The organism is Nocardia carnea (assembly GCF_029868325.1).
Lineage (GTDB): Bacteria > Actinomycetota > Actinomycetes > Mycobacteriales > Mycobacteriaceae > Nocardia > Nocardia carnea_C.
Map to the genome: position 1 here is coordinate 1 of NZ_JARWNW010000155.1, position 51,659 is coordinate 51,659.

Sequence of the window (51,659 nt, forward strand, 5' to 3'; positions counted from 1 at the left end):
AAGATCCGGCGCTTTGCGATTAAAAATCTATAATAAATTATCCAAAGGCCGGTATTGCGGGTTGGGGCCGCCGGGCGGCGGGGCGGCCCATCACCCTGAAATGAGTGGGTCTACGTTGGGATTTCGCCTACCTCTCGCCGGAACATTCCTGCGAAAAGCGCGTTCCGGAGCGAATCGCACGCGCGGGCGGGTCGGCATCCGCACCCGGTTGCTCGCGATCGTGCTCGTCACCAGTATCGCGCTGGTGACCATCGGGATCGGCGCGGCCGCCTACCTCGTGCGGTCCGGCCGGGATGCGACGAACTGGGCCGAACTGGCCAGCAGCACCACCGGTCCGGCAATTCTGATGGTGCGAGCCTTCGAGGAGGAACGGCGGCTGTCTCTGCTGCTGCTGGCGGGCGATACGAGTGTGGCGCCGGCGCTGGTGGCGGCGCGCGGTCAGTCCGATATCGCCCTGGGCGCGATCATCGCCAAAGGCGACGCAGCACAGCAACTCGATCCCGGCGGTTCCCAAGCCGAGCTCGAGGCTTATCAGCAGTTGTTCGGCCAGGTGCCCGCCACCCGGGCCGCTGTCGACACGGGCACGATCCCGCGGCCGGAGGCCTTCGGTTTCTTCAGCGCGGTGATCGATACGATCGTCGCAGCGTCCATGCTCGCCGCCCGGGTCGCACCGGATGCGGACGTGGCGATTTCACTCGGCTACGGCGCCGAACCGCTGCGGGCGGCCGAAGCGCTGTCCAAGGCAGATACCCTGGGCGCGGCCGCGCTGACACTGAACGAACTGACCGCGCCCCAACTGGTCGAATTCAACCGCTATGTCGGCGAATTCCGTGGTGAAGTGGCGTACTCCGGCACCGTACTCAAAGGCGACCGGCTCGCCCAGCTCCGGGCGATCACCGATTCCGCGAGCTATCGGCAGGTGATCGCCATGCAGGACGCGATCATGGCCGGCGGCGCCCGATCGGCCACCGAATCGCAAGACAGCTCCGGTAGCACCGGCGAATCGGATTCCACCGGCGAACCGACTGCGCTGCCGATGGATATCGCAGCCTGGCAGCAAGCATCCGGCCAGGTCACCGGGGGTCTGCTGAAGCTCTGGGAAGACCAGAGCAACGACGCCCATGCCACCGCCCGCGCACAGGGCGACGATACGGCGGCGAAATCGATACTCGGCGGTATCGCGGTCCTGCTGCTCACCGGCCTGACCTTCCTCGTCGCGCTGCTGATGGCCAACCGCTTCATCGCCCGGATGCGGCATCTGCGCAACGACACCCTGGACCTGGCCGATAACCGCCTGCCCGACCTCATGCGCCGCCTCGACGACGGCGCGGAGGTGGACACCACCGCCGAGGTCGCGCAGCTGGATTTCGGCACCGACGAGCTCGGCGAGGTCGCCGACGCCTTCAACCGAGCCCAGCTGGCCGCCGTATCGGCCGCGGTGGCCGAGGCCAAGACGCGGGCGGGTTTCAACGCGGTGTTCCTGAATATGGCGCATCGCAACCAGCTCGCGGTCCATCGCCAGCTTGCGCTGCTGGATCAGGCCGAACGCCGCGAGGAGAACGCCGACCAGCTCGAACTGCTCTTCCAGCTCGACCATCTCGCCACCCGCGCCCGCCGCCACGCCGAGAACCTCATCGTGCTGGGTGGCGAACAACCCGGCCGGCGCTGGCGTAAACCCGTCTCCCTGTGGGACATCATCCGGGCCGCGGCCGCGGAGAGCCTGGATTACACACGTATCCACACCGGGCGAGTGCCGGAGATGCGGGTTGTCGGCAAAACCGCGGCCGACCTCATCCACCTGCTCGCCGAACTGATGGACAACGCGACGGCCTTCTCCCCGCCGGATTCCCGGGTCGAGGTATCGGCCACGCTGGTGGGCCGCGGTGTGGCGATCGAGGTGGCCGATCAGGGACTCGGGATGCCGGAAGACGAGATCGCCGAACGGAACCGGACGCTGGCCCAACCGCCGGACTTCGGTGTCACGGCGTTGACCGGCGATACCCGCCTGGGGCTGTTCGTGGTCGCTACGCTGGCTGCCCGCCAGGGTATTTCGGTACGCCTGACCGAATCCGCGTACGGCGGAATCAAGGCGATCGTCCTCATTCCGACCGCACTCACCGAACCCGCCGGACCGCCACCGCTGGAAGCCGCCCCGGTGATCGAACCCGCCCTGGCCGGCGCGGCCCCCGCGGCGCCGCTCCCCTTCCGCACCTCGCCGTCGACCACCTTCGCCACCGCACCGGTGTACGAGGCGCCCTACGATTCCCGCACGCTGGGTTCGGACGTCTACCCCGCCGCCACTTCCGAAGTCCCGTATCCGGAGCCACACGCGGAGCCGGCGCCGTACCGCACCGGTGCGAGCCGCCCGCCGCTGCCGCGCCGCCACCGGAAGGCCGCCGAGACGACGGCACGGGAGGAAGAGCACCCGGATCCCGGTGTAGCTCGCCCCCGGACCCCCGAACAGGCCCGCAACCGGATGTCGGCGATCTCGCGCGGGAGCCGTTCGGGCCGCCGCGCACCGTATTCCGATACCGATGCTCCAGAACGCTCTAGACGAGAAGGCGAACGATGACCAACCCCAATCGCACCGATCTCAGCTGGCTACTCGAGGAATTGGTCCGCGGGCTACCGGACGCCGATTCCGCGGTGCTGCTGTCCACCGACGGCCTGCTGATGGGACATTCCTCCGGGCTGGATCGCGACGATGCCGAACGTTTCGCCGCCATGGCATCGGCGTTCCACAGCCTGGCGCGGAGCGCGGGAAGCCATTTCAAGGCGGGCGGTGTCTGCCAGACGGTGGTGGAGCTCGACCGGGCGGTCCTGTTCGTCACCGCGGCCGGTGGTAACGCCTGTCTCTCCTTGCTGGCCGCCGACTCCGCCGACCTGGGGATGGTGGCCTACGAAATGAACCGCACCGTACAGCAGGTCGGCGCACATCTCGGCGTGGATTCCCGGACATATCAGGGCGACCGCGGGCGGCCGGGTCCCCATGACCGCCCGGTGCACCGGGACCTTTCGCCGATGCATACCCATGACCGGCCGGGCGCCCACGTCCGTGGCTATCCGAACGGCATACGCTAGCCGTGTACGGGCCGGAGGATCACTGGGACGAGGACGACGACGGTCCCATCGTGCGCCTCTTCGCGGTGACCCGCGGGCGGGGCCGCACGGGGCGCCGGGAGCTCACCCTGGATACCCGGGTGGTGGACCGGGGTGCCGGGCTGGCACCGCAGCGCACCGAGCCCGAGTACGTCGATATCATCCGCCTGTGCCGGACCGCGCAGTCGGTGGCGGAGATTTCGGCGCAGTTGCCGCTTCCGCTGGCGATGGCGAAGGTGCTCGTCGCGGATCTGATCGACGACGGCCGCCTGGAGGTGCGGCCGCCGTTCGAAACCACGATAGATCCCGCCCGGGATATCGGTCTGCTGCACAGCATCGCGCGCAGCCTGCGGGAGGTCTGACCATCGGGCCGGACCTCCCGCACCCGCAGTCAGCCCAGCCGGGCGGCGAGGCGGGTGGCGTTCATATGGGCGATCGCCTCGATCGTCACCATCGGGTTCACACCCGAGGAGGTCGGGAAGCAGGACGCGTCGGCGACGACGATATTCTTCACCTCCCAGGTCGCACCGTCTGGGTCAGTGGCGGAGTTCTCCGCCGAGCCACCCATCCGGGCCGACCCCATGATGTGCAGGGCGCCCATCGTGCAGCGTCCCGGACCGTAACCGGCGGCCTTGGCGGCGGCCGAGAACTCACCGAGCGAACCACGAACGCCCGGTTCGTAGGCGACACCCGCTTGATGCCCGGAGAAGATGCGGGTGGCGCCGGCGGCTTCGAGAATCCTGGCCGCGCCTTCGATACCGGTGTGCAGGTGGGCGGCGTCGTAGTCGGAGATCCGGTAGTCCACGGTGGGTTCACCGTCCCGATCGACCTTCACCGCACCGGAGTCGCGGTCGCGGGTGATGATGCCGACGGCATTGGTGCGGGCGAAATCCTGCATGACGCGGCGATGATCCTCGGACCCCTGCCAGCTCATGAACCCCGTGGACGAGCCCGGCGCCAGCGGACCCGTCTCGTAGATCACGCCGTAACCGTTTCCGTCGAGATCGGCGTGCTGCCGGCAGATCCGGGTCTGCAGACCGCCCTCCCAGGGCCGCACCTCTTCGTCGAAGAGTCCGAAAACCGCTGCCGCCGGATGCAACCGCAAGTAACGGCCGATGTTCTTGTTACCCAGCCCCGACCGGCGCAGCAGCGCGGGCGTCTGGATCGCGCCCGCCGCCACCACCACGGCTCGCGCGCGGACCTCGAATTCCACACCCGCCGAGGTACGCACGGTGACCGCTTCGGCAATGTTGTCGCGCACCGAGATCCGCCGCACATTCGCGTCCACGATCAACCGGGCGCCGCGGGCCGCGGCATCGGCCAGCCAGGTTTTGGTGACCGACTGTTTGGCCCCCAACCGGCAGCCACTACCGCACCGGCCGCATTCGACACCGGCATCGCAGGCATCGGTCACATTGCGCGGCAGGGGGTCGACGGGCCAGCCGAGCGCACGCGCGCCGCGCTCCAGGATGTTGTCCCGTACCAGTGGGGTGGAGCGCCGCTCGTTCACGCCGAGCCGCCGCAGCACCGTATCCAGGGATTCGGTGAACTCGGACTCCGCGAACTGTGCGGCACCGACTGCGGCCCATTCGTCCCGGACGCTGTCCGGCGTGGGCAGCGATGTACTCCAGTTGACCACCGTGCCGCCGCCGAGACAGGATCCCGCGACCAGCGCGAGCTGGCCCTCACTGGATGCCAGCGGCCCGGGCGCATACAGCAGCTGCTGCCCGGCGAGTTCACCGCCGCCGAAATCCTTGTCGTCGTAGTACTCGCCGCGTTCCAGGACGACCACGTCCAGACCCGCTTCGGCGAGCGCTCCGGCGGCTGTACCACCACCGGCACCGGACCCGACGATCACGACATCACAGGTGAGGCTCGTCGGTTCGGTGATCCGCTGCGGGCGCAGCGCGGGCTGCGGCGCATTCGCCAGTGGTCCGGGGATCGCGTCGTAGCCCAGGTGTTTCCACAGGGGATTGACTCCCGTCGGCCCCGGAGTCACGTTGTATGCCAGCAGCGACGCCTGCTTCAAGGCCTGGAATACCGCGCGCACGGCACCGAGCCGGGACGCGCCGAGTCGCAGCAGCGCCTTCTCCCGGTCCTGCTGCGACAGTTTCGAATACCGCCGCGGACCCCATCCGGCGAGCAGTCCGGTGACCGGCCCGTCCCACAGGTCCAGCAGCATTGCCAGCTGCTTGGTCTCGGCTTCCCGCGGGTTGCGCGCCAGAAGTGCCAGCACCGTGTCCACAGCGCCCAGTTCGGACGCCGAGGGCAGGGTGAGCCCGTCCCCGGGCAGGAACGTATCGCAGATCATTTCCAGCGCGGCGCGCTGTTTGTCGGTCGGTTGCATGGTTGTCCCTTCGCTACAGCCGATTTCTACCACGGTGTGCGAATGTTCGCTCACTTATAAAGCAATACCCTGCTACATAACCGCGCTCTGGTCTAGAACAATAGTTCACTTATCAGCGCCCGGTACCGCATGTTTCCGGAAGCGCGCACACCGCCGGTGCTCGATGATCGAGCGATGGAAGCGTTGGTGCGAACAGTGGTCCTGACAGCAGCGGGACTCTTCTTCACGGGAATGGGTCTCTACGCCCTCGCCGCGCCCGCGCGGCTCGTACGACCCTTCGGTATCGGCGTCGGCACCGCATCGGGACGCTCCGAGGTACGGGCGGTGTACGGCGGATTCGGTCTCGCGGTGGCCGGAGCACTGTTCTGGTCGGCGACGACGACCGGCGAACTCGGGCGGGGCGTGGTCGTCGCGGTCGCGGTCGCGCTGGCCGGGATGGCGGCGGGCCGTGTGGTTTCGCGGGTGCTGGATGCTCCGGCCGCGTTCTATCCCGTCTGGTTCTACTTCTGGGTCGAGACGCTCGCCGCCGCGGCGCTGCTCGTGGTGAACTGACCGATTTCGGTCAGAACAGCGTCATCGGTTCGGTTTCGGCCGGGTCGGGCAGCGGTACGAGCTCCGGGACATGGGTGCGGACCTCGTCATGGAAACGGCGCGCGAGATCCCGGGAGGACGCATTGTCCGGGGTGTGCAGGAAGACCGTCGGCGAACGCCCCTCCCGCAACCATTCGACCGTCTGCTCCACCCAGGGCCGCCAGCCGGCCACCGTCGCCTCGGGATCGTCGCGACCGTGATACCGCACGATCGGGGTCTCGGTGAGTGCCCGCATCCGCCGCGGCAATCGCGGTTTCTTCGACTGTGCCTCGTATTCGGCCGAACTCGCCGGCCGCGCCGCGAACAGGACGGTGGTATCGAACGGCACCCACTCCGCCCCCGCCCTGTCCAGTGCTCGTTCGAGCTGGTTCGCCGCATCGTGGTCGGTGAAGAACGCCGGATGCCGCACCTCCACCGCCGCCCGCAGCCCGGCCGGGACCTTCCGGACGAATCCGGCCAGCGACCCCAGCTCGTTCGGCCCGAACGTCCCCGGCAACTGGATCCACAGCGCGTGCATCCGGGACGCGAGAGGCTCCATGGTGTGCAGGAACTCGTTCAACTCGGCGTCCACGCCCGAGAGCCGGCGTTCGTGAGTGACGGTTTTGGGCAGTTTGATCACGAACCGGAAATCCGGGGCGGTCTGCTCTGCCCAGGTCTCCACGGTCCGGCGGGCCGGCACCGCGTAGAAGGTGGTGTTGCCTTCCACCGCATCGCACCAGCTCGCGTAGCTGCGCAGTTTGTCACCCGTCGCCGGCCAGGCGGCATGTGTCCACATGGCGCAGCCCACGGATAAACGCATATCCCGGCCTCCGTCAGCGCTTCAATCCGTGCGTCCGCGCAACGACCTTCTCGATCACCGCCGCCGGCGCCAATCGCCGCAGCAGGAATACGACCGGCGCCCGGCTACCTTTGGCATACAGCGGCTTCGGCTTCTCCGCGGAAATCGCGCGCAGGATGGTGCGCGCCACCTCGTCCGGACTCGTCCCGGCCCGTTCGTTACGGTCCAGGTTGGTGATCATCGTCGCGAAATCCGCCGCGTACACCGAATCCTCGGCGATGTACTTGGTGCGCCGCTCCCCGATCCCGGTCGCGATCGACCCGGGTTCGACCGTACTGATCCACACCCCGAACGGCGCCGTCTCCAACCGTGCCGCGTCCGCGAAACCCTTGATCGCCGCCTTCGTCGCCACATACGAAGACCGGTAGGCCAGCGGGAAACTCGCCAGCATCGACCCGACCATGATGATCCGCCCGTACCCGCGCTCCCGCATCCCCGGCAGCGCCAGCTGCGTCAGCTGGACCGCACCGAATACGTTCAACTGGAATATCCGGGTGACAGCGTCGTGCGGCAGTTCCTCGATCGGGCCCGACTGGCTCTCCCCCGCGTTGTTCACCAGCACATCCACCGGCCCGAGCTCCTGCCCGAAACGCTCGATACCGGCCGGGTCGGTGAGATCGAGCGCGCGATACTCCACCCCCGGAACCCGCGCCGAGGCCGCGATCGAATCCGGGTTCCGGCTGGTTCCGATCACGCGGTAGCCCTGCTGCACCAGCAGCGCGGCAGTCGCCCGCCCGATCCCCGACGACGCCCCCGTCACCAGCGCGGTCTTCGCCATACGACCCCTATCCTCGACAATCCGGGCGCCCGGCAAGGATCCAGGCGGAACCGCCAATCTAACCGATCGGCGGTCCGGCCCCAGGAATCACCAGGTGGAATACCCGCCGAGCACGCCCAGCATGTTGAGAAAGATGATGTACTTCAGGAAGCCAGGCATATCGGTCTCTCTTCGATCGTCGAACTCGGTCGCCGGAGGGCGATCATCTACCGATTACCCTCCGGCCAGGCGCCACACTCCTAAATATGTGCGCTGCTGAGCTTTTCGATCACCGATACGAATTCGTTACTTCCCAGGTCCCGTTCGCACACCACTACCGCCCATGACGAGGACAGTTGCGGCAGGATCGCGGTATGCAGAGTGAGATCTTCGCCAACGAGAACATGGCTCAGCCCGCAACCGCGCCCGGGTTGACGGCGCAGAGCGCGAAAGCTTTGAAGTACGCCGTGAACGGTGAATGCCTCGCGCGGCAGGGTTCGATGGTTGCGTTCCGCGGGAACCTGCAGTTCGAGAAGAAGGGACAGGGGGTCGGGAAGTTCCTGCAGCGGGCGCTCACGGGTGAGGGGGTGCCGCTGATGGCGGTGCGGGGTCAGGGTGAGGCGTGGTTCGCACATTTCGACCGGAACTGTTTCCTCGTCGACCTGGTGCCCGGTGATGCGCTCACCATCAACGGCCGCAATATTCTGGTGTTCGATTCGAGCCTGCAGTACGACATCCGCATGGTGCAGGGCGTCGGAATGGCCGGTGGCGGGCTGTTCAACTGTGTGTTCACCGGGCAGGGGCGGCTCGGGCTGGTGTGCGCGGGGACGCCGATCATCATTCCCGTGCATCCGCAGGCGCCGGTTTTCGTGGATACCGATGCGGTGGTCGGATGGAGCGCGCAGCTGCAGACCTCGTTGAATCGTTCGCAGAGTTTCGGTTCGATGGTCCGTGGTGGTTCGGGCGAGGCATTCCAGCTGCGTCTCGATGGTGAAGGGTTCGTCATCGTGCAGCCCAGCGAGGCCTGATCGAGGGCCGGCAAAAAAAGTTCCGGATATTTCCGGCGTGGATGTCGAGAACGTCGTCACGGCTCCGTCCCAGGTGTGATCGACCAACCAGGGTCGGACATCGAAGGGAGAATCCCATGGCCAAGTACCTGCTCCTCAAGCATTACCGCGGCGCTCCGGCGTCGGTCAACGATGTGCCGATGGACCGGTGGACACCGGCCGAGATCGAGGCGCATATGCAGTACATGCAGGATTTCGCGGACCGCCTGGAGAGCACCGGTGAGTTCGTCGACGGTCAGGCGCTGGCGCCGGAGGGCGCGTGGGTCCGTTACGACGGCGAGGGGAAACCGCCGGTGACCGACGGCCCGTTCGCGGAGACCAAGGACCTGATCGCGGGCTGGATGATCATCGACGTCGACTCCTACGACCGTGCCGTCGAACTGGCCGGTGAGTTGTCCGCGGCGCCCGGCGCGGGCGGGAAACCGATCCACGAATGGCTCGAGGTGCGCCCGTTCCTGACCGCCCCGCCGACCGTCACCGAGTGATGACCGCCGACGCGCTGGACGCGGGCCGGCTGCGGGACCTGATCCCCGGGGTCCTGGCGGCCCTCGTCCACCGCGGGGCGGATTTCGCGACCGCCGAGGACGCCGTGCAAGAGGCGCTGCTGCGGGCCGTCGATACCTGGCCGCGGCAGCAGCCCGACGATCCCAAGGGCTGGCTGATCACCACGGCGTGGCGGTGTTTCGTGGATCTGGCCCGCTCCGAAACCGCACGACGCAACCGAGAGCTACGGCTATCCGAGGAACCGGCGGCGGGACCGGCCGCATCGGAGGACGAAACGCTGCGGTTGTATTTCCTGTGCGCACACCCGAGCCTCACGCCCACCTCGGCGGTGGCGCTGACACTGCGGGCCGTCGGCGGTCTCACCACCCGCCAGATCGCGCAGGCCTACCTGGTACCCGAAGCCACCATGGCGCAGCGGATCAGCCGGGCCAAACGCACCGTGAGCGAGGTCCGGCTGGACACTCCCGGTGATCTGCGCACCGTGCTGCGGGTGCTGTATCTGGTGTTCAACGAGGGATACAGCGGCGATATCGACCTGGCCGCGGAGGCGATCCGGCTGGCCCGCCAGCTCATCGCAACCACCGGCGACCCGGAGGTTGCGGGCCTGCTGGCGCTGTTCCTGCTGCACCATGCCCGGCGCCCGGCCCGCACTCGCGCGGACGGCAGCCTGGTGCCGCTGGCCGAACAGGACCGCGCGCTGTGGCGCCGCGACCTGATCGCCGAGGGCGTGACCATCCTCCAGGCGGCGCTGGCCCGCGACCGGCTCGGCGAGTACCAGGCACAGGCGGCGATCGCCGCACTGCACGCCGACGCGCAAACAGCCGAGGAGACCGACTGGGTGCAGATCGTCGAATGGTACGACGAGCTGATCGCGCTCACCGGCAGCCCGATCGCCCGGCTCAACCGTGCGGTGGCCGTCGGCGAAGCGGACGGTCCACAAGCGGGTCTCGCGGCGCTCACCGAACTCGACCCGGAACTCCCCCGGTACACCGCGTCCGCCGCCTACCTCCACGAACGGGCGGGCGATACCGCCGCCGCGGCGCAGCTCTACGTGCAGGCCGCCGACCGAGCGCAGAACCTCGCCGAACGCAACCACCTCACACTCCGCGCCGCCACCCTCCATCAGCGCCTTCGGGATGACGGGAGCTGAACACCTGTACCCGTGGTAGCCCGAGCTAGGCGCTGTCCCGTGGTCCCACACAGCGTCGATGTCGGCTTCCGGAAGCAAGCCGAGTACGCGGTCGCACCATCGCCGGGCCGCGGTGAGCGCAGCCTCGAGACCATGGTGACCCGCTCCAGGGACTCTTGTTGCTGCGCGCGGTCGACCGTTTTCCCCTCAGGGCCGGGGTCACCAACGACGTCGGCAAGGCACGACTACAGGCAGAAATGCCAATTGCGGCCGGCCGGGTATTTATCGTGCCAGGCCCGGCCCGCTCGCGAGTTGGACGAGCTGCCGCGTGTGCGAGGTCGCCACACTGCGGTCGCGGGATCCGGTCCGCGATAGGCGGATCAGATCCTGCCGTGTTCGCGGAGCGTGCTGATATTGCCCAGGGTCACCACGCCGCGCCATTCCACGGTCTGGCCGGGCGTGAAGTGCAAGAAGTCGAAATCCCAGCCGCCGTCGTCCAATTGCTCGCGTTCGAGCCGGTCCAGATCCGCGGCGATCGTTTGTTCGTCGAACAAGGCCCGGCTCGGTGCCGCCGGGCGCGGGGACAGCGCGAGTGGGCCGATCTGCTCGTTCTCGACACCACCTTCGACCGGTACCGTGCCGTCGTCGCGGATCGCGGCCCGGAAGCGTTCGACGGCCGCGGCGGCGCGGGCGGGGTCGGGTACGGCATCGAGGAATTGCAGCGCGAATTTCACGGTGTAACCGGCAGGGGCCTCGGCGGCGTCGATCCGGTTCCAGCACCATGTTGTCGCCTTGTCGAGCCATGGATGTTGCACTCCGAGCCGCCACAGGCCGGCAGCGAGAGCGTAGGTGAGGAATCCGGCCTCCGGGTCCGGGGCCATCCACGGGGCGTGCGGGTGGCCCGTAGCCGACGACAGGACGGTCGGCACGCCACCGTCGGGGTCGGCGATACCGGCGATCCAGTCGGCCAGCCCGGTGACCATCGGATCTCCGGCCGCATCCAGTTCGGCGAAAATTTCCAGCGCGGACAGTGCCGCCGACGGCTGGCTACCGGGGCAGCGCACATCGGGTTCCAGCGCGTGCCCGAATCCGCCGTCGGGGTTGCGGTAGGCGGCGAGTGCGGTGCGGACGGGTTCGACGGGGCCGTTGTCGAGGAGTACGGCGAGCCGGTGCCGTTCCAGGACGCGGGCGCTGGACTCGATGTACTGCCGGGCGGCGGCGAGGTCGATGCTCATATCCCGGAGGTTAGGCAGCTGTGAGGGTGGCGTCTTCCAGAAATCGGACAGGGGTGAGGCCGGTGAGGTGCCGGACCTCGTCGGTCATATGCGCCTGGCCCGCGTAGCCCGCCGCGTACGCGCGGTCCGCCAGTGATTCCCCGTCTGCCGCGACCAGCCGGCGCAGCCGGGCGACGCGAGCGAGGAACTTGGGCCCGTACCCCACTGCCGCCGTGACCCGGCGGTTCAGTTGGCGCTCGCTGACTCCCAGGTCGGCGGCGACGGCCGAGACCCGGGCGCGCGGAACGACCAACCGGCGCACCGCGGCGCCGACCAGCGGATCCGGTTCGGCCTTGCGGTGCAGCACGGTTTCGGTCAGCAGCTGCAGCCGTACCGCCGGGTCCGCAGCTTCGGGGCGATCGGGCCAGTCCGCCACCGCGGGCCAGAGCTCGGACAGCGGCACTTGCCGATCGCGTACCTCGTCGGCGGGTACCCCGAGGAGACGTCCGGCCACTCCGGGCCGCAATCGCAGACCTCCGGCCCGTTCGCCGACCGCCGCCCACATCATCGGCTCGGTATCGGCGCCGACCACCAGCAGGTGCCGGCCGAGCCAGACCAGATCGACGCATCCGTCCGGTATGACACGCTGCGTGCCGTCGACGAGAGCATCGCTTTCCCACACGCACGCCACCACCGGCTCCACCCCGGCCGGGGGCCGGTACTCACGGTAAGCGCCCACGGCTCGACTGTAACCGGGGCCGGCGACACTCTTCGCTGCGCGGGCCACGACCGCCGGGGCCGCGATCAGCGCTTTCGGCGCGGTTGCCGATCGGCGTCGTAGGCGCGACGCGCCCGTTCGACCTGTTCGAGGTTGCCCGACCAGTCGGCCAGGGCCGCGAACAGCGGCGCCAGGCTGCTTCCCAGCTCGCTGATCTCGTAGACGACCCGGGGCGGAACCTCCGGATAGTAAGTGCGCATGACCAGCCCGTCGCGTTCGAGCTGCCGCAGGCGCTCGGTCAGCACCTTCGGACTGATCGTGGTGATCAACCGCTGGAGTTCGACAAAGCGTTGCGGCCCTTGATAGTGCAGCACCCACAGGATCGGTGTTGTCCAGCGGCTGAACACCACATCGACTACCGGCGCGATCGGGCAGGCGTTCTCCGGAGCGATATCGCCGCCCGGCTCCCAGGATGAGGTTTCGGTCACAATACGGCCCTACCTCCAATACTTTCCTCTAGGTACCTACTGTCTTTCGAATAGTACCGTCGCCTCACCGAACTCGAAAGGACAAAACATGATCGTGGTGACCGGAGCGACGGGCAATGTCGGACGACCGCTGATGCAGGCGCTGGCCGCGACGGGAAGGAAGGTCCGTGCCGTCTCCCGCACAGCGGCGGCAGACCTCCCGGCCGGTATCGAACACCGGCGGGCCGACCTGCTACGGACGGAGGAACTGGAGCCGGCCCTCACCGGAGCACAGACCGTCTTCTTGCTGACCTCGGGTGAATTTCTCGGCGCCCGCGGAGATCTCGGCGCAGTGGTGAAGGCGGTCCGCAGCGCGGGCGGACGCCGGGTGGTACTGCTGTCCTCACAGGGTGTCGGCACCGGGAATCATCCCTCGGAAGCAGAAGACGCCGTGCGGGATTCCGGGCTCGAGTGGACGATATTGCGGCCGGGGAATTTCGCCTCCAACGCTCTGCAGTGGGCGGAATCAGTGCGCAGCGAGCGCGCGATCGCGGCCCCGTTCGCCGATATCGCACTGCCCGTGATCGATCCGGCCGATATCGCCGCGGTGGCCGCCGCCGTTCTGCTCGACGACAGCCACGGCAGCAAGACGTATGAACTCACCGGACCCGAGCCGGTTTCACCCCGGCAGCAGGCTGCCACCCTCGGCGCGACACTGGGTGAACCGGTGCGTTTCACCGAGCTGTCGCGCGCGCAGGCGCGGCAACGGATGGTGCAGTTCATGCCCGCACCGGTGGTCGAATCCACACTGGACATGCTCGGCAACCCGGCTCCCGCGCTACAGCAGGTCAGCCCGGACGTCGATAAGGTTCTGGGCCGGGCACCGCACACCTTCGCCGAGTGGGCGGTACACAATTCGGCGGCGTTCCGGTAATCGGACCGGGCGCGGCGGTCAGCGGCAGCAGTTGGGGTCCAGTACCACGCACAAGGCGGCGAGTGCGTCGCGGTGGGCGCGGTGGACGACGTTCATACCGTTGCGTTCGGAGGTGATCAGGCCCGCTTTGCGGAGCTGGGTCAGATGATGGCTGACGGTGGATTCGGACAGGTCGACCGCGGCGGCGAGGTCGCCACCGTTGGCGCCGGCGACCGGGTCGGCCAGCAGCAGCGACATGAGTTTGACCCGGACCGGGTCGGCGAGTGCTTTCAAACGGAGCGCGACGTGCAGGGCCGCCTCGTCGTCGATGGGACCGGCGGCTACCGGGGCGCAGCAGACGGGGGCGGTCGTATCGATGACGGGTAGCGCTTTCGGCATACTGCGATACTACCGACAGTATTGACATATGCCGAAAAGGTGGCAGACTCGGGCACACTCACCTTTTCGACATATGTAACACAACTGGAGGTTTGCGATGTCTCGTGTACAGCTCGCTCTGAATGTCGACGATCTGGACCAGGCCGTCGGGTTCTACTCGACCCTGTTCGGCGCCGAACCCGCGAAACGCAAACCGGGATATGCGAATTTCGCACTCGACGAGCCGCCGCTGAAGCTGGTGCTGATCGAGAACCCGGGCCAGGGCGGCAGCGTCAACCATCTCGGAGTGGAGGTCGAGTCCTCGGAGAAGGTCCACGCCGAGATCGCACGTCTCACGGAGGCCGGTTTGTTCACCGAGGAGCAGATCGCGACCACATGTTGCTTCGCCACCCAGGACAAGGTGTGGGTGACCGGACCGAACGCCGAACGCTGGGAGGTCTACACCGTCCTCGCCGATACCGAACACTTCGGCACCGCGCCCGAGCTCGCCGAGACAGATGACCGCGCAGCAGTGCAGGCCTGCTGCGGTACCGACGGCCGCGGTGCGGGTGACGCCGAGCAACAAGCTGCTTCCGCGGACGCGTGTTGCGCACCCGCTGCCCGGTAGCGCGGACTGCCGGTTCCTTGCGCCCGCGGCACCGGAGGTTGCCGCGGGCGCTGTTTGCCGGATGAGACGCGGGTAATCGGGTCCCGATATGCCGGTACACCGGCGATCCGTACGACGGGAACGGAAACCATGGACGACTCCAGCGGCCACAGCATGTTCGCCGACGAGGACGTGCGGATACCCCTCGGCGATATCCATCTCGACGCCCGGATCCGGCTGCCCGCGCCGGACTGCGGAATCGTCGTTTTCGCGCACGGCACCGGCAGCGGCCGGCACAGTCCGCGCAACCGGCACGTGGCCGCCGTGCTCGAGCAGGCGGGACTCGGCACCGTCCTGCTCGATCTGCTCACCGCCGAGGAAGAGCACCGCGATCTGAGCACCCGGGAGCTGCGGTTCGATATACCGCTGCTGTCCGGCCGGCTGGCGGCGACGGTGGACTGGCTGGCCGGGCGGACCGCCACCGCCGAGAACCCGGTCGGCCTTTTCGGTGCGAGCACCGGTGCCGCGGCCGCACTCCGCACTGCCGCCGAGCGCCCGGCCGCAGTCCACGCCGTCGTCTCCCGCGGCGGCCGCCCGGACCTCGCGGGCGACGCCCTCTCCCGGGTCCGGACACCTACGCTGCTGATCGTCGGCGGTGCCGACGCCATGGTTCTGGATCTCAACCGGGACGCCCAGCAGCATATGACCGTGCGTCCGCGGCTGGAGATCGTGCCGGATGCCACGCATCTGTTCGAAGAACCCGGCGCGCTCGACCGGGTCGCCGCGCTCGCGACCGACTGGTTCCTGGCCAACCTCGGCACCGCCCCCACTGCGAGTCCGGCGTCCTGAGCCGGGTCAGGCGCCGAGCGTCCGGACCTCGCTGTCGAGCAGTGCGGCCTGGGTGACCAGGTCATTATCTGCCGGGCTTTCCCCCAGCTGGGCGACGAGGTCAGCGCGCGTCACGACGACAAGGCCGTCGCCCGTGAACCGGCCCTGGATCTGCATTCGCCCCTCGGACAGTACGAGGCAACTGTCCGGCCCCGCCTCGAGCAGTCGCCGGAGATCGGCCGCATCGACCTGCGTTCGGACGCGCCGCTCGGCGCTGTTTCCGGATGATCTGTCGGTATTCATGCGCCCCGGATGCCCCGAGTGCCCGCGCGGAAACACGTTCGCCCCGGGCGGTTCGAGGTGACGACCGGTGGCAGCGCCGCGAGCCCGGGACCACACGGCTCCTCGGCGGCGATACCGGTGGCCCCGGTTTGCCAGTGGCGCAGCCGGGTACTGCCGCGCCGCAAGCGACCGTAGGAGGTGGACACCCATGGCGGAAACAGTGGTGGACGACGAACTCTGGGACGATTTCCACCGGGTCGTCAACATGTCGTCGCGCGAGCTCGGCGATTGGTTGCGCACCGAAGCGGCGAGCGCGGTGGCCGAACGGGAACCGGATCATTCCGGACCCGAAATCGGCCGGCAGGTCCTGGCAATTCTCGGCAAACGCCGCACCGATCTGACCGCCGGCGATGTGGCGGTTATGCGGCGTGTGGTGGCCACGATCACCGCGGAACGCCGCGACGATCTGGAGCCGGTGGCCGGTGACGCCCAGTTCCGGCATCGGCTGATGTGCCTCGGACACGACCCGCTGAAAGCGACGTAACCCCGGCCGGTTCAGGCGGGCAGCAGTTCGGCGATGAGCGCTTCCACCCGGGCGCGGATCTCGTCGCGGATCGGGCGCACGTCCTCGATACCTTTACCCGCCGGGTCGGGCAGGTCCCAATCCCGGTAGTTGATCCCGGGGAAGACCGGGCAGGTGTCGCCGCAGCCCATGGTGATCACCACGTCCGAGGACCGCACGGCGTCCGCGGTGAGGATCTTCGGTGACCGGCCGGCGATATCGATACCGACCTCCGCCATCGCCGCGACCGCCGTGGGATTCAGGGTGCCGGCGGGTGCGCTGCCCGCGGAGCGGACCTCGATCGCGTCCCCGGCGAGGCGGGTGAGGAATCCGGCGGCCATCTGGGAGCGGCCGGCGTTGTGGACGCAGACGAACAACACGGTGGGTGTGGTCATGGAATCGCTACTTTCCTGCAGGAGTGGGTCAGGGCCGGACTTCGGCATCGCGGGCAGCCGCGCCCGCGTCGACCGGTGCACCGGAACTCCGGAACTTGTTGCGGAGCGCGAGGGACACATAGACCAGCCCGACCAGCACCGGCACTTCGATCAGCGGTCCCACCACCCCGGCGAGCGCTTGGCCGGAGGTGGCGCCGTAGGTGGCGATCGCGACCGCGATGGCGAGTTCGAAATTATTGCCCGCCGCGGTGAAGGCCAGCGTGGTCGTCCGCTCGTAGCCGAGGCCCATGAGCGCACCCAGCAGGTAGCCGCCGCCCCACATGACGGCGAAATAGGCGAGCAGCGGTACCGCGATCCGCACGACGTCCAGGGGCTGGGCGGTGATCCGCTCGCCTTGCAGGGCGAACAGCACCACGATGGTGAACAGCAATCCGTACAGCGCCCACGGCCCGATTCGCGGGATCAGTGTCGTCTCGTACCAGTCGCGGCCTTTCGCGCGCTCCCCGAGCCGGCGGGTGAGGTATCCGGCCAGCAGCGGGATCCCGAGGAAGATCAGCACCGATTTCGCGATCTCCCAGGGCGAAGCCTCGATCGTGGTCTGTTCCAGCCCCAGCCATCCCGGCAGCACCGAGAGGTAGAACCAGCCCAGAACCGCGAACATGATCACCTGGAAGACCGAGTTCAGCGCCACCAGGACAGCGGCGGCCTCCCGGTCACCGCAGGCCAGATCGTTCCAGATGATCACCATGGCGATACACCGCGCCAGCCCGACGATGATCAGACCCGTGCGATATTCGGGCAGGTCGGGTAGCAGTAGCCACGCCAGCGCGAACATCAGCGCGGGGCCGAGCAGCCAGTTCAGCACCAGCGACCCGGCCAGCAGCCGCCGGTCGCCGGTGACGGTGTCGAGCCGGTCGTAGCGGACCTTGGCCAGCACCGGATACATCATGATCAGCAGCCCGATCGCGATCGGCAGCGAGATCCCGTCGATTTCCACCGCGGCCAGGCCGTCACCGAGTCCGGGTACCAGCCGGCCCAGCAGCAGCCCGGCGACCATCGCCACCCCGATCCACACCGGCAGGAACCGGTCCAGCGTGGAAAGCTTTCCCACCACACCCGGTGCGCTACCGGCCGTCTCGGCGCTCACGCGTTCACCTCGGCGGCCGCACCGCTTTCCATCAGCAGCACCTCCGAGAGCCGTCGCAGCACCTCCGGGACCACCCGGTAGTACACCCAGGACGCACGCCGCTCGCTGGTGAGCAGGCCCGCGCCACGCAGCACCTTCAGGTGGTGCGAGATCGTCGGCTGGGTCAATTCGATGCCCTCGGACAGATCGCAGACGCAGGCTTCCTGCCCGGCCCGCGAGGCAATCGAGCTGAGCAGCCGCAACCGCACGGGATCCGACAGCGCCTTGAAGACCGCCGCCAACTCCACCGAGGCATCCGCCGACAGTGGTTCCCGGATCCGGGCCGAGGGACTACACCCCTCGACCGGCATCTGCGAATTAGACATATATCGATATTGACTGTCATCTAACCCAGAGGGCAAACGAACGTCCGGTGAACTATCCCACGGGCGGCTGTGGTCGGCGTCCGGCGAACGCTCGACAGCCGTCAGATGTCCGAGTCACCCCAGCGGGTTCGTTCCCGGCTGCACAGCCGCCCGACCTGCACCTCCGCGGCACCGTCGGCCATGAGGCTTCAGCCTGCAGTTACGGGGACCAACCGCGGAACCGGCGGCAGCGGCGCGGACTCCGGGCCGGCGCGGAATGCTTCGATCACAAAGGCGGCGAAGCGCCGCGAAGCCGCGGTGCGAGCAACCTGCGAGCCGGGTTGGATACCCCGGTGCGCCATGAGCATCAGCATCAGGTCGTCCAGTACGAAATCGGGGCGGAGGTGCCCGGTTTCCTTGGCGCGGCGCGCCAGTTCGATGATCGATTTCAGCGCGTACTCCCGGCTCGCGACGAAATCCATGGCGTTCGGGAACGTCGACATGAAGGCTTCGGTGAATCCTCGGCTGTGCGCGTTCAGCTCGAACGTCCGCTCGATGACGCCGCAGAAGCCGTGCCACGGGTCCGGATCGGCCAGACCCTCGTCGGCGATGGCGTGGCAGGTGCGCATCTGGTCGATGAATGCCTCGGTTGCCAGGGTTTCCTTGGTGGAGAAATGGCGGTAGAGGGTGGCGGGTCCCACCTCGGCCAGGCGTGCGATCTCCCGCATCGGGACACCCAGCCCGTCGGTGGCGAACAGGGTGCGCGCCGCCTCGAGGATGCGGTCGCGGTTGTCCCTGGCGTCGGAGCGCAGCGGGTGAGTCAAATGGTCGGGCATCCCTCTCACTTTAGCTAAACGGACGGGTGCGTCCGTTAGCGTCGGAATCGAGCGAGACGATCCATTCCTCGCCCGACCCACCCCAGACCGAGGAGAGATAGTGAAGGCAGTCGTCATCCGGTCATTCGGCAGCCCCGACGGGCTGGCCGTCATCGATACCCCGGCCCCCGTTCCCGGCCCGGGACAGGTGGCGATAGTCAGCGAGGCGATCGGCGTCGGCGGTGTCGACGCGATGATCCGCCGCGGCACCCTCGCCGGCTACGGCATCGAGGCAGGCCATATCCCCGGTTCGGAGGTCGCCGGAACCGTCACCGCCGTCGGCGAGGGCGTCGACGCCTCGTGGACCGGCAAGCGGGTGTGGGCGTTCACCGGCCGCGGCGGCGGTTACGCGGAACAGGCCCTCGCCTCGGTCGAGGAGATCCTGCCGCTGCCCGCGGACCTGTCCGCCGCCGACGCGGTCACCCTCGGAAGTTCTGGAATGGTGGCCCATTTCGCCTTGGCGCACGCCCATTTCGCGCCCGGGGAGGCCGTACTGATACGTGGCGCGGCCGGCAGTATCGGAGTAATGGCGGTCCAGCTGGCGGCCCGCGGAAACGCCCGCGCCGTGGCGGTCACTACCTCCTCGGCGGAACGCGGCGACCGGCTCCGCGCACTCGGCGCCACCCATGTCCTGAACCGTTCCGGTGAGGGCGCCACCGACGCCCCCACCGGCTACGACGTGATCATCGACATCATCTCCGGGTCGGATATGCCGGCGTTCTTCGACAAGCTCGCACCGAAAGGTCGCATGGTCGCCGTCGGCGCCGTCGCAGGTTTCCCGCCACCGGATTTCGGCGCGACCATGCTGGCTTCGTTCCTGAAATCGCTGTCGTTCGCGACCTTCAGCGCCGACACGGTCGCACCGGCCGATCGCCGTGCCGTCCAACTCGACCAGTGGGCCGCCGCCGGCCGCGGCGACCTGCAGGCAGTTGTCCACGAATCGCTGCCCCTGGAGAAAGCCGCACTCGCACACCGGAAGATGGACGACGGCGAAGTGTTCGGCAGAATCGTCCTGATCCCGTAGCCGAGAACGCGGAGATCAGTCGAGTACGGCGTATGCCTCCACCTCGACCAGCACATCGGGTTCGAAAAGATAGTCGACGCCGATCGCCGACAGCGGCGGTAGCGGCCGGGGTATCCCCAGCTCGTCCACGACGCGGTCGATACCCGCGACGAAGTCGTCGTACTTGTCGGGACTCCAGTTCGTGACGAAGAACCGCAGGCGGACGACGTCGGCGAACGTCGCGCCCGCACCCGCCAGACCGCGCGCCGTACTGCGCAGGGCGTGCGCGACCTGGCCGGCCAGGTCACCGGTCGCGACGGGATTACCGTCGGCGTCGCGCGCGATCTGTCCGGCGATGTGTACCTGGCGGGCACCGGTGGCGATGGAAACGTGGTGATACGGAACGGGCGCGAACATACCTTCGGGGGTGAGCAGCTGTACTGCCATGGGTGGTCCCTTTCGCTGGTCGAAGCAGGTATCCGATTTCTACCTGGTGCCCGAAGGGAACTTCAACGAGACTAGGTTTCATGACGGAAACCACCGCACCGGCCCCGCAGCTCACCCCACAGCACCGCGACCTGCTCGACCAGGTGCTCGACAAATGGTCCCTGCGGATCCTCGATGCCCTGTGCGAGCACGGACCGTTGCGCTTCAACGGCCTCCGCCGGGCCATCCCGGTGGTGACGCAGAAATCGCTCACCACCGCGCTGCGGCGTCTCGAACGCAACGGGATGATCGAGCGGATTGTCACCAGCACCCGCCCCGTCGCCGTCGAATACCGCCTGACACCGCTGGGCAGATCACTACAGGACCTCCTCGACGCACTACTGAACTGGGCGACAGCCACCCTGCCCGCGGTCGAACGCGCCCGCGCGGAATTCGACGATCTGCTGGACGCGGATCACCCGGCGCTGTAGCACCGCGGTCCCGAACCGGCTGCGCGCACCCGCCCCGGCTACCCTTTCAGGGTTCGGGCGAGGAGATCGGCCTGACGGAACCAATCGCCGCCCACCAGGGTGACCACCACCCTGCGGACGCCACGGGCGGCCATCCCGTTCAAGTAGCCGGCCACGAAACCCGGATCCCCGTGAACGAGACTTTCTTCGGCATACTCGGCCGACATCGCGAACATTCCGTCCGGGTCGCACAGCGACCGGACGATCGTCGCATGGTCCGGAAGGGACCGGTCGCCATCCAGGGCCACAACGGCACTGGTCGTTGCGGGTGGAGTCGCCCGCCCGGCGGCGGCCGCCTGCTCACCCAGCCGGGTCAGTTGAGCGGGAATCTCCGCGGGCGACGCCAGCAGGAACCAGCCGTCGTGGGCGGCGGCTCGCCGGACGGCGGCATCCGACATACCCCCGGCAATGATCGGGGGAACCGCGGCCGCCGGGCCGAGCTGGGTCGGAGTATCGCTCGCGTAGCCCAGTTGCACCGGTTTGCCCGCGATCAAGTCGGGCAGCACGCGAAGCGCATCGTCGGTTCTCCGGCCACGTTCCCGGGACGGCACGCCCACCGCGGCCCAGGATCGGTTGTGCCGGTCACCGCCCACGCCCACCCCGAGTATCACCCGGTCGCCGGAGAGATGTTGCAGCGTGGCGACCTGTTTGGCCACCCACGCGACCGGGCGTAGCGGCAATACGAGGACGCCGACGCCGAGCCGTATCCGCTCGGTCACCGCGGCGGCCGCCGCCAACGCGGTGATGCTGTCCAGCAGCGGAGCACCGGTTCCCGCGATGAGCTGGTCGACCACCCAGACCGATTCGAAGCCGAGGTCCTCGGCGTATCGGGCCGCGGCGACGATATCGCCCGGTGAACGGTCCTTTTCGGACATCGTCGGCAGCATCAGCCCGATCTCGAGATCTACCATGGTTATCTCCAGTGTGGTCGGTAATTTTCGGTAACCATGGCGATCGTGCGGCGTTACAGCCGCGAAGGGAAGAAGGCACTTCGATGTCGGATACGCACAGCGATGTACGTAATACCGCCTCCTGCGAGATCCGAGACCTGCTCGACCGGATCGCCGACAAATGGTCGCTGCTGGTCGTGGAACTATTGGGCGAGCGCCGGCTTCGTTTCGGCGAACTCCATCGCACCATCGACGGAATCAGCCAGCGCATGCTCACCCTGACCCTGCGTCATCTCGAACGCGACGGTCTCGTGCTGCGCACCGTGCATCCGGTGGTGCCGCCCCGGGTCGACTACGAATTGACCCCGCTGGGCCGCAGTCTGCTCACCATCATCGATCCCTTGGTGGCCTGGACGCGCGAACACCAGGCGGAGATCGTCTCCGCCCGGTCGGCATTCGACGCGCGACCCGAGCCCTGAGCCCTCAGGCCATTTCCGGCACCCGCAGATGTGCGAGCGCCAATTCGAATTCCCGGACGTCGAGTGCTTCGACCCCGGTCTGCCGGGCCGCATCCACCCGCAGCGAAGCCGACTGTTCCCGGCTCGCGCGCATCGCCGCGGCACTCTCGTAGCTGGTACACGAGACCGCCCGCCCGGACCGGCGGTTGATCATCAGGCTCGCACTGCAGAACCCATCCAGCTGCTCCATCGCGGGCAGGGTGGCGGACTTGTAGATCTCCACGGCCGAATCGAGGCGGCTCGGATCGGTCTTCACCCAGGTCGCGCGGACGCACGCCCCCTCGCCCGCTCGCTGCGCCCGATGCAGTCCGGCGATCTCCCAGTCCTGGATCTGCGCGCTGCCGCCGAACATCGCGAGCCCCCGATCACGGACGGGAGCGATCCGGTCCCGGCTCGCGTCCATCGCTTCCTGCGATTCCCACGAACTGGTGGCAATGCAATGCCCGGTATCCCGGTCGACCAGCAGCGACAGCCCCATACACCCGGGAATTTCCCGCAGTCCGGGGAGAACCTCATCGCGCATATACGCGATCCCGGAATCGATAGCGGAGGGTCGCGCCTGAATTCTGGTAGATCGCGCGAACACGACCCACCCCCTCTCTGCTCGGGGCGGCACCCCGGTGGCGCCACCGGCCCTCTACACCCTGCTCCCCCGCCACCGCGCAGACAAGGGGTAGCCGGTCGCCGTTTCACAACTCGCAGATTTCACAGTGGTGTCCGGTGGGCGCCACCCACGTCGATCCTGCCGCTGTCGCGGCGTCACCCAGCCACTTGTCATATGCAACCAGTGCGACATCAGTACCGCTCGCTGTCGCGGAGTTCCTGCAGCACCGCGCTGACACTGCCCGCGTCGTCAGCACCGGCCTGTTCCAGCCTGCGCCGGAGGCCTGTAATCAGATCCACCCGCCCCCGTGAGGCAGCGCGCACCCGCCCTTCTGTGATCATCCGAACTCCCTCACCAGCACCGCAGCAGGTGCGGGTGGTTGGTTTCGTCGAGCGCGAGCGCGGCGGTCCACAGGGAGGCATCGAGCGTTGCGGGTATCCGCCACTCGGCCGGTGCCGCGGCGGGCACGTGGATACGCACGGGGTCCAGCTCGATCAGGTAGCGGTCGGCGACGGCCCACCATTGCCGGCCGGTCGCGTCCATGACGACGGCGACGATCAGGTCACCGGTATCGGGGAGTTGCCGGGCCGCGACCCGGACCGGTTCGGGGATATGCCGGTTCTCCGCCCGATCCGTGAGCTGATCGCCGCACACCACGAACACGAGCCCGAACCCGAACATGTCCGTTCCCAGCGCCTTCCGCAACTGCGCGGCCCGTACGTGGATCGGATTGGGTTCGTCGTCGCCTCGGTCGCCCGTGAGGTCGACGGCGGCGCATTCGGCGTCGACACTTTCGCCGTCGAACCGGAACCCGTACAGCATCGGCAGCAAACTCGCGGGCATCGACAGCAGAAAGCGGGCGGTGATCTCGTCGATGGACTCCGCGCCGGGATAACGGATCGCGCTCATCCGACGGACCCCCGCGCCCAGAACTGATGCCGGATCACATCCCACAGCGCGGAGAGTTCCGGAAACCGTTCCCGCACCTCGGCGAGATCCGGTGCGGCCTCGGGATCGCTCACCGCGACCACGGTCCGATCGGCGACGACGTTACGCACCCGAATGATCCGGATCTGCTGCCGATCCCGCTGCCACACCGCACGCCACTCCCCCAGTTCCGCGCTGTGGGTTCTGGTTCCGGGGTGCCGTAATTGCCCTGTCGAAGGGCTTCCGCATCGATCCACCATGCGGGTAATCGTCCGCTCCGAAGGTGTTGTCATACGGGCTCGGCGAGACATTCCGAGTCAATCGGACCGTCGACCCAGCGACCGGAACGCCCGGTCCGCCGCAGAGGTACGAATCGGACCGTGATCAGGTCCGCTCCGTAACCGCCGTCACCCGAAGTCCCGCATCCGGCTGCCCGGCGCGGCACTCGGCGAGCGAGTTCACTGCGTCCGGCGCCGAGGTACCGCCTGCCGCCGTCCCCCCGCGGCTTCCCGGCGTGCCGGAGGCGGGTCCTGTACCGGTGCCACGATGTCGCTGCGGATGTGCTCGTACACGATCGACGTCCGCACATCGGCGACTTCGGCTTTCTCGGTGAGCCGGTCGATCACGAAGGCATACAGGTGATCGTTGTCGGGCACTGCGACGTGGAGGAGGAAATCCTCGCTACCGCTGGTGACGAACACACCGAGAACCTCGGGCAGCCGCGCGGACCATTCCCGGAAACCTTCGATATTCGCGCGGGTCGGCGGCCGCACCCGTACCGCCACCAACGCCTGCACCGGCCGGCCCAGCCGGGCCAGGTCCACGTCCAGCCGGGCCCCGAGTATCACACCGCGGTCGCGTAACGCCCGGGTTCGTTCGAGGGCGGTAGAGGGTGCGACGCCGAGTGCCGCGGCGATATCGCGATTCGTACGCCGTGCGTCCCGCTGGAGTTCCCGCAGGATCGCCGAATCAAGTTCATCCAGGAAGCCCATATCCAGATCGTATCCGAATTATATTCAGCAGGCTCGCAATAGTCTTGCAATTCAATTAGCGTTCCAAGGAATCAACCAGAGCAAATTCGGCATTCGGGATCATTTTCGAAATGAGTGAATATCCTCAGCGGCACCGCCCGCCGACCGGCGACCATTCCGCACCGACCAGCCCCCACACCGTCACCACATGGAGCGCACACCACCGAACGGCGCATCGATGACCGCCGCAACCACCACACCGGCACCGGAACGCACCCACCGAGCGACCGGTCCCGCGGCGGTGTTGTTCGCCGCCGGCCTGTGGGGCACGGTCGGACCGGCCCAGGTACTGGCCGCGTCGACCGCAGACCCCGGCACCCTAGGCGTCCTCCGGCTACTCCTCGGCGGCGCACTCCTTGCGCTGTGTGTTCGCTTCCGCCAGTGGCGCAGCGCCTTTCACAAACCTGTCCTGGGATGGGTACTGCTCGCCGCCGTAGCGACAGGCATGTACCAGGTGACCTTCCTGCACGCCGTGGACCGGCTCGGCGCCGCCCTCGGCACCACGATAGCGCTGGGTATCGCACCGGTGGCGACGGGGCTGTGTGCACGACTGTGGACAGCGGAAAAACTCACCACCGGGTGGGTACTGACAACAGCTATCGCTGTCTCCGGATGCGTTGTCCTACTGGCCCCGACGCAATCACAGCCGATCAGCCTCACCGGCACGGCCGTCGCCGTGATATCCGGAAGCTGCTACGGCGTCTATACGGTGGCGGCGAAAAAGTATCTCGACGCCGGCGCACCCGCCCTCCCCACGACGGCGATCACGCTGCTAATCGCGGGCGCAGCCCTCTCCCCGATACTGCTGCACGCCCCCGCGGGCCTGCTGTCGGTGAACACCGCACTGCTGGTCGCGTGGCTGGCCTTCGCGGCCACCACCTGCGCATACGCGAGCTTCGTCTACGGACTCCGGCGCACCACGGCCCCGGCCACCGCCACCCTGAGCCTCGCCGAACCCCTCCTGGCCGCCGCCCTCGGTGTCCTCGTCCTCCGCGAACATCTACCGCCCACAGCAGTAGCCGGCGCCCTCCTCCTACTCGCCGCACTGATTACGACAACCTTCACCGGCAGATCCGCGAGCCGCTGATCACAGCGTGTGTCCGGACGAGCCAGAGGCTTTCCCCGGTGGAACATCCGGCATGGAAGGGAAGTTCTGAGTTTTCGACATAATTCCTGGTCGCATGGGTTTCGCGAGACGGCTCGACTGTGGTTAGGTCGCGAGTACGCCGCGCTGAACGACACAGCGGGACAGTCGAATTCATGTCGGCGGAATGCCCTGGACCCGGACCGTTCCGCTCGTCGAATTCGTCCGAATCGGACCGCGTGCTGGGCTTTCCGAACCGGCCGAGGGAAGGGGAGTTATGGCACGCGACGACCAGCACGGGTCCACCCTGCCACGCCGGCAATTGGGCCGGGCACTCCGCGAAGCACGACAGGGGGCGGGATTCACCCTGGAACAGGCCGCGGGGGAAATGGAGATGAGCAAGACATCGGTGATCCGGATAGAGAAGGGGCACAACGAGAAGGTCAAGCTGCGGGACGTGGAGGGGTTCGGGCGGTTGTACGAACTCACCGAGGACCAGATAACCGAGTTGAAGGCCCTTGCCCAGCAGGCGGCTACGAAATCATGGTGGGTGAGCTCGCGCCATCGGATCAAAGCGGGTTTCGAGACCTACCTCGAACTGGAGCCGGCCGCATCGAAACTGCACATCTATCAGTCTTCGATCGTCCCCGGTCTGCTCCAGACATTGGAGTATGCGAGGGGAATTGTGCTGCCCTTCTTTCCGGACGACACTCCAGAAAATGTCGAACAGCGATTGGCACTGCGAATGCGTAGAGCTGCGATTCTGACCAGACAGCACCACCCCGTGCACGCGGAGTTCCTGATACACGAAAGCGCCCTTCATATCCGTGTCGGTTCGGCCGCCACCATGGCCAGGCAAATGCGGTATATCGCGGATATGAGCACTCGCCCGAACATCTCCGTGCGAGTACTGCCGTTTACCGCAGGTTTCCCGGGCACATGGGCACCAGTTCACCCGTTCATCATCCTCGACTTCCCCACCAATAGCCGAGAGTTCCACGACGAACCTCCCGTAGTACATACCGAAACAACGATGGGCACCATGTTTTTCGAGAGCAGCGACGATGTGAACATCTATCGCGGGATCCACGAGACCCTGCGGGAGGCCACACTGGAGGAACACCAATCGAGAGATCTGCTCAGGCAGTTGGCAAGGAGATACGAACGATGACTTCCGGCACAGCCCCGATCCGATGGTTCAAATCCTCCTACAGCGACTCGACCGGAGAATGCGTAGAGGTGGCCTGGCTGGATGACGCGACCATCGGGGTCCGCGATTCGAAGAACTCCACGGGCCCCGCGCTTGCCTTCGCGCCGAACGAGTGGGCCGCTTTCACCACGAGCCTGCGACGCCGACCCAGCTGAGGTCGAAAACCACCCGAGACCACACCGGCTGATCAACGGCCTGTAAGGTGAGTCCGGGTTCGTGTGGTTGGCTCACACGCCGGTCAGGAGGGGCATGCGCACCGCGGGGAAAAAGTACGCAACGGTGACGGGGAGCGCCATGGTCGCAATGGCGGCGGTCGGATTGGTGGCCGGCTGCGGGGACACGGTCGGCGAGGAACCGGGAGCGGGCGACTCGAGCACCACTGCCACAGAACAGAACGTCGAGTGGAATCCGTGCACGGAACTGCCGGATGAGGCATTGCGGGCAACGGGCGCGGACCCGTCGAGCAAGGACACCGACGTCGATGCCCCCGGCGACAAGGCAGCGTTCCGCATCTGCTCATGGGACGCGAATGACGGCCCCTATTACGTCAGCGTCGGTTCGAGCACTTTCTCCCAAGACCGCTGGTCCGAGAACACAGCCGTCACGGGGATCAGCCCGGTAGACATCAACGGTAGGTCTGGGCTCACGTTCTATCCCAGTACCGGTGAGAGCCCGGTGCGACTGTGCTACGTCAGCCTCCCTACGGAACACGGCCTCGCCTTCGTGTCGGTCAGCTGGCGATACAGCCAGCGCGACTCGCTGCCCGAGTCACCGCCGTGCGGGGTGGCAGTGCAGCACGCAACAACGCTCGAACCGTTTCTCCCGAAGTGAATTCCGATGAGCGCCTTTTCCAGTTCCACCCAGTGCTGTCCGGGGAAATCGGATCAGGTCGGCAGCCATGCCTGACCAGGACGCCCCACCAGCGACGCTACAGCAGTGGCAGAACCTGAAAACTCAGGCCGAGAACGGCGAACTACGCATGGAGGAAGGCATCGCAACCCAGTTGGCGGGTCGGTGTAACACCTTCGTAGATCGCTTGGACGAGATGTTGCGTACCGCAGAGCACCTTGGCACATTGAGCGGATTCGGCACCCTTCGAACCGCAGAAGCGCTACGAGACAAGCTAGCTCGCAAAGGCGTCGGCGATCCGGACTCCGCCGCGAACCGGCTGAAGGCCGCAATCGACATCGTCTCCCTGATGAAGGAAACGTTCGAACTGGCCGGACGGCGGATCGAAGAGACCGATCAGTCCACCTCCAGTGCGCTGGGTAATGCGGGAGCTTGATCATGGCTTGGTACAGGTCCGATGAAGCGGAAAGAAACAAAGCGACCGACGAACAGGTCATCAAAGACCAGGACACCAAATGGGGGCAGGATCGCGCCGCCTTCAGTGGTGAATGGTCGAGTTTGGTCGGCGAATGGGGCGGTGAGTTCGCGGGTCCAGCCATCCTCGAGAAGGACGGTTTTTCCGCCATGACGCATCAGCAGATCTGGGATGCGCTCCAAGATGTCAATTCCGCACTGATCAACGACAAGGCGACGGCCTGGCGTAATTTGGCGACCGAAGCCCGCGAAGCCAACAAGGAGTTTCTCGACGGCGTGAATGCCGATATCGACGCGGGTTGGAACGGGCAGTCCGGTACTGCCGCCGTCAACGGCGTACGGGAGTTCAGCACCTCGTTCACCTCGCTGGCCGCGAGTTTCCAGATGGTCGCGCACGGTCTCGACCTGATCGAGGGCCATCTCGCCCAGGCCAAGGCTTCGGTGAGCAAACCGGATGACAATACTTGGGAAGACAACGTCACCAATTTTCTGCTTCCCGACGATATTTTCAAAACTCCGCAGTACCGCGCCGACGAAGCCCAGGAGACCGCGCGTCATGTGATGCTCACGTACTACGAGCCCGGTGCCACCGATGTCGATACCAAGACCCCCGTGCTTCCCGAGCCGGTGAAGCCCGTGGACGACGGCAGCAAACCCCAGGGCACCGACTTCCCGCAGGGCAACAACACCACCAACGGGAACAACAACAACGGCACTGATACCGGTACGAACACCGGGGTCCCCGGGCAGCAGCAGCCGACGGGTGAGGGTCCGCAGTCCACAGAACCGCAGTCCACAGAACCGCAGTCGACCGAACCGCAGAGCACCACACCACAATCGACGACGCCTCAGTCGACAACTCCGACGACTCCGACGACTCCCTCCCTGACAACCGGATCGCCCACGACCCCCGGCACTCCCGGACTTCCGGCAGGGACGCCGTCCTGGATGCCGTCGGGCACTCCGCAGACCACCGCACCTCACATCCCCGGCCAGACGGTGCCCGGTGGCAACCCGAACAAACCAGCCGGCGCGCCTGCCGGGACCACCCCCACCAATACCGGCAACCGGGCCGGGCGCACGGGAATGCCCGGCATGATGTCGCCGGGTGCTGCGCGCGGGAACCGTGAGGACGACGACGAACACGAAATCCCCGACTACCTGATCTACGACCGAGGAAGCGAACTGCTCGGCACCCAGCCGCCGGCGCTGCCCCCGGGCGGGGTGATCGGCGGGTGAACGACCTGCACTGGCGCCTCGACGGGGAGATGTTCAACCAGGCGGTGCGACGCTTCGATCGCGACCGATTGCCGTACCCGATCCGGGTGCTACCGCTCGGACCCACCGAAACACCACCCACTGCTGAGGAATACGAGCGTGTCCGGCTCGCGGCCTCGCAGCAACTCGCCGCGATATCGGACGAGAACCTGCACCGAGCGTTGCGGATTTTGCTGGAACCGCAGGTCCGGGTCGAAGTGCACGGAGCCTACGACCGAGGTTTCGAACGGGTGGTGCGGATACATGCCGGTATCACCGGGCGTTCCGCGACCCTCGCCGTCCAGGCACCTGGTGCGACGAAGGAGTACGGCGGCGATATCCACGTACAAGCCTGCGAGCCACACGAATTGGCGACCAGGGTCGTTGCCTGCCTGCCACGATGCGCACCGGGACGTTTCGCGACCGTCCGCGGCACCCGGTCCGATATCGGACAGATCGAGTACTCCCGGCACCCGAGCCGGATTTCACGGATCGAACAGATCAATCAGGTCCTGCGCCGGCCGCGGTCGGGCGTGGGCGAAATCGGTATCTTCGCCGGCCCCGCCATCGATTCCCGTCCCACTGGCAACCCACACGGTTTCCACTGGATGGACCTGCTCCCACAGGACGGGCGCTACCTGCTGATCAAGCACAGCAGCGAGGAGTTCACCCTCGCCCCCGGTTCACCGGACGAAATCACCCGGCGCCTCCACCACGCCATCGGCACCGTCCGCCGAGCAGCATCCCAGCGGGTAGCTTCCCCGCAGCAGTTCGTCCCCCGCGAAACTCCACAGCCCCGGCGCGAGCTTCCTGCACAAACCCCCGCACGGCGAGTGCTCTCCCAGGAAGAGATCGACGCCGACGACGCCTACTTCCAGGAACGCAACCAGCGCGGCTGGCTCGCCTGATCTTCCGCCGTCGCCGCAGCCGCGCCCCGGCAGCGTTCAGGGCCGTGCGATCATCGAGCCGAAAGGAGCTGGCCATGCCGAATACGCGCCGGGCGCAACTGTCGGACCACCACACGATCGTCGAATGTGTGCAGCGGTGGTGGGGCGACTCACGCACGCCTGAACAAGCCCGCGAACTCTCCCTGCTACTGCCCAAACTGTTCCTGCAGTTCTTCTCCCACACCAGCCTTGTGCGGGAGAACGACGACACCGGGATCACCGCGTTCCTCGTCGGCTTCTACGCCGCCGACAACCAGGACGAGGCATATATCCACTTCGTCGGAGTCGACCCGCGGTTACGCGGGCAGGGCGTCGCCCGCACCTTGTACGAGGAATTCTTCCGGCGCGCCGCCGAGGCCGGTCGCCGGGAAGTGCGTGCGATCACCGCGCCCACGAACACCGGGTCCATCGCATTCCACCGCGCCATGGGCTTCGAGCTGGAGAAAGGTGATCTGGAGATCGAGGGCCTACCGGTTCACCGCAACTATGACGGACCCGGACAAGACCGTGTGTGTTTCCATCGAAAGCTCACCTTCGCCTCAGCGTGATCCCGTGAACGAGACGGGCCGGGTGTTTGCTCCTGTCCGGCGCCGGGCACGCTGGTGCCCGACGCCGGCAACAACTCGCTCACCAGGCAACGAGTAGCTTCTCCGGGCCGCGCACCAGCAGTCCCGATTTCCACGGGACCTCGTCCACCGGCACCGCGAGATGCAACCCCGGGAACCGTTCCAGCAGTGCCTCCATCGCGACCTGGAGTTCGATCCGCGCCAGCTGCGCGCCGAGGCAGTGATGCGCCCCGTATCCGAACGCGATATGCGGGTTGCGCTGCCGGGTGAGATCGAGGGTTTCGGGATCCTCGAATACGGCTTCGTCCCGGTTGGCGGACTGGGTGTGCACGAACACCGCCTCCCCCGCCCGCACCGTGACCCCGCTGAGCACCACATCTTCGGTCGCCACCCGCGGCTGCCCGCCGCCGGCGCCGAGCTGGGTGTGCCGCAGCAGTTCCTCGATCGCGCCCGGGATCAGCTCGGGGTCGGCGCGCAGCTGATCCCAGTATTCGCACTGGGTGAGCAGGACATAGGTGAAGTTGGCGATCTGGTTGGCGGTGGTCTCGTGGCCGGCGATGAGGATCCCGACTCCCAGGTTGACCAGCTCCTTTTCGCTCAGCCGGTCCTCGTTGTCGCGGGCCGCGACCAGGGCGCCGAGCAGATCGTCGGTCGGGTGTTCGCGGCGCTGGGCGACCTGTTCGGCGAGGTAGCCCTCGAGCGAGCCGCGGGCGGCTTCGATCTGCTCGCGGGTGTAGGCGGTGGTGGACAGGATCGCGTCGGAGAAGTCCCGGAAACGGTGCTGTTCCCGGGCCGGGACGCCGAGCATTTCGCAGATCACGGTAACCGGCAGCGGCAGGGCCAGCCCCTGCACCAGGTCGGCGGGGGAACCGGCGCGTTCCATCTCGCCGAGTTTCTCGTCGACGATCTGCCGGGTGCGCGGGCGCAGTTCCGCGACCCGGCGGCCGGTGAATGCCTTGGCGACCAGTTTGCGCAGCCGGCTGTGTTCGGGCGGATCCAGGCTCAGCAGCGAATCGGCTTGTGCGGGAGCGGGGGTGGCGCGCGGAACGTCTTCCCGGCCGACGGTGGCCGCGCGGCTGAATCGCGGATCGCCGAGCACCGTGCGCACGTCGTCGTAGCGGGTGACCAGCCAGCCCTGGCCGCCGTAGGGCAACTCGACTCGACTGACCGGCTCCTCGCGGCGCAGTTTCGCGTAGAGCGGGTCCATATCGAGACGTGTCGGTGCACCGAAGGGGTAGTGGCGCACCTCGGTGTTCACGGTCATGCGATCTCCCTTCCGCGGCGCCCGGGGACGGGCACCCAGCATGTAAGCGGTTGCTTACTTAGCCAGGGTAAGGGTGTGCGGGATCACGCGTCAACGACGCGATCCCCTCACTCCGGCGGGAATCCCGGATCGTTGCGCTCCAGCAGTACACCCGCCGCACGCAGCACATATTCCGCAATCTCCGCGGGATCGGCACCGGCCAGCGGCTCCCGGCGCAGCACCGAACGCACCATCCCGATACCGAGCAACCAGGCCAGCAGCAGGTCGGCACGTAACTCCGCACCCTCCCCCTCGGTCAGCGACGACAACGCCCGGATGTACTCCTCCCCCAACTCCCGGCGAATCACCGACGCACCCGCCTCGTGCCCACTCGACCGCAACGCCGCCTGCAACCAATTCCCGTGCGCGGCCGCTTCACTCGGCTCCAGCGATTTCTCCAGCAACCTGGACAGCAATGTCTCCACCGGCCCGGATTCGAGCATCGACCGGCCCCGATCGGTCATGGTCGCCCGGAACAGTTCGTCCTTGTTCCCGAAATACCGGAACAGCAACGCCTGATTCACTCCCGCACGGGTCGCGATATCCCGCACCGTCGCCCGCTCGTATCCTCGCTCGGCGAACAATTCCTGCGCCGCCCCCAGAATCGCGGCCCGGGTAGCCGCGGAATCCCGCCTCCGGCCACCCGCCTCGTTTCCGCCGCCCATCTGTCCTCCGATCCACCGACACCAGGACAAGCAGCGTAAACACATTCCGGATCGGGACAAAGCAGGCAGCCCAGGCTATGGACTCCCCAGCAATCCCCGAATTGAGCTCGGCACACCATGCCCGAACTTCTCGGCCGCCCCGTGGACCGACGAGCCCACCGCCCGGCCCCACCGCGCGCCCAGGGCTGATGTGCGCCGGGGCCCGAGCGCGAACGGCGGCCGTCAGCCGCGCAACACCGACCGGGCTTCCATCAGCGCGAACCCGAGCAGGTTCAGCCCCTTCCACTCGGCCGGGCTTTCGATTCGGGGATCGTCGGCGGTCAGCCCTACTCCCCAGATCCGGTCCACCGGGCTGGCCTCCACCAGGACCCGATCCCCGGTATCCAGCAGGAACCGCTTCAGCTCGGGGTGCTGACCGAATTTCGCCGAATTGCCGCTCACCACGATGCCGTCCCGGTGTTCCACCCACGTATCCTCGGCGAACCCCTGAATACTGCGCCCCAGTTTTTTGGCCGCCCCCGGATGTGGCGCGGCCACAATCTTTTCCGCAATACCGTAATCGTCGAAGAGCAACGCCTTCCGCCACATCATGTAATGCTCGGCTGTAGCGAAATCCACGCCGTCGACCGTGAACCGCACCGGCCACCATTGGCTCAGGCAACTCGCGCCGACCCTCCCGTCGGGACGCGGCTGGTGGCCCCAGAAGGGCAGGTACTTGACCCGCTCACGGTCGGAAGCGGCGATCAATTCGCCGACACTACGCGCATGCATTCGTCCGAGTCTGCCCCGGACACTTCGGAAAGGCACCACATTTTCGGTGCCCAACCGAACTATTCGCAGTCATTCCGGCAGACGGCCGATATCACCGGCGGCGGCGAACAGACCTGAACCACCGATGTGACCCGAGCGGTCAGCGCCAGTGCCGGTCTCCGACCGCCGCGGGCTCGCCGCCTCCATCGGCGAAAACGATCTGGCCGGTGACGAAACAATTGCCGGCACCGGCCAGCCGGCAGATCAGCTCACGGTTTGCGAGCCAACCCGGCCGAAATGAGCTGATCCCAGACGGTCAGTTCCCGTTCCGCCGTCCCGATACTGCTCATCGGCGAATCGGATTCGTCCGCAGTGTCCGGCCGCCACAGCACCGCGGGCACGATTCCGGGTTCGAGCACTTGCAGCCCACCGAACAATTGCCGGATTTCATCATCGGTGCGCCACCGTCCACGCCCGAACGTCGACTGCAGTTTCTGTTCCGCAGCCTCGGTCTCGGCATTACCGCCGGAGCGGAAATGCGAAATGAACACCTGACTCCCGGACGGAATCTGATCGCACCAGTATGAAACGACACCGTGCGGGTCTTCGTCGTCGTTCAAGTGGTGCAGGATCGCACTGAAAACCATCGCCACCGGCTGGTCGAAATCGATGAGCCGGCGCACCTCTTCGCTGTTGCGGATCCGCTCCGGGTCGCGCACATCGGCCTGGACCACGGTGGTGCTGTCGTCGGTGGCCAGCAGCGATCGGCCGTGTGCCAGCACGATGGGATCGTTGTCGATGTAGACGACCTTCGCCCCATCGGTGTATCGCGCCGCGACCTGGTGCACGTTGTCCGCGGTCGGCAGACCACTGCCCAGGTCGATGAACTGTTTCACCCCACTCCGGGCCATATCGCGCACCCCCCGCACCAGCGCCTGCCTGTTCCCGAAGGCGATGGCCACCGATCCGGGCAGGTCGACCTTGAAATGGTCACCGACCTTCTGATCGACCGGATAATTGTCCTTCCCCCCGAGCAGATAGTCATACACCCGCGCGATGCTCGGTGTATTCGGATCCACCACGCCCGCACTGTCGTTCATCACGCTCTCCCGTCGACGGAGCCTCCCGTGCGCTCATGGTAGGCAGCCGGGCAATCCTTTGTCCCCGCAACCACTGTGGTCCGCGCTCTACCGGCCGGCCCGGAAATTTGCCAGGAGTTCGATCAACGCGGTGATGCTCTGCTCGCTCCTGCCTTCGGCAACCGCTCGGCGCAACAGTTCGTGCATCGGGGCGTGCCAGGACATATCGACGCCGAGGTCTGCGCTGAGCTGCTCGTCGTAGGGGATAGCGTCGTGGAACACGGCGATCGAGGAACCGAGCCGGGTGTAGTCCCGGTCGTCGATCTCGCCGGCCATGATCGGAAGAAGTGACTCGATCATCTGCAACCATTTGACGGAGTAGGGCACCATTGTCTGCGCCGCGATGCCACGCGCCGCCAGTAACGCCGCGCCTTCGAAGAATCCGAGCAGCGCGGGAAGGAGAGTCGCGCCGACGGCCGACTCGTACAGGGCGGCCAGATCCGGGTCGTCGCCCAGATGGACGAGGTCGCCACCCAGCGCCCGCAATGTTGCCTCGTGGGTGTCGAATACCGCTCGTTCACCGCCGAAATACAGCAATGTGTACGGCTTTCCGACGGCCGAGGGCACATTCTTGATCGCTCCGCCGAGGAAGCTCGCCCCGGAGCCTTTCACCCACGCCGCGAATTCCCGTGCCTCGGCGGGGGTGCCGCTGTTGAGGGTGATCAAGGTCCGTCCGGCCAACTGGTGCTCGGCGCCCGTCAAACTTTCGCGTGCAGACCGGAAGCTGCTGGTGCAACTGATGACGACCGCGCTTGCGGTGAGAGCATCGGCGACGTCGATCTTATGTTCGGCGCCGGCGGCCACCAGCGACCCCGCCCGGTGGGGCGTGCGGTTCCATACGGTGGTCGGGTGCCCGGCCGCCAGCAAGGCACCGGCGAGCGCCCGCCCCATCGATCCCATACCGAGCACAGTCACCGGAACCTGCCGAACGGCCGGGGTGGTATCAGTGCGCGCTGTTCGCGGGGATTCCGCAGTCTCGTTCACAGGGACCGAGTCTCGGCTCGCGCAGCAGCACCGACAAGTACAGACTTTTCTGTGCGATACCCCACCTCGCGGTAAGCGAACTGCTCACAAAGGTCCACCCGACTGACCGGATGAACCACATCACACCCGGAGATCACCGCCGTTCGGCGTTCACGAGCGCTGCGGAGCGCACTCGCGATACAAGCGATGCCCTACGTAGTACCCTATATTTCATGAAGACCAAGACCAGTGTTTATCTGGAGACGGAGCAAGCCACCCGACTCAAGGCCGCTGCGGAAGAGTCCGGGCGCTCGGAGGCCGACCTGATCCGGGAGGGGATCGACCTTGTCTTGCTCCGGTCGCGTACCGTCCGGCGAACCCGGCCTTGGCCGAGCTTCGATTCCGGAGACCCCGATTTTGCCGCCGACAGCGAGTCCGCGCTCGGCGAAGCATACGAGCGGTGAGCTTCTTCATCGCCGACACCTCGGCGATCATCGCGGCCTACGATCGCGCCGCCGAACTACACGGGCGCGCTCGCGACCTGCTGGCCACCTCGGTCGCGGTCATATCCCCGCTGGTACTCGACGAGATCGACCATTTGCTGATCGCCCGCTTCGGCAAGGATCGCAGAATCGCGGATGTCGTCCTGGACGATATTTTGACCTCGGCAGAAGAAGGCTCGGTACTCCTCCCCGCGGTGGACCGATCCGATATCCGCGTCGCGCAGCAGGTCATCGGACAGCATCGGGGGCTTCGCCTCGACCTGGCGGATGCGGTCAATGTGGTACTTGCCGAGCGCTACCTCACCAATGACATCCTGACGCTCGACGAGAAAGACTTCCGCGCCGTCCGGCCGCTCACTCCGGGCCATCGCGCGTTCCGGTTGTTGCTCCAGGACGGGTGACCTTCCGAGGAGCAACTGGACCTGGACGAACCCCTCCTCGGGCTCGGCAATCATCGTGAATACGCGGGTCCAGCCGCCGTTTCGCGCGGCGTCCGCGAGGTGATCACAATGGGCGACCGCGCTCTCGTAGAACAATTCTCGGCCCTGAGGCCCTGCCAGGTCGAGTCCACCCGGGCGGGGTCACGCCCGGAGGACGGATCAGGTCAGGCGTAGGGCGGTCAGCTTCCAGCCGGTTGCCGTGTGTTCGACGCGGCCGGCGAGGGCGAGCCGGCGGGGGCCGCGCTGGTACATGGCTATCAGTTCGAATGCGTGGTCGTCGGCTGGGAACAAGCGGAACTTGGTGAGCACTGCCGCGCCCAGTGTCCGGCTGGGGGCGTGGTCGCCCGCTACCAGGGCACCGACCGTGTGGACCAGCGCGGGAACGCACAGGGAGTTCAGCTGCGCTACTGGGCGGCGGCGGTCCAGGACCTCCAGCAGGATGCGTATGGCCCTGCCGGCGAATTCCCTGGCCTCGCTCGGTTCGGTGCGGTCGTCGGCGGTATGCGCGGCGCGGTGTGCGCGGCGGATTCCCGCCGGTGCGCTGCGGTTGGCGCGCAGGGATTTGCGGTCTATACGGGGACGGCAACCAGCGGGGGTTTCCGCGGGTGCGCAAGTAGATGCCGGTGTCGTAGAGAGTGCACCGGGGGATTCGCTCGGCGCCGGTTTCGTCCCGCAGCCCCTCTTGTTCCTCCGTATCCCGACCTGCACCGTCGGCGGCCCCGGTGCCGACGGCTGAGTCCCGGGCGAGAACGTTCTCCCCGATGGGGTTTCGGCCGAGGACGCTCCGGGCGACAGCCTTCCAGCGGACGACGCTCCGAGCGAGAGCGTTCCAGCCGACGGCGCTCCGGGCGACTGCGCTCCGCCCGACGGCGCTCCGGACGACAACGTTCCAGCCGACGACGATACCGGCGACTGCGCTCCGGCCGACGGCACTCCGGGCGTTATCGACGGCGGAGGCACGGCAGGCGGCTCTATCCCACAGGGCCGCGCAGGCAGTAACCCTCCGCACGGTTCCGTTGACGGTTCGAAATCGGGCACCCGATACAGAATCGGCCGGCCATCACGCATTCGACACCCCCCTGGCGAGAACGGAACGCTCCACCGGCGCTCCGGTCGCGCCAGCATTGCATCGATGGATACCGAGGTACAGAGGCATCCAGCGGCTTTTCACCGAAACCACCGTCGCCGCGGCGTGTCTCGTGACCGCGGGCTTCCGGCGCGTCGTGCGCCGGCCGGGGTTGTCGGGATCGATTGCTAACTTTGATCGCTACGTCCGATCGCACCTTGATACCGGGAGATGTTTTGCTCGGCCATTCCCATGCCACCAGCGGCGCATTGGCATTCGCCACCGCCGCTACCGTCGTACCCGTCCCGGTGATGGAATTCGTGCGCGGCCCTGTAGATGTCAGCGCACTCGAATTGATCCTGGGTGCGCTGATCACGGCGGGTGCGGCCTTGCTGCCCGATATCGATCACCCCGGCGGAACGATCGGGGATTCGCTGGGCCCGTTGAGTAATGCGGTGGCGAAGGGCGTCGCGACTGTTTCCGGTGGGCACCGCAAGGGCACGCACGGATTGCTGTTCGTCCTGCTGGCAGGCTGGGCGACCTGGGCGGGCGTGCACTATCTGGGCAGATACTTCACACTCGGCGTCATCTTCGTCATGCTCGCCTTCGGTATCCGGGCCCTGCATCTGACACCGCGAGGTGACTCCTTCCGCGCCTGGGGCCTGTGCGTGCTGCTGGCCGGCGGCGGCACAGTTTTGATGGACCGCTGGCTCCCCGACTCCCCGTATTGGCTCCCGTTCGCCGTCGGCCTCGGCGCCCTCATCCATATCGTCGGCGATTGCCTCACCGACCGCGGCTGCCCCCTGCTGTGGCCGTTGAAGCCGCGCCTGGCCGTCCCGATCATCTCCCGCACCGGGAACAAGGTGGAGACCTGGGTCCTCACCCCGGCGATGGGCCTGGTCACGATCGCCCTGTTCTACCTCTACGCAGTTCCGCAGTAGCCCGGAGCAGCGCACACAGCCCGATCAGGATTGCCCTCGTGCATGGACACAGCACCGCCGCCCTGGAGCGGCGATTCGCCGGGCGCTCCTGACCGCGGATATCCGTCGGTACGAGGCGGAGTACGGCGGTTTCACCGCTGAAGAGTTGAGCGCGGTGCAAGCCGAACTCGTGGGCGCTCCGCCCGCCGGGAAGGATGTCCTCAGCTGACACTTTTGTCATAGCCTTCAGGTATGACCGAGGCAGCGGAGGAGTGGTATCTCCCGCAGACGGGGTTCGCGGCCAAGCTCAATTGGCTGCGAGCCGGGGTACTGGGCGCCAACGACGGAATCGTATCGACCGCGGGTTTGGTAGTGGGTGTCGCGGCGGCCGCATCCAGTACCAGCACAATTCTCACCGCCGGGATCGCGGGGATCAGCGCGGGCGCTATTTCCATGGCTGTCGGTGAGTACGTATCGGTGAGCACCCAGCGGGACGCGGAAACGGCGCTGCTCGCACAGGAGCGCCGGGAACTGAAGGAGGACCCCGAGGACGAGCTGGCCGAGCTCACCGCGATCTATCACGCGAAGGGCCTGTCCGCCGAGACCGCCCGGCAGGTCGCCGAGGAACTGACGGCCTACGACGCGTTCGCCGCCCACGCGGAGGCCGAGCTCGGCCTGAATCCCGACGAGCTGACCAATCCGTGGCATGCCGCCTTCTCGTCGGCGGTGGCCTTCACCCTGGGTGCGCTGCTGCCGCTGCTGGCGATCCTGCTGCCGCCTACCGCGGCGCGAATCCCGGTCACCATGGTCGCGGTGCTGCTCGCGCTGGCGTTGACGGGTTCGATCAGCGCCTGGCTGGGCGGCAGCAACCGGGTGCGGGCGGTGGCCCGTGTAGTGCTCGGCGGGGCACTGGCCATGGCGGTCACCTACGGTATCGGACAGCTGGCGGATGTGGCCGGTATTTGATGCGCCTGCGAGATCCGTTGCCCCGGTGTGGGTTTATTTGAAGTGAACCAGCGACAATTCGCTTATTTTGCTGTACTTGGCGGGTGAGTTCTCTATTCGCCGTACTGCCGGCGGCCGCGCTCGATTCGGCCGAGCAGGCTTACGAGCGGTATCTGTCCCTGGTAGAAGCACCCGAGCCCAGTCCACCGGAGCGGGCGGTGGGTGTGGTGTGCACCCTTATCCACCGCTCCGGGACCGGTTTGCGGGTCCACCGCCGCCCCGACGCCCGCGGCGCCCTGCTCGAAGCCACCGTCCGCGACCGGTTCGATTGCCTGCGCGCCCTACTGGCGCTCACCGCCGACCGTGACCTGGCCGTTCTGGACGTCGCGACACGGCGCCTCTACAACCCGCGCGGCGCCACCCGGATCCAGGTCACCACGGGCAATATCACCCTCCCCTATCTCACCGAGAGCATTCTCGACGAGATCCTGGAAACACCGCCGGACCCGCGCGATCCCGCCCTCCAAGTGACCCGCGCCCCGATGTGCCATATCCGGGCCCGCCGCCTGCCCGATGAGATCTTCGAACTCGAGCACCGCGATCTCGATGCGTTCTTCCGGCTCTACACCGATAATGCGCCGCTGGTGCGCAAGACGATCTGGGCGTGGGCCATCCGCGATCCGTGGTGGCAGCAGGCCATTGCCTGGCAACCTGTCGATTCTCCCGTCGCCCCGCGTGGAAGGCCGGCACCGCAGGACGATATCGACGCGGTACTGGCCGAGTTACGGCAGATGGCCGACGAACCACCCCCGGAACTCGGTGCCCTCGAACTGCTGTCCACTCTCGGCGATCTGGACAGCCGGACCCAGGCCATCCTCGACCGGCCCGAGCCGGAACCCCGGGAAAACCGGTGAACCGCCGGCGCAGCGGCCCGACAGGCAGCGCGATATCAAGCCGCCAGAACAACAAGTTCCGCGACGGGGCATGAGGCCGTGCGCTTTCGATGATCTCGCCGCGCACCACCGCGGACCGCGGCGAAACTACTTCAGTCCGACGCGGACCTGCACGGAGTCCTCGTCGGTACTCGCCAGCGCCTGCTCGATCAAGGTACTGATGTTCACCTGCGGCGCAGTATTGCCCAAGCTCTCCGTGAGCGGAGCCAAACCGGGTTGCAGGGCGGCGAGTTCGGGGCCGATTTCGTCGAGGACGGTGCGCAGGCGTTCCAGTAACGGGACAACCCCGCCATCCGCCAGGTACTTCTCCGGCGACCCCTCGGCTCCGGTGACCCTACCGACCGATTCCACGAAATCGTCCAGTACTTCGGCGAACCGGGTGAATTCGGTGGCCGCCGCCGACGTGGCGGGCCCCGCCCATTCGGCGTCGGCGGCGGCGGTTTCGAAGTTGTCGAGCAGTTCGGCTATCCGCGGTTCGCGGGACATGATCGCCGCGGCCAGCAGGTCGGCAGCGCGGGTGAGTTCGGGGAGTACCGCGTCGGTGCCGTGCAGGGCTTCGCTCATGGTGCGCACCAGGGAGTCCATGGTGGCGGGGTCGAGCTGGTTCATGGTCCGGGTCACCATGCGGGCGGCCTCGGGGATGGACAGCGGGCTGTGGATATCTTCCGATTCCAGCCGCTGCCCGTCGGATATATAAGGTCCCGCACCGGTTTTCGGCGCGAACTGCACGTAGGGTTCGCCGAGCGCGGACAGATGCTCGATGGTGACGACACTGTCGGCGGGTAACCGGTGCGAATCCTGCACCCGGAAACCGACTTCCACACCGTCGGCGATGCGGTCGACCGAGGTCACGCGACCGACTTCGATACCGGTGAGCAGAACCGGTGAGCCGACGCCGAGACCACCGGAATCCTCGAGTACCAGGGAGGCGTTCAGGTAGTCGCGGAACGGATCGGCGCGCACCACACCGAAGGTCAGATAGCTCGCGCCGAGCACCGTGATGGCCGCGATACCGCCCAGCGAGGCCAGTGGACCCAGTTTCATCGCACGGCTCCGATCATGCGCAGGGTTTCGATGATCCGGTTCACCTGGTCGTCGGTGGACAGGCCCGGCGTGCGGACGGCACTGATATCCACCTTCGGGCCGTTCTCCACGAACGGGATGATCTTGTCCCGGAGCAGCGCGACCAGCATGTTCAGATTCGAGGGTTGCCGCAGATCCAGCGGTCCCCCGGTGGCCAGCGGGACGAATGCCGCCGCGGCCGCGCCCCCGGACTGCGCCAGCGGCGCCAGCCAGCTCAACGACTGCCCCACCGGCCCCAGGCCGCCGAAGATTTCGGTCACCTCGGCGATGGACGCCGTCGCGTCGTTCATCTGCTGCACCGATTCGGGACGCAGAATATTGTCCAGCTCGTCCTGGATCCCGTGCATGACCTCCGCGTTCTCGGCCACACCGTTGAGCAGGAGATCCACCTGGTCCAGATGTGCGGCCAGATCCACCGCGTCCGTGGCCAGCACCTGCGCGATCTGCTGGGTTTTCGCCGGATCCTGTGGCAGTACCGAATTGAGCCGGTTGACGATGTCCTGCAGATCCCCGACCGCTCCGCTGTTGACGAAGAAGGCGATGGCCGCCATCGTGTCCTCGAGCTGGACCGGGGGTTTGGTGCGGTCGCGGGTGATGGTGTCACCGGGGTGCAGCAGGGTGTCGTAGCCGTCGGGCGGAGTGGTCAGCGCGACGTGGATATCGCCGAGCACGGTGTTCTGCCGCAGCTCCGCGATGGTGGTGGCCGGTAGCTCGACCTCGTCGTCGACCTCGATATCCACCACCACATAGCCGGTGGTGGCGGCGTCGCCGGGCACTACTTCGACTTTTTCGACGTTGCCGATCTCCGCGCCGTTGGCGATGACCTTCGCCCGCGCGGGCAGGTTCAAGACATTGGCGAATTCGATCCGCAGCGGATAACTCCCGCCGGTGACGGTGGCACCGGGGACCGGGATATCGGAGGGATCGAATGCGCATCCGGAGACGGCCAGGGTCGCGGCGACCCCGCAGGCCGCCAACCCACGCCGCAACCGGGTGCGGTCGAACGTGATCCGCTTCGTCGTATCGACGGATAGTCGCCGTGTCATCGCGCACCCGCCGATCCCAGTACCAGCCGCACCAGATCCAGATCCACCATGCCGTTCGCCGCACCGGCGCAACGACCGGGTGCGAGCGCGTTCACCGCGGCACACACCTGTTCCGCATGCGCCTGCGGTATCGCGACCCGCGGCGGTGCGTAGGTGAGACCGGGCGCGCCGGTCGCCGGATCGGTGACGGTGCGCAGCGCCGAGGTCAGCACCGGTGTGGTGGCGACGATTTCGCTGAGCGAACTCACATTGGCGCGCAGTAGTTTCACCAGCGGCACCAGGTTGTCCAGGCCGGACATCAGCGGATCCGCCAGGATCACCGAGAGATCGTTGAGCATCGGCAGGATTTCGCGCAGCCCGTCGAACAGTTCGATCCCCGGTGTGAGCAGCTCGGCATGCGACATCTCGAGTGTCGGCCCCAACCGGGTGAGCATCAGTTTCAGATCCCCCCAGTGTTCGGCGACCTTGTTCGACACCGAGGCGTAGGCATCGAAAATACCGGCCAGATGGGCGATATCGGCGTCCGGGGACTCCATGACCCGGCCCAGCTGGTTGATCAGCTCGTTGATCTGCGGGCCGGTGCCGGCCGAGGCCGAATCCAGTGCGTCCAGGCCGCCCGCCAGCGCGTTCGGCCGATCCTCGGTGCCGCCGATCTGATCGGACAGCTCGGCCAGCGCGGTCACCGTCTGGGTGAGACTCTTCGGCGTCAGGGTGTTGGTGAGGCACTGCCCCGGATCGTGTTCGTCGGCGGTGTTCGCACCCGGCAGCACCGCCAGCTCCCGGTCGGCGACCACGGTGTCGGACACGGTCGTGGCACCGGCACCGGCGTACACGGGATGGTCGGCGTCGACCTCGAAATCGACCCGCACCTTCGCGCCCGCCGGGGCGATCCGGGTCACCGAACCGACCGTGATACCCCGCATCGACACCTGATTGCCCTGATAGAGGCCGATACTGTCGGGCATTATCGCGCAGTAGGCGCGGGTCTGCTTGAACGGTTCGAACGCGATCACATAACCCGCGGACACCAGCAGCACCAGAACCACCGCTCCCGCGATCGACATCAGAGCCGGTGAGGCGAGCATCCGTTTCAGCATCAGCACACCTTCCCGGGAAGCGGGACGCAGACGACGGCACCGGGATCGAGGCCGGGCGCGGTCACCGTGGTCCCCGACTGATCGACCTGCACACCACCCTCGGGCCCGACCAGTTCGCGCAGCTTCGCGCTGAGACTCTGCGCCGAGACGATCATCGGTTCCAGCTGGTCGCCGTACTCCTGCAGCCGCGGCAGGGCGTCGGCCAGCTGCTGCACCTTCGGCTTCAATGTCTGATCCCAGCTCGGGGCCAGCGCCGTGACCCGCTGTACCACCGAGCTGAGCAGGCCCAACGCCTCACGCAGTTCGGCGCGTTTGTCCAGCAGCACCGTCTCCATCAGATTGACGTTGTCCATCAACCGGCCCAGATCCGTTTTCGCGCCGTCGTACATGGTCACGTATTCGTCGGCGGTCGCGATGGCGTTCGACACCTGGGTGCGCTGACGTTCGATGGCATCGAGATAGCTGCCGACGGTATCCAGCACACTGCGCAGTGTTTCGGGTGCGCCCTCGATGGAGGTGTCGAGCGCCGACAGGTTGTTGCGCAGCGTGTCACCGTCGGTTTCCCGCAGTGGCGCCGTCGCGTCCTGGAAGGTTTCCATCAGGCTGTAGGGCAGGCGGACGCGGTCGGCGGGAATCGGGTTGTCGCCCAACGGCTTGTCTCCCGCCGGGAACAGCGCGACATAGTGACCGCCGACCAGCGTGAGCATGCGGATATCCAGCGAACTCCGGTCACCGACGAAAACATCGCGATCCACGGTGAACCGCATCAGCACCCGATCCGGTTCCAGTTCGAGGGATTCCACCTCCCCCACCGGGACCCCGGCCAACCGGATATCGTCACCGGCCTTCACCGACTGTGCCTCGCTGAGTTCGGCGGTGTAAGTCTTCTTGCCCAGCGGGATCACATACAACGCGCCGACCGCCACACCCAGCACTACCACCGCGCAGAGTCCGGCGATCCCCAACCGAAGTTGCTTACGCAGTTTCGTGGGTTCGTCGGTGATCGGCTGGTCCCGGTCGAACCAGCGGCCCGGAGCCGACTTCAACCGGGCGAAGTTCATCCGTTGCATATCGCCACCTGCTGCCCGCCGATCAGAACCCGCACCGGCGCCGGCACCTCGGCTTCACCCTTACTGCAATCCGGCCGGAAACCGGACGGGGTCCGGGGGAACGCGGTATCCACCGCGGCCAGCAACCCTGGCATCCGGCCGAATGTATCGAGAGCCTGTTGCGGATCCGGGAACAGGTTGCGGATCATCGCATCGATATCGGGGCCCATCTCCGGGCTCAGCCCCACCGCGGCCAGCAGGCGATCCACCGGTTCCAGCACCGACGGCGCGCTCATCGCGAAATCCGCGAGCCCGCCGACATTGCGCTGCAGCGCCTCGAAGATATCGGTGAGCCGGGCCAGCAGCGGCACCAGGTGGTACAGCCGGCCGCCCACCCGTTCGGCCAGCTCGGACATATTGCGCACCAGGGTCCCGATGAGATGCTGGCGGTCTTCGACGTATTCGCTGAGCGTGCCGATGGCGTCGAGCGCCGGGCCGATACCCCCGCCGTCGCCCTCGATCACCGCGAGCATGCTCTCGGTGAACTGGTTGAGGGCCTCCGGCGACAGGGTTTTCAGGACCGGTTGCAGGCCGTTGAACAGGCTGGTCACATCGAACGACGGAATGGTCTGCTGCGGCCCGATATCCGTACCGTCGGCGAGCCGGACCCCCGGGTTCGGCTGCTGCTGCAGATCGATATAGCGCTGGCCGGTGAGATTCTGGTAGCGGATGGCCAGGATGCTGTTGTCGTAGACGGGAGTGTCGGTGGTGACGGTGAGCCGGACCTTCGCCCGGTCGCCGTCTAGGGTGACGGCCTCGACCTTGCCGACCTGCACACCGAACATCCGCACATCGTCACCGGTTTTCAAACCGTTGGCGTCGGTGAACAGTGCGTGATGGGTGTCGGTTTCGCCGTCCACCGGCCGTTTGATGGCACCGATCACCAGGGCCAGCACCAGCGCCATCACACCGGCGAACAGGGCCAGCCGCCAGGCGGCGCGCCGCGCGGTCATCGCTGCCCTCCCCCGGCTCCGTCCACTTCGACCTCGAGGTCGAGCACCGGCCCGTCGGGCCCGTCCTTGAACGCGACCCCCAGCCGGGTGAGCAGCGTACGCAGATCGGCGGCCGACTGCTGCGGGTCCGGCACGGCCAGGGCCAGCAGGTTCAGGGTGGGCGCGAGCATATCGGTGTATCCGGACAGTTGGCTCGCGCTGTTCATCGTGCCGGTCAGGGCGGGCAGGATATCGCCGGTCAGCGCCTTCACCCCGGCATCGAAATCGGGCCGGTTCGTCCGCAGCACATCGATATCCACGATCTGATCCAGTACCTCGATGGTGGCGCCGGCGAACTGCCCGCCACCCTGGAACGCCGGACCCAACTGCCCCACCAGTTCGTTCGCCGGCATCGACTGGTGTTCGGCGATCACCCGCCCGGCCGTGATCAGCGCCTCGGCCAGCGGGGTGAACGCCTTGACGTCCGCGGCGGCCTGGGAGATGACACGTGCCATATCGGCGGTGAACACGGTGCCGCTGGTCTGCGACATGCTGCGCAGCAGCGCGCCCATGGTGGCGTCGTACACATCGGCGGCGCGGCGGCCCGTCAGATCCACCACCGCACCGGCACGCAGCGGCCTACCACCGGCGCCGGGCCGCAGTTCGATTTCGCTGATACCGAAGAGGTTGGCGGGCGCGTAGTCCACCACCATGCTGTCGTCGATCCCGTGCAACCGGTTCTCGTCGAGGGAAAGACTGATCTGCTGGGTGCCGCGACCCGCCGGCGCGATATCGGTGACCTCCCCGACCTGCACGCCGTCCACCCGCACCAGCGTTCCGGCGACCACACCGTCGCCGATCTGCTCGGTGCGCAACGCGACCCGCAGCCCGTCGTCCGCGGTGATCGACCGGTAGCCGTAGCCCGCCAGCGTGACGACCACGACCACCGCGACGACCAGTACGCCGACCCGCCGCGCACTGCGCGGACCGGCGGCGACCCCGGGCATTCCGTACTTCGGCATCTGTCCCTATCCCGTGAAGCTGATCGCCGAGTTGAATCCCCACAGCACGATCGTCAGGACCATGTCGAGGGCGATGATGGCGACGAAACTGGCACGTACCGCCCGGCCCGAGGCGATACCGACACCTTCGGGTCCGCCGGTGGCGAAGAATCCGTAATAGCTGTGCACGCAGATCACCACGATGCCGAATACCGCGACCTTCACCGTGGCCGCGATGATGTCGAATCCCGCGATGAACTGGAAGAAATAGTGGTCGTAGACGCCGGCGGACTGGCCGTGCACCAGGGTGATCAGGCCCCGGCAGGCGAAGTAGGAGCCGATCAGCGCGATCAGGAAGGTCGGCACGATGGCGATGGCGCCGGCGATCACCCGGGTGGTCACCACGAACGGCACCGACCGCAGGCCCAGCGCCTCGATGGCGTCGATCTCCTCGGAGATCCGCATGGACCCGATTTCCGCGGTGATCCGGCAGCCGGCCTGCGCGGCGAAACCCACCGCGGCCGCGATCGGCGCCAGCTCCCGCGTGGTCGCGAAGGCGGATACGATCCCGGTGACCGGCCCCATCCCGAGCATGTCCAGGGTGGCGAAGGATTCGACGCCGATCGACGCGCCGATCACGATTCCGAGCACGATCATCATGGGGACAGTTCCGCCGCCGACGATGACCGAACCGCGCCCCCACGTCATATTCGTGATGATCCGCAGCGTTTCGCCGCGGTAGCGGCGCAGGGCCAGCGGAATCGACGACAGCACCTGCCAGCAGAACACGACGGCGAATCCCAGCGAATCCACCGCGCCCAGGATCCGGCTGCCACGGCGGAAGTAGCGCGCGAGGAATCCGAGCCCTTTCGGGGCGTACGAGGTCGCCGCCATCACGCCAGCCTGGTGGGCAGGAACATGGCGGTCACCTGGGTCATGACCAGGTTGACGATGACGATCGCGACGATCGAGAGCACCACCGCGGCGTTCACGGCGTCGGCGACCCCGCGTGGGCCGCCTTTGGCTTCCAGCCCGCGCTGGCAGGCGATGATCACCACGAGAAAGCCGAAGATCACCGCCTTGAGCAGTGACACCCAGACATCGGCGGCGGTGGTGAACGACCCGAACGCGGCCCAGTACGAGCCGGGCGTGACCCCCTGCCCACCGATCGCCACGAGATAGCCGGCGACGATGCCGACGAAGATCACCAGAATGTTCAGCAGCGGCGCGACCAGCAGCATCGCCACCATGCGCGGGATCACCAGCCGGTGCACGGGGCTGATCCCCATGGTGTTCAGGGCGTCGATCTCCTCGCGGATGGTGCGGGCACCGAGGTCGGCCGCGATCGCCGCGGCCCCGGCACCGCCGAGCAGGAAGCCCGTGGCCAGGGGCGCGCCCTGTTTGATCACCCCGAGGCCGCCGGTGGCACCGATCAGCGAATCGGCGCCGAGATTGTGGATCAGATTGCCGACCTGGACCGAAACGATCACGCCGAACGGGACCGCCATCAGGATGGCCGGGAACGCGGTGACCGTCACCAGCCGCCATGCCTGTACCAGCATTTCCTGCCATTGGAAGCGGGCGCGGGCCAGATCCGAGACGGCGCCGCCGACCGATTCCCGGGCCATTCCGACGCCTCGGCCGAAGGTCCGTACCGAGGACACGATGGTGCCCGAGAAATTCTTGCCGACGATTTCCCGTGCGGTTTCGGTGCGGCGGGTGGGTTGGGGCCCGGTGGAGCCGGAAGGCCGGTCCGTATCGATCGCCGCGGTATGGCTCTCGGGAGTCATCGCCGAGATCCGTATACCGCCACGGGGGCACGCAAGGTTGCGAAGTTCATGCGTTCAATCTCTCCGGTCCGGCATCGATGCCAATGGAGAGCAAGCTAATCGTTACGGGAGGTGACAAACAAATTTGCGGCAGTGTGACAGTGACCACGGAAAATTGCCGCTCGTTATCGCCAGCGATCGATTGTGTGTTGCGCCACCGGGCGCGAAGAAGTAAATGAGAACAGGTTCTACCGAAATTTACACCCTGCAAACTCAGGCGATCACACACGCCGGCGATTCGCCATGCAGCCGCATCCGCGCAACCTCGGGTACCGATCGCGCGGAACATTCGACCGAGACGCACACAATGGGCGACAATTCCCCCGTGCGAACTCAGTTCACCAACGAGCTCGTCGCGTTGACCGCGGATCTGACACAGATGTGCCGTATCACCCACGAGGCGGCCGGACGGATGACCGACGCCCTCGTCGGGGCCGATCTCACCGCGACCTACGAAGTCTTCGCCCTCGACGAACGACTACAGACCATGCACGGCGCCTGCGAAGCCCGCACCGTCGTCCTGCTGGCACTCCAGGCGCCGGTCGCGCGCGATCTACGCCATGTTGTCACCGCCATCCAGATCGCCGGTGAACTGTCCCGGATCGGCCGGCTGTTCAGCGGCGTCGCCGATCAGGTGTACCTGAGCCATCCCGAACCGGTCGCCGCCGAATCGGTTCTCGAGCCACTCGGCGCCATGGCCGAACTCGCCGTCGCGGCCACCGAACGGGCCGAACGCGCGGTGACCAGCGGCCGGTACAGCGCCGTCGACGAGGACGCGCCGGCGGCCATGCGGGCACTGAACCAGAAGCTGCACACCGCACTTTCGGACACCGGAGATACCACCGATACCGCCATCGCACTCGCGCTGGTCGGGCACCGGCTCGCGGGCAGTCTGGAACACACCGACCGGATAGCGCGATTGATCCATTTCCTCGATACCGGTATTCCGCCGACCGCCCAGATCGTCCCCGACGACGAAGCAGCGAGCTGAACCGAGCCTCAACCCACCCCCGGTTGTCTCCCAAACTTGGGAATTCCCTATGCTTTTCACGAACCGTCGGCCGGTACTCACCAGCCTTCGGTGAATTGTTCACCACACCACAAAACCGCCGGAAACCTTCCGGCCCACAGACGTCACGACGAGCACATCCGGTGCACCGGCGGCCACGGGACTCCCCCTCATCAAGCCCCGCGGGCGTCGGCGCGGTACCCGGTCCGGACAACCGGGCCGCGAATCGCACCGGGACGCAAGCCCTCGTTCGTGGCAGGCCCACCTCCGAGTCGGCGCCGGCACGGCGACTCGGAGGTGGCGCCGTGGACACTATGCCGAATCTCACACCGGAGATTAGCTTCGGGTTAGCTGGACGAGGCGGTAGCTTGACGCTCGGCACATCCCGGCACCTCGGCAAGGAATTTCGTTGAAGCCCACAACATATGAGCAATCGGGCGTTTCGCCCATCGGCGCCCGATTCGCGGAGGTGGCGCGGTGAATTCGCTGCTGTCCGCACTCCCCGCCCCGGTACGCAAATTCGCGGCCGTCGCGGTACCGATCCTCATCGTGATCGTTCTGGCCGGCGGCTACTTCCTCGAAGGACGCAGCAGCACAACCGATCCGGCCGCAGACGCCGCGGACGCCCCGAGCGCCGCGGCCGCCGACGTACAGTCCGCCCTGGACCGCCTCCCGGTCAAGACCGAAGTCGCCATGACCGGCTACAGCCGGGAAAAGTTCCCGCACTGGGACGACAACGCCCCCGAACACGGTTTCGGCCCCGAATTCGCCCAGTACAGCAAATGCACCACCCGCGAGGTGATGATGCTGCGCGACGCCTCCGGCGAGGTCACCCTGGACCCGAAGACCTGCGATCTGACAATCGGCAAGGGCGGCGGCTGGCAGGACACCTACGGCGTCATGGACGCCGAAACCGGGAAACTGAAGCCGTACAAGTTCATCACCGAATCGTCCGGTGTCGACGCCGAACATATCGTCCCGCTCGCCGAAGCCTGGCGCTCCGGCGCCAAGAGCCTCGATACCGACACCCGGCGCCGCATCGCCAACGACGCACAGAACCTCATCGCCTCCGATCCCTCCGCGAACCGATCCAAAGGCGATCAGGACCCGGCCGACTATCTGCCGCCGGGAAGTTTCCGGTGCGGATATATCTCCCAGTACGTGCAGGTCAAGCTAAAGTACGGACTGAGCGTCGATAAGGACGAGCAGACCGCGCTGCGGACCGCCGTGGACGACTGCATAAAACGAGGTGAGTTCAAATAGCCGAAGTCATCGAGTTGCCGAACAAGACATCGGTCATGACCCGCGAAGCCGGGACGATATCCGGTGCCCTCGATATCACCCTCGACCCCGACGGTTACGGTCTGGTCCGCTACCGGGAAACCGAAGAGTGGTACACGATCGGCAATCTCGATGACACCACCCCGCGCACCTGGAAATCCTGCGCCGAACTGGCGGACGCGATCGCACAGGTGACCGGAACCCGCGACGCCGCGGGCAACACGATCCCCTTCGAGTGCTGAAGTGG

General features: G+C 66.9%; 63 protein-coding genes. 30 read left to right on the forward strand and 33 right to left on the reverse strand.

The genetic code is table 11. The features are described from left to right. Positions 1-100: 100 nt before the first annotated feature. The 3 genes from QH196_RS11305 to QH196_RS11315 are packed head-to-tail and all read left to right on the forward strand — an operon-like array spanning position 101 to position 3,461. A complete protein-coding gene (locus QH196_RS11305; RefSeq protein WP_280415719.1) occupies positions 101-2,572 on the forward strand; it encodes a sensor histidine kinase in 2,472 nt (823 codons plus the stop codon). Beyond that, positions 2,569-3,081 carry a roadblock/LC7 domain-containing protein gene (locus QH196_RS11310; protein WP_348538064.1) on the forward strand — a complete coding sequence of 171 codons (513 nt, stop codon included), beginning with the start codon at positions 2,569-2,571 and terminating at the stop codon, positions 3,079-3,081. Before QH196_RS11305 ends, QH196_RS11310 begins: the two co-directional genes overlap by 4 nt. 2 nt (positions 3,082-3,083) lie before the next feature. Then, positions 3,084-3,461, forward strand: coding sequence for a DUF742 domain-containing protein (locus QH196_RS11315; protein ID WP_280415720.1), 378 nt, complete (start codon positions 3,084-3,086; stop codon positions 3,459-3,461). Positions 3,462-3,490: 29 nt separating this feature from the next. Here the strand turns inward: QH196_RS11315 and QH196_RS11320 are convergent, their stop codons facing one another. Continuing rightward, positions 3,491-5,446 carry a GMC family oxidoreductase gene (locus QH196_RS11320; protein ID WP_280415721.1) on the reverse strand — a complete coding sequence of 652 codons (1,956 nt, stop codon included), beginning with the start codon at positions 5,444-5,446 and terminating at the stop codon, positions 3,491-3,493. Between the two features lie 174 nt (positions 5,447-5,620). Here QH196_RS11320 and QH196_RS11325 point away from each other — a divergent pair, with 174 nt between their 5' ends. Next, positions 5,621-5,998, forward strand: coding sequence for a DUF4345 family protein (locus tag QH196_RS11325; protein ID WP_280415722.1), 378 nt, complete (start codon positions 5,621-5,623; stop codon positions 5,996-5,998). Positions 5,999-6,008: 10 nt separating this feature from the next. Here the strand turns inward: QH196_RS11325 and QH196_RS11330 are convergent, their stop codons facing one another. Next, entirely contained in the window at positions 6,009-6,836 is an 828-nt protein-coding gene (locus QH196_RS11330) for a DUF72 domain-containing protein (protein ID WP_280415723.1), read from the reverse strand. 13 nt (positions 6,837-6,849) lie between these two features. Beyond that, positions 6,850-7,653: an SDR family oxidoreductase gene (locus QH196_RS11335; RefSeq protein WP_280415724.1), complete on the reverse strand. Its 804-nt coding sequence runs from the start codon at positions 7,651-7,653 to the stop codon at positions 6,850-6,852. Between the two features lie 353 nt (positions 7,654-8,006). Here QH196_RS11335 and QH196_RS11340 point away from each other — a divergent pair, with 353 nt between their 5' ends. The 3 genes from QH196_RS11340 (at position 8,007) to QH196_RS11350 (ending at position 10,353) form a co-directional block, all read left to right on the forward strand. Next, the gene (locus QH196_RS11340; protein WP_280415725.1) at positions 8,007-8,660 is read left to right on the forward strand and encodes an AIM24 family protein; all 654 of its coding nucleotides are present in this window, start codon (positions 8,007-8,009) and stop codon (positions 8,658-8,660) included. A 116-nt stretch (positions 8,661-8,776) separates the two neighbouring features. After that, a complete protein-coding gene (locus QH196_RS11345; protein WP_280415726.1) occupies positions 8,777-9,184 on the forward strand; it encodes a YciI family protein in 408 nt (135 codons plus the stop codon). Continuing rightward, positions 9,184-10,353, forward strand: coding sequence for an RNA polymerase sigma factor (locus QH196_RS11350; protein WP_280415780.1), 1,170 nt, complete (start codon positions 9,184-9,186; stop codon positions 10,351-10,353). Before QH196_RS11345 ends, QH196_RS11350 begins: the two co-directional genes overlap by 1 nt. A 359-nt stretch (positions 10,354-10,712) precedes the next feature. On the opposite strand, the gene QH196_RS11355 is transcribed toward QH196_RS11350, so the two are convergent. The 3 genes from QH196_RS11355 to QH196_RS11365 all read right to left on the reverse strand — a co-directional run bounded on the left by QH196_RS11355 (position 10,713) and on the right by QH196_RS11365 (position 12,752). After that, entirely contained in the window at positions 10,713-11,567 is an 855-nt protein-coding gene (locus QH196_RS11355; protein WP_280415727.1) for a hypothetical protein, read from the reverse strand. Between the two features lie 10 nt (positions 11,568-11,577). Next, positions 11,578-12,285: a DUF6597 domain-containing transcriptional factor gene (locus QH196_RS11360; protein ID WP_280415728.1), complete on the reverse strand. Its 708-nt coding sequence runs from the start codon at positions 12,283-12,285 to the stop codon at positions 11,578-11,580. A gap of 65 nt (positions 12,286-12,350) precedes the next feature. After that, the gene (locus QH196_RS11365) at positions 12,351-12,752 is read right to left on the reverse strand and encodes a winged helix-turn-helix transcriptional regulator (RefSeq protein WP_280415729.1); all 402 of its coding nucleotides are present in this window, start codon (positions 12,750-12,752) and stop codon (positions 12,351-12,353) included. Between the two features lie 88 nt (positions 12,753-12,840). Here QH196_RS11365 and QH196_RS11370 point away from each other — a divergent pair, with 88 nt between their 5' ends. Beyond that, positions 12,841-13,665 (forward strand): NAD(P)H-binding protein, encoded by an 825-nt coding sequence (locus QH196_RS11370; RefSeq protein WP_280415730.1) that lies wholly within the window; start codon positions 12,841-12,843, stop codon positions 13,663-13,665. Positions 13,666-13,683: 18 nt separating this feature from the next. On the opposite strand, the gene QH196_RS11375 is transcribed toward QH196_RS11370, so the two are convergent. Next, positions 13,684-14,043: an Rv2640c family ArsR-like transcriptional regulator gene (locus QH196_RS11375; protein ID WP_280415731.1), complete on the reverse strand. Its 360-nt coding sequence runs from the start codon at positions 14,041-14,043 to the stop codon at positions 13,684-13,686. Between the two features lie 97 nt (positions 14,044-14,140). Here QH196_RS11375 and QH196_RS11380 point away from each other — a divergent pair, with 97 nt between their 5' ends. Together QH196_RS11380 and QH196_RS11385 are read left to right on the forward strand one after the other, a co-directional pair. Beyond that, on the forward strand, positions 14,141-14,650 hold the full coding sequence (locus QH196_RS11380; protein WP_280415732.1) for an ArsI/CadI family heavy metal resistance metalloenzyme: 510 nt from the start codon (positions 14,141-14,143) through the stop codon (positions 14,648-14,650). A gap of 129 nt (positions 14,651-14,779) precedes the next feature. Continuing rightward, a complete protein-coding gene (locus tag QH196_RS11385) occupies positions 14,780-15,478 on the forward strand; it encodes a dienelactone hydrolase family protein (RefSeq protein WP_280415733.1) in 699 nt (232 codons plus the stop codon). A 6-nt stretch (positions 15,479-15,484) separates the two neighbouring features. On the opposite strand, the gene QH196_RS11390 is transcribed toward QH196_RS11385, so the two are convergent. Continuing rightward, positions 15,485-15,760 carry a hypothetical protein gene (locus QH196_RS11390; protein ID WP_280415734.1) on the reverse strand — a complete coding sequence of 92 codons (276 nt, stop codon included), beginning with the start codon at positions 15,758-15,760 and terminating at the stop codon, positions 15,485-15,487. Positions 15,761-15,947: 187 nt separating this feature from the next. Between QH196_RS11390 and QH196_RS11395 the strand changes: the two genes are divergently transcribed. After that, positions 15,948-16,283: a DUF3140 domain-containing protein gene (locus QH196_RS11395; protein ID WP_280415735.1), complete on the forward strand. Its 336-nt coding sequence runs from the start codon at positions 15,948-15,950 to the stop codon at positions 16,281-16,283. Between the two features lie 11 nt (positions 16,284-16,294). Here QH196_RS11395 and QH196_RS11400 read toward each other — a convergent pair whose 3' ends face one another. From QH196_RS11400 to QH196_RS11415, 4 genes are all read right to left on the reverse strand, one after another. Beyond that, complete coding sequence (locus QH196_RS11400; protein WP_280415736.1) at positions 16,295-16,696, reverse strand: arsenate reductase ArsC; 402 nt, start codon at positions 16,694-16,696, stop codon at positions 16,295-16,297. Positions 16,697-16,724: 28 nt separating this feature from the next. After that, entirely contained in the window at positions 16,725-17,843 is a 1,119-nt protein-coding gene (gene arsB, locus QH196_RS11405) for an ACR3 family arsenite efflux transporter (RefSeq protein ID WP_280415737.1), read from the reverse strand. Next, the gene (locus QH196_RS11410; RefSeq protein WP_280415738.1) at positions 17,840-18,208 is read right to left on the reverse strand and encodes an ArsR/SmtB family transcription factor; all 369 of its coding nucleotides are present in this window, start codon (positions 18,206-18,208) and stop codon (positions 17,840-17,842) included. Before QH196_RS11410 ends, arsB begins: the two co-directional genes overlap by 4 nt. 188 nt (positions 18,209-18,396) lie before the next feature. Then, on the reverse strand, positions 18,397-19,023 hold the full coding sequence (locus QH196_RS11415) for a TetR/AcrR family transcriptional regulator (RefSeq protein ID WP_280415739.1): 627 nt from the start codon (positions 19,021-19,023) through the stop codon (positions 18,397-18,399). Positions 19,024-19,123: 100 nt separating this feature from the next. Here QH196_RS11415 and QH196_RS11420 point away from each other — a divergent pair, with 100 nt between their 5' ends. Continuing rightward, positions 19,124-20,086 carry a zinc-dependent alcohol dehydrogenase family protein gene (locus QH196_RS11420; protein WP_280415740.1) on the forward strand — a complete coding sequence of 321 codons (963 nt, stop codon included), beginning with the start codon at positions 19,124-19,126 and terminating at the stop codon, positions 20,084-20,086. A 15-nt stretch (positions 20,087-20,101) separates the two neighbouring features. On the opposite strand, the gene QH196_RS11425 is transcribed toward QH196_RS11420, so the two are convergent. Next, positions 20,102-20,512: a RidA family protein gene (locus QH196_RS11425; protein ID WP_280415741.1), complete on the reverse strand. Its 411-nt coding sequence runs from the start codon at positions 20,510-20,512 to the stop codon at positions 20,102-20,104. An 80-nt stretch (positions 20,513-20,592) separates the two neighbouring features. Here QH196_RS11425 and QH196_RS11430 point away from each other — a divergent pair, with 80 nt between their 5' ends. Further along, a complete protein-coding gene (locus QH196_RS11430) occupies positions 20,593-20,982 on the forward strand; it encodes a winged helix-turn-helix transcriptional regulator (RefSeq protein WP_280415742.1) in 390 nt (129 codons plus the stop codon). A gap of 38 nt (positions 20,983-21,020) precedes the next feature. Here QH196_RS11430 and QH196_RS11435 read toward each other — a convergent pair whose 3' ends face one another. Then, complete coding sequence (locus tag QH196_RS11435; RefSeq protein ID WP_280415743.1) at positions 21,021-21,932, reverse strand: LLM class flavin-dependent oxidoreductase; 912 nt, start codon at positions 21,930-21,932, stop codon at positions 21,021-21,023. 83 nt (positions 21,933-22,015) lie between these two features. Between QH196_RS11435 and QH196_RS11440 the strand changes: the two genes are divergently transcribed. Further along, positions 22,016-22,390 (forward strand): winged helix-turn-helix transcriptional regulator, encoded by a 375-nt coding sequence (locus QH196_RS11440; protein WP_280415744.1) that lies wholly within the window; start codon positions 22,016-22,018, stop codon positions 22,388-22,390. A 4-nt stretch (positions 22,391-22,394) separates the two neighbouring features. Here the strand turns inward: QH196_RS11440 and QH196_RS11445 are convergent, their stop codons facing one another. The 5 genes from QH196_RS11445 to QH196_RS11465 form a co-directional block, all read right to left on the reverse strand. Further along, entirely contained in the window at positions 22,395-23,015 is a 621-nt protein-coding gene (locus QH196_RS11445; RefSeq protein WP_280415745.1) for an antibiotic biosynthesis monooxygenase, read from the reverse strand. A gap of 209 nt (positions 23,016-23,224) precedes the next feature. Further along, the gene (locus QH196_RS11450) at positions 23,225-23,374 is read right to left on the reverse strand and encodes a hypothetical protein (RefSeq protein ID WP_280415746.1); all 150 of its coding nucleotides are present in this window, start codon (positions 23,372-23,374) and stop codon (positions 23,225-23,227) included. Between the two features lie 10 nt (positions 23,375-23,384). Further along, entirely contained in the window at positions 23,385-23,942 is a 558-nt protein-coding gene (locus QH196_RS11455) for a hypothetical protein (RefSeq protein ID WP_280415747.1), read from the reverse strand. Then, entirely contained in the window at positions 23,939-24,130 is a 192-nt protein-coding gene (locus QH196_RS11460) for a hypothetical protein (RefSeq protein WP_280415748.1), read from the reverse strand. Before QH196_RS11460 ends, QH196_RS11455 begins: the two co-directional genes overlap by 4 nt. 288 nt (positions 24,131-24,418) lie before the next feature. After that, positions 24,419-24,952: an Lrp/AsnC family transcriptional regulator gene (locus tag QH196_RS11465; RefSeq protein ID WP_280415749.1), complete on the reverse strand. Its 534-nt coding sequence runs from the start codon at positions 24,950-24,952 to the stop codon at positions 24,419-24,421. Between the two features lie 187 nt (positions 24,953-25,139). Here QH196_RS11465 and QH196_RS11470 point away from each other — a divergent pair, with 187 nt between their 5' ends. The 8 genes from QH196_RS11470 to QH196_RS11505 all read left to right on the forward strand — a co-directional run bounded on the left by QH196_RS11470 (position 25,140) and on the right by QH196_RS11505 (position 31,360). After that, positions 25,140-26,078 carry a DMT family transporter gene (locus QH196_RS11470; protein WP_280415750.1) on the forward strand — a complete coding sequence of 313 codons (939 nt, stop codon included), beginning with the start codon at positions 25,140-25,142 and terminating at the stop codon, positions 26,076-26,078. A 274-nt stretch (positions 26,079-26,352) separates the two neighbouring features. Continuing rightward, entirely contained in the window at positions 26,353-27,246 is an 894-nt protein-coding gene (locus QH196_RS11475) for a helix-turn-helix domain-containing protein (protein ID WP_280415751.1), read from the forward strand. Beyond that, positions 27,243-27,440 (forward strand): DUF397 domain-containing protein, encoded by a 198-nt coding sequence (locus QH196_RS11480; protein ID WP_280415752.1) that lies wholly within the window; start codon positions 27,243-27,245, stop codon positions 27,438-27,440. The genes QH196_RS11475 and QH196_RS11480 overlap by 4 nt, the downstream gene beginning before the upstream one ends. A 94-nt stretch (positions 27,441-27,534) precedes the next feature. Then, complete coding sequence (locus QH196_RS11485; RefSeq protein ID WP_280415753.1) at positions 27,535-28,116, forward strand: DUF3558 domain-containing protein; 582 nt, start codon at positions 27,535-27,537, stop codon at positions 28,114-28,116. 67 nt (positions 28,117-28,183) lie between these two features. Continuing rightward, positions 28,184-28,570: a hypothetical protein gene (locus QH196_RS11490; RefSeq protein WP_280415754.1), complete on the forward strand. Its 387-nt coding sequence runs from the start codon at positions 28,184-28,186 to the stop codon at positions 28,568-28,570. A gap of 2 nt (positions 28,571-28,572) precedes the next feature. Further along, positions 28,573-29,847, forward strand: coding sequence for a hypothetical protein (locus QH196_RS11495; protein ID WP_280415755.1), 1,275 nt, complete (start codon positions 28,573-28,575; stop codon positions 29,845-29,847). Then, positions 29,844-30,773 carry an ESX secretion-associated protein EspG gene (locus tag QH196_RS11500; protein WP_280415756.1) on the forward strand — a complete coding sequence of 310 codons (930 nt, stop codon included), beginning with the start codon at positions 29,844-29,846 and terminating at the stop codon, positions 30,771-30,773. Before QH196_RS11495 ends, QH196_RS11500 begins: the two co-directional genes overlap by 4 nt. 74 nt (positions 30,774-30,847) lie before the next feature. Beyond that, entirely contained in the window at positions 30,848-31,360 is a 513-nt protein-coding gene (locus tag QH196_RS11505) for a GNAT family N-acetyltransferase (protein WP_280415757.1), read from the forward strand. 79 nt (positions 31,361-31,439) lie between these two features. On the opposite strand, the gene QH196_RS11510 is transcribed toward QH196_RS11505, so the two are convergent. The 5 genes from QH196_RS11510 to QH196_RS11530 all read right to left on the reverse strand — a co-directional run bounded on the left by QH196_RS11510 (position 31,440) and on the right by QH196_RS11530 (position 36,135). Next, complete coding sequence (locus QH196_RS11510) at positions 31,440-32,642, reverse strand: cytochrome P450 (RefSeq protein ID WP_280415758.1); 1,203 nt, start codon at positions 32,640-32,642, stop codon at positions 31,440-31,442. A gap of 107 nt (positions 32,643-32,749) precedes the next feature. Then, complete coding sequence (locus tag QH196_RS11515) at positions 32,750-33,346, reverse strand: TetR/AcrR family transcriptional regulator (RefSeq protein ID WP_280415759.1); 597 nt, start codon at positions 33,344-33,346, stop codon at positions 32,750-32,752. 222 nt (positions 33,347-33,568) lie between these two features. After that, on the reverse strand, positions 33,569-34,117 hold the full coding sequence (locus QH196_RS11520; protein WP_280415760.1) for an NADAR family protein: 549 nt from the start codon (positions 34,115-34,117) through the stop codon (positions 33,569-33,571). Positions 34,118-34,365: 248 nt separating this feature from the next. Then, positions 34,366-35,196, reverse strand: a complete 831-nt coding sequence (locus QH196_RS11525; RefSeq protein ID WP_280415761.1) for an SAM-dependent methyltransferase — start codon at positions 35,194-35,196, stop codon at positions 34,366-34,368. Positions 35,197-35,283: 87 nt separating this feature from the next. Beyond that, on the reverse strand, positions 35,284-36,135 hold the full coding sequence (locus QH196_RS11530) for an NAD(P)-dependent oxidoreductase (RefSeq protein ID WP_432279472.1): 852 nt from the start codon (positions 36,133-36,135) through the stop codon (positions 35,284-35,286). Positions 36,136-36,431: 296 nt separating this feature from the next. Between QH196_RS11530 and QH196_RS11535 the strand changes: the two genes are divergently transcribed. Beyond that, positions 36,432-36,662, forward strand: a complete 231-nt coding sequence (locus QH196_RS11535) for a ribbon-helix-helix domain-containing protein (protein ID WP_280415763.1) — start codon at positions 36,432-36,434, stop codon at positions 36,660-36,662. Then, on the forward strand, positions 36,659-37,102 hold the full coding sequence (locus QH196_RS11540) for a PIN domain-containing protein (RefSeq protein ID WP_280415764.1): 444 nt from the start codon (positions 36,659-36,661) through the stop codon (positions 37,100-37,102). Before QH196_RS11535 ends, QH196_RS11540 begins: the two co-directional genes overlap by 4 nt. A 198-nt stretch (positions 37,103-37,300) precedes the next feature. On the opposite strand, the gene QH196_RS11545 is transcribed toward QH196_RS11540, so the two are convergent. Next, complete coding sequence (locus tag QH196_RS11545; protein WP_280415765.1) at positions 37,301-37,849, reverse strand: Rv3235 family protein; 549 nt, start codon at positions 37,847-37,849, stop codon at positions 37,301-37,303. Between the two features lie 594 nt (positions 37,850-38,443). Between QH196_RS11545 and QH196_RS11550 the strand changes: the two genes are divergently transcribed. From QH196_RS11550 to QH196_RS11560, 3 genes are all read left to right on the forward strand, one after another. Further along, complete coding sequence (locus QH196_RS11550; protein ID WP_280415766.1) at positions 38,444-39,148, forward strand: metal-dependent hydrolase; 705 nt, start codon at positions 38,444-38,446, stop codon at positions 39,146-39,148. A 231-nt stretch (positions 39,149-39,379) separates the two neighbouring features. Next, on the forward strand, positions 39,380-40,093 hold the full coding sequence (locus QH196_RS11555; RefSeq protein ID WP_280415767.1) for a VIT1/CCC1 transporter family protein: 714 nt from the start codon (positions 39,380-39,382) through the stop codon (positions 40,091-40,093). Between the two features lie 83 nt (positions 40,094-40,176). Then, positions 40,177-40,986 carry a hypothetical protein gene (locus tag QH196_RS11560; RefSeq protein ID WP_280415768.1) on the forward strand — a complete coding sequence of 270 codons (810 nt, stop codon included), beginning with the start codon at positions 40,177-40,179 and terminating at the stop codon, positions 40,984-40,986. Positions 40,987-41,112: 126 nt separating this feature from the next. Here the strand turns inward: QH196_RS11560 and QH196_RS11565 are convergent, their stop codons facing one another. From QH196_RS11565 to QH196_RS11600, 8 genes are read right to left on the reverse strand one after another with little or no spacing between them, the layout of a single operon-like run. Next, positions 41,113-42,069 (reverse strand): MlaD family protein, encoded by a 957-nt coding sequence (locus tag QH196_RS11565; protein WP_280415769.1) that lies wholly within the window; start codon positions 42,067-42,069, stop codon positions 41,113-41,115. Beyond that, entirely contained in the window at positions 42,066-43,154 is a 1,089-nt protein-coding gene (locus QH196_RS11570; protein WP_280415770.1) for an MlaD family protein, read from the reverse strand. Before QH196_RS11570 ends, QH196_RS11565 begins: the two co-directional genes overlap by 4 nt. Next, a complete protein-coding gene (locus tag QH196_RS11575; RefSeq protein WP_280415771.1) occupies positions 43,151-44,251 on the reverse strand; it encodes an MlaD family protein in 1,101 nt (366 codons plus the stop codon). Before QH196_RS11575 ends, QH196_RS11570 begins: the two co-directional genes overlap by 4 nt. After that, positions 44,251-45,321 carry an MCE family protein gene (locus QH196_RS11580; protein ID WP_280415772.1) on the reverse strand — a complete coding sequence of 357 codons (1,071 nt, stop codon included), beginning with the start codon at positions 45,319-45,321 and terminating at the stop codon, positions 44,251-44,253. The genes QH196_RS11575 and QH196_RS11580 overlap by 1 nt, the downstream gene beginning before the upstream one ends. Then, positions 45,309-46,313, reverse strand: a complete 1,005-nt coding sequence (locus QH196_RS11585; protein ID WP_280415773.1) for an MlaD family protein — start codon at positions 46,311-46,313, stop codon at positions 45,309-45,311. The genes QH196_RS11580 and QH196_RS11585 overlap by 13 nt, the downstream gene beginning before the upstream one ends. Then, a complete protein-coding gene (locus QH196_RS11590) occupies positions 46,310-47,314 on the reverse strand; it encodes an MlaD family protein (protein WP_280415774.1) in 1,005 nt (334 codons plus the stop codon). The genes QH196_RS11585 and QH196_RS11590 overlap by 4 nt, the downstream gene beginning before the upstream one ends. A gap of 6 nt (positions 47,315-47,320) precedes the next feature. Then, positions 47,321-48,187 carry an MlaE family ABC transporter permease gene (locus QH196_RS11595; protein WP_280415775.1) on the reverse strand — a complete coding sequence of 289 codons (867 nt, stop codon included), beginning with the start codon at positions 48,185-48,187 and terminating at the stop codon, positions 47,321-47,323. After that, positions 48,187-49,083, reverse strand: coding sequence for an ABC transporter permease (locus tag QH196_RS11600; protein WP_280415776.1), 897 nt, complete (start codon positions 49,081-49,083; stop codon positions 48,187-48,189). Before QH196_RS11600 ends, QH196_RS11595 begins: the two co-directional genes overlap by 1 nt. A 364-nt stretch (positions 49,084-49,447) precedes the next feature. Here QH196_RS11600 and QH196_RS11605 point away from each other — a divergent pair, with 364 nt between their 5' ends. The 3 genes from QH196_RS11605 (at position 49,448) to QH196_RS11615 (ending at position 51,654) form a co-directional block, all read left to right on the forward strand. Next, positions 49,448-50,113: a phosphate signaling complex PhoU family protein gene (locus QH196_RS11605; RefSeq protein ID WP_280415777.1), complete on the forward strand. Its 666-nt coding sequence runs from the start codon at positions 49,448-49,450 to the stop codon at positions 50,111-50,113. A 495-nt stretch (positions 50,114-50,608) separates the two neighbouring features. After that, positions 50,609-51,394 carry an HNH endonuclease family protein gene (locus tag QH196_RS11610; RefSeq protein ID WP_280415778.1) on the forward strand — a complete coding sequence of 262 codons (786 nt, stop codon included), beginning with the start codon at positions 50,609-50,611 and terminating at the stop codon, positions 51,392-51,394. 35 nt (positions 51,395-51,429) lie between these two features. After that, positions 51,430-51,654, forward strand: a complete 225-nt coding sequence (locus QH196_RS11615) for a hypothetical protein (RefSeq protein WP_280415779.1) — start codon at positions 51,430-51,432, stop codon at positions 51,652-51,654. The last annotated feature ends 5 nt before the right edge of the window (positions 51,655-51,659 follow it).

Bases quoted from the DNA above. Each gene is read 5' to 3' on its own strand.
- QH196_RS11435 (WP_280415743.1), bottom strand. From the start codon at position 21,932: ATGGTAGATCTCGAGATCGGGCTGATGCTGCCGACGATGTCCGAAAAG.
- QH196_RS11590 (WP_280415774.1), bottom strand. From the start codon at position 47,314: ATGCCGAAGTACGGAATGCCCGGGGTCGCCGCCGGTCCGCGCAGTGCG.
- QH196_RS11495 (WP_280415755.1), top strand. From the start codon at position 28,573: ATGGCTTGGTACAGGTCCGATGAAGCGGAAAGAAACAAAGCGACCGAC.
- QH196_RS11450 (WP_280415746.1), bottom strand. From the start codon at position 23,374: ATGATCACAGAAGGGCGGGTGCGCGCTGCCTCACGGGGGCGGGTGGAT.
- QH196_RS11335 (WP_280415724.1), bottom strand. From the start codon at position 7,653: ATGGCGAAGACCGCGCTGGTGACGGGGGCGTCGTCGGGGATCGGGCGG.
- QH196_RS11480 (WP_280415752.1), top strand. From the start codon at position 27,243: ATGACTTCCGGCACAGCCCCGATCCGATGGTTCAAATCCTCCTACAGC.
- QH196_RS11575 (WP_280415771.1), bottom strand. From the start codon at position 44,251: ATGCTGAAACGGATGCTCGCCTCACCGGCTCTGATGTCGATCGCGGGA.
- QH196_RS11425 (WP_280415741.1), bottom strand. From the start codon at position 20,512: ATGGCAGTACAGCTGCTCACCCCCGAAGGTATGTTCGCGCCCGTTCCG.
- QH196_RS11385 (WP_280415733.1), top strand. From the start codon at position 14,780: ATGGACGACTCCAGCGGCCACAGCATGTTCGCCGACGAGGACGTGCGG.
- QH196_RS11390 (WP_280415734.1), bottom strand. From the start codon at position 15,760: ATGAATACCGACAGATCATCCGGAAACAGCGCCGAGCGGCGCGTCCGA.
- QH196_RS11470 (WP_280415750.1), top strand. From the start codon at position 25,140: ATGGAGCGCACACCACCGAACGGCGCATCGATGACCGCCGCAACCACC.
- QH196_RS11355 (WP_280415727.1), bottom strand. From the start codon at position 11,567: ATGAGCATCGACCTCGCCGCCGCCCGGCAGTACATCGAGTCCAGCGCC.
- QH196_RS11330 (WP_280415723.1), bottom strand. From the start codon at position 6,836: ATGCGTTTATCCGTGGGCTGCGCCATGTGGACACATGCCGCCTGGCCG.
- QH196_RS11585 (WP_280415773.1), bottom strand. From the start codon at position 46,313: ATGACCGCGCGGCGCGCCGCCTGGCGGCTGGCCCTGTTCGCCGGTGTG.
- QH196_RS11305 (WP_280415719.1), top strand. From the start codon at position 101: ATGAGTGGGTCTACGTTGGGATTTCGCCTACCTCTCGCCGGAACATTC.
- QH196_RS11595 (WP_280415775.1), bottom strand. From the start codon at position 48,187: ATGGCGGCGACCTCGTACGCCCCGAAAGGGCTCGGATTCCTCGCGCGC.
- QH196_RS11350 (WP_280415780.1), top strand. From the start codon at position 9,184: ATGACCGCCGACGCGCTGGACGCGGGCCGGCTGCGGGACCTGATCCCC.
- QH196_RS11440 (WP_280415744.1), top strand. From the start codon at position 22,016: ATGTCGGATACGCACAGCGATGTACGTAATACCGCCTCCTGCGAGATC.
- QH196_RS11505 (WP_280415757.1), top strand. From the start codon at position 30,848: ATGCCGAATACGCGCCGGGCGCAACTGTCGGACCACCACACGATCGTC.
- QH196_RS11600 (WP_280415776.1), bottom strand. From the start codon at position 49,083: ATGACTCCCGAGAGCCATACCGCGGCGATCGATACGGACCGGCCTTCC.
- QH196_RS11555 (WP_280415767.1), top strand. From the start codon at position 39,380: ATGACCGAGGCAGCGGAGGAGTGGTATCTCCCGCAGACGGGGTTCGCG.
- QH196_RS11345 (WP_280415726.1), top strand. From the start codon at position 8,777: ATGGCCAAGTACCTGCTCCTCAAGCATTACCGCGGCGCTCCGGCGTCG.
- QH196_RS11530 (WP_432279472.1), bottom strand. From the start codon at position 36,135: ATGGGATCGATGGGGCGGGCGCTCGCCGGTGCCTTGCTGGCGGCCGGG.
- QH196_RS11525 (WP_280415761.1), bottom strand. From the start codon at position 35,196: ATGAACGACAGTGCGGGCGTGGTGGATCCGAATACACCGAGCATCGCG.
- QH196_RS11535 (WP_280415763.1), top strand. From the start codon at position 36,432: ATGAAGACCAAGACCAGTGTTTATCTGGAGACGGAGCAAGCCACCCGA.
- QH196_RS11485 (WP_280415753.1), top strand. From the start codon at position 27,535: ATGCGCACCGCGGGGAAAAAGTACGCAACGGTGACGGGGAGCGCCATG.
- QH196_RS11465 (WP_280415749.1), bottom strand. From the start codon at position 24,952: ATGGGCTTCCTGGATGAACTTGATTCGGCGATCCTGCGGGAACTCCAG.
- QH196_RS11475 (WP_280415751.1), top strand. From the start codon at position 26,353: ATGGCACGCGACGACCAGCACGGGTCCACCCTGCCACGCCGGCAATTG.
- QH196_RS11455 (WP_280415747.1), bottom strand. From the start codon at position 23,942: ATGAGCGCGATCCGTTATCCCGGCGCGGAGTCCATCGACGAGATCACC.
- QH196_RS11320 (WP_280415721.1), bottom strand. From the start codon at position 5,446: ATGCAACCGACCGACAAACAGCGCGCCGCGCTGGAAATGATCTGCGAT.
- QH196_RS11580 (WP_280415772.1), bottom strand. From the start codon at position 45,321: ATGCAACGGATGAACTTCGCCCGGTTGAAGTCGGCTCCGGGCCGCTGG.
- QH196_RS11325 (WP_280415722.1), top strand. From the start codon at position 5,621: ATGGAAGCGTTGGTGCGAACAGTGGTCCTGACAGCAGCGGGACTCTTC.
- QH196_RS11490 (WP_280415754.1), top strand. From the start codon at position 28,184: ATGCCTGACCAGGACGCCCCACCAGCGACGCTACAGCAGTGGCAGAAC.
- QH196_RS11565 (WP_280415769.1), bottom strand. From the start codon at position 42,069: ATGAAACTGGGTCCACTGGCCTCGCTGGGCGGTATCGCGGCCATCACG.
- QH196_RS11570 (WP_280415770.1), bottom strand. From the start codon at position 43,154: ATGACACGGCGACTATCCGTCGATACGACGAAGCGGATCACGTTCGAC.
- QH196_RS11370 (WP_280415730.1), top strand. From the start codon at position 12,841: ATGATCGTGGTGACCGGAGCGACGGGCAATGTCGGACGACCGCTGATG.
- QH196_RS11430 (WP_280415742.1), top strand. From the start codon at position 20,593: ATGACGGAAACCACCGCACCGGCCCCGCAGCTCACCCCACAGCACCGC.
- QH196_RS11380 (WP_280415732.1), top strand. From the start codon at position 14,141: ATGTCTCGTGTACAGCTCGCTCTGAATGTCGACGATCTGGACCAGGCC.
- QH196_RS11410 (WP_280415738.1), bottom strand. From the start codon at position 18,208: ATGTCTAATTCGCAGATGCCGGTCGAGGGGTGTAGTCCCTCGGCCCGG.
- QH196_RS11375 (WP_280415731.1), bottom strand. From the start codon at position 14,043: ATGCCGAAAGCGCTACCCGTCATCGATACGACCGCCCCCGTCTGCTGC.
- QH196_RS11510 (WP_280415758.1), bottom strand. From the start codon at position 32,642: ATGACCGTGAACACCGAGGTGCGCCACTACCCCTTCGGTGCACCGACA.
- QH196_RS11340 (WP_280415725.1), top strand. From the start codon at position 8,007: ATGCAGAGTGAGATCTTCGCCAACGAGAACATGGCTCAGCCCGCAACC.
- QH196_RS11615 (WP_280415779.1), top strand. From the start codon at position 51,430: ATGACCCGCGAAGCCGGGACGATATCCGGTGCCCTCGATATCACCCTC.
- QH196_RS11310 (WP_348538064.1), top strand. From the start codon at position 2,569: ATGACCAACCCCAATCGCACCGATCTCAGCTGGCTACTCGAGGAATTG.
- QH196_RS11395 (WP_280415735.1), top strand. From the start codon at position 15,948: ATGGCGGAAACAGTGGTGGACGACGAACTCTGGGACGATTTCCACCGG.
- QH196_RS11415 (WP_280415739.1), bottom strand. From the start codon at position 19,023: ATGCCCGACCATTTGACTCACCCGCTGCGCTCCGACGCCAGGGACAAC.
- QH196_RS11515 (WP_280415759.1), bottom strand. From the start codon at position 33,346: ATGGGCGGCGGAAACGAGGCGGGTGGCCGGAGGCGGGATTCCGCGGCT.
- QH196_RS11520 (WP_280415760.1), bottom strand. From the start codon at position 34,117: ATGCATGCGCGTAGTGTCGGCGAATTGATCGCCGCTTCCGACCGTGAG.
- QH196_RS11400 (WP_280415736.1), bottom strand. From the start codon at position 16,696: ATGACCACACCCACCGTGTTGTTCGTCTGCGTCCACAACGCCGGCCGC.